The organism is Azorhizobium oxalatiphilum (genome assembly GCF_014635325.1).
Taxonomy (GTDB): Bacteria; Pseudomonadota; Alphaproteobacteria; order Rhizobiales; family Xanthobacteraceae; genus Azorhizobium; species Azorhizobium oxalatiphilum.
Window position 1 is genome coordinate 624014 of sequence record NZ_BMCT01000002.1, and the last position, 57671, is coordinate 681684.

The 57671-nt window shown below is 65.4% G+C and carries 48 protein-coding genes (2 of these 48 running past the window's edge); 30 read left to right on the forward strand and 18 right to left on the reverse strand.

Annotated features, from left to right (window positions below):
• Positions 1–648, forward strand: the 3' portion of a protein-coding gene (locus IEW24_RS11335; protein WP_188578492.1) for a hypothetical protein. 21 nt of this gene lie to the left of the window's left edge; 648 of the gene's 669 nt are visible here — the last part of the coding sequence; its start codon lies off the left edge, out of view; its stop codon occupies positions 646–648.
• A gap of 42 nt (positions 649–690) precedes the next feature.
• Here IEW24_RS11335 and IEW24_RS11340 read toward each other — a convergent pair whose 3' ends face one another.
• Positions 691–1293, reverse strand: a complete 603-nt coding sequence (locus IEW24_RS11340; protein ID WP_188578494.1) for a LexA family transcriptional regulator — start codon at positions 1291–1293, stop codon at positions 691–693.
• A 498-nt stretch (positions 1294–1791) separates the two neighbouring features.
• On the opposite strand from IEW24_RS11340, the gene IEW24_RS11345 reads away from it, so the two are divergent.
• Together IEW24_RS11345 and IEW24_RS11350 are read left to right on the forward strand one after the other, a co-directional pair.
• Positions 1792–3405 (forward strand): acyl-CoA synthetase, encoded by a 1614-nt coding sequence (locus IEW24_RS11345; protein ID WP_188578496.1) that lies wholly within the window; start codon positions 1792–1794, stop codon positions 3403–3405.
• Between the two features lie 9 nt (positions 3406–3414).
• Positions 3415–4218 carry an enoyl-CoA hydratase gene (locus IEW24_RS11350; RefSeq protein ID WP_188578498.1) on the forward strand — a complete coding sequence of 268 codons (804 nt, stop codon included), beginning with the start codon at positions 3415–3417 and terminating at the stop codon, positions 4216–4218.
• On the opposite strand, the gene IEW24_RS11355 is transcribed toward IEW24_RS11350, so the two are convergent.
• A complete protein-coding gene (locus IEW24_RS11355) occupies positions 4219–5325 on the reverse strand; it encodes a linear amide C-N hydrolase (protein ID WP_188578500.1) in 1107 nt (368 codons plus the stop codon). It abuts the gene before it with no gap.
• A gap of 277 nt (positions 5326–5602) precedes the next feature.
• Between IEW24_RS11355 and IEW24_RS11360 the strand changes: the two genes are divergently transcribed.
• Entirely contained in the window at positions 5603–6025 is a 423-nt protein-coding gene (locus IEW24_RS11360; protein ID WP_188578502.1) for an OsmC family protein, read from the forward strand.
• Positions 6026–6061: 36 nt separating this feature from the next.
• Here IEW24_RS11360 and IEW24_RS11365 read toward each other — a convergent pair whose 3' ends face one another.
• Complete coding sequence (locus IEW24_RS11365) at positions 6062–6754, reverse strand: alpha/beta hydrolase (protein WP_188578505.1); 693 nt, start codon at positions 6752–6754, stop codon at positions 6062–6064.
• A 213-nt stretch (positions 6755–6967) separates the two neighbouring features.
• On the opposite strand from IEW24_RS11365, the gene IEW24_RS11370 reads away from it, so the two are divergent.
• The 10 genes from IEW24_RS11370 (at position 6968) to IEW24_RS11415 (ending at position 18425) form a co-directional block, all read left to right on the forward strand.
• Positions 6968–7918 carry a LysR family transcriptional regulator gene (locus IEW24_RS11370; RefSeq protein ID WP_188578507.1) on the forward strand — a complete coding sequence of 317 codons (951 nt, stop codon included), beginning with the start codon at positions 6968–6970 and terminating at the stop codon, positions 7916–7918.
• Between the two features lie 119 nt (positions 7919–8037).
• Positions 8038–8844, forward strand: coding sequence for a carbon-nitrogen hydrolase family protein (locus IEW24_RS11375; RefSeq protein ID WP_188578509.1), 807 nt, complete (start codon positions 8038–8040; stop codon positions 8842–8844).
• 14 nt (positions 8845–8858) lie between these two features.
• The gene (locus IEW24_RS11380) at positions 8859–9527 is read left to right on the forward strand and encodes an RraA family protein (protein ID WP_188578511.1); all 669 of its coding nucleotides are present in this window, start codon (positions 8859–8861) and stop codon (positions 9525–9527) included.
• 119 nt (positions 9528–9646) lie between these two features.
• Positions 9647–10690, forward strand: a complete 1044-nt coding sequence (locus tag IEW24_RS11385) for an ABC transporter substrate-binding protein (protein WP_188578513.1) — start codon at positions 9647–9649, stop codon at positions 10688–10690.
• 14 nt (positions 10691–10704) lie between these two features.
• Positions 10705–11799: an ABC transporter ATP-binding protein gene (locus IEW24_RS11390; protein WP_188578515.1), complete on the forward strand. Its 1095-nt coding sequence runs from the start codon at positions 10705–10707 to the stop codon at positions 11797–11799.
• Positions 11796–12668: an ABC transporter permease gene (locus tag IEW24_RS11395; protein WP_188578517.1), complete on the forward strand. Its 873-nt coding sequence runs from the start codon at positions 11796–11798 to the stop codon at positions 12666–12668. Before IEW24_RS11390 ends, IEW24_RS11395 begins: the two co-directional genes overlap by 4 nt.
• Positions 12669–12681: 13 nt before the next feature.
• Positions 12682–13476, forward strand: a complete 795-nt coding sequence (locus IEW24_RS11400) for an ABC transporter permease (protein ID WP_188578519.1) — start codon at positions 12682–12684, stop codon at positions 13474–13476.
• Positions 13477–13638: 162 nt separating this feature from the next.
• Positions 13639–15687, forward strand: coding sequence for a hydantoinase/oxoprolinase family protein (locus IEW24_RS11405; RefSeq protein ID WP_188578521.1), 2049 nt, complete (start codon positions 13639–13641; stop codon positions 15685–15687).
• A gap of 21 nt (positions 15688–15708) precedes the next feature.
• Positions 15709–17400, forward strand: a complete 1692-nt coding sequence (locus IEW24_RS11410; protein ID WP_188578523.1) for a hydantoinase B/oxoprolinase family protein — start codon at positions 15709–15711, stop codon at positions 17398–17400.
• Complete coding sequence (locus IEW24_RS11415; protein ID WP_244644312.1) at positions 17397–18425, forward strand: Ldh family oxidoreductase; 1029 nt, start codon at positions 17397–17399, stop codon at positions 18423–18425. The genes IEW24_RS11410 and IEW24_RS11415 overlap by 4 nt, the downstream gene beginning before the upstream one ends.
• A gap of 69 nt (positions 18426–18494) precedes the next feature.
• Here the strand turns inward: IEW24_RS11415 and IEW24_RS11420 are convergent, their stop codons facing one another.
• The 3 genes from IEW24_RS11420 to IEW24_RS11430 form a co-directional block, all read right to left on the reverse strand.
• A complete protein-coding gene (locus IEW24_RS11420) occupies positions 18495–19265 on the reverse strand; it encodes an SDR family NAD(P)-dependent oxidoreductase (protein WP_188578525.1) in 771 nt (256 codons plus the stop codon).
• Positions 19266–19289: 24 nt separating this feature from the next.
• Positions 19290–20792, reverse strand: coding sequence for an aldehyde dehydrogenase (locus IEW24_RS11425; RefSeq protein WP_188578527.1), 1503 nt, complete (start codon positions 20790–20792; stop codon positions 19290–19292).
• A 72-nt stretch (positions 20793–20864) separates the two neighbouring features.
• The gene (locus IEW24_RS11430; RefSeq protein ID WP_188578529.1) at positions 20865–22109 is read right to left on the reverse strand and encodes an ABC transporter substrate-binding protein; all 1245 of its coding nucleotides are present in this window, start codon (positions 22107–22109) and stop codon (positions 20865–20867) included.
• 280 nt (positions 22110–22389) lie between these two features.
• Between IEW24_RS11430 and IEW24_RS11435 the strand changes: the two genes are divergently transcribed.
• Positions 22390–23133 carry an IclR family transcriptional regulator gene (locus tag IEW24_RS11435; RefSeq protein ID WP_188578531.1) on the forward strand — a complete coding sequence of 248 codons (744 nt, stop codon included), beginning with the start codon at positions 22390–22392 and terminating at the stop codon, positions 23131–23133.
• Positions 23134–23266: 133 nt separating this feature from the next.
• On the opposite strand, the gene IEW24_RS11440 is transcribed toward IEW24_RS11435, so the two are convergent.
• Entirely contained in the window at positions 23267–23968 is a 702-nt protein-coding gene (locus IEW24_RS11440) for a GntR family transcriptional regulator (RefSeq protein WP_188578533.1), read from the reverse strand.
• A 171-nt stretch (positions 23969–24139) separates the two neighbouring features.
• Here IEW24_RS11440 and IEW24_RS11445 point away from each other — a divergent pair, with 171 nt between their 5' ends.
• The 3 genes from IEW24_RS11445 to IEW24_RS11455 all read left to right on the forward strand — a co-directional run bounded on the left by IEW24_RS11445 (position 24140) and on the right by IEW24_RS11455 (position 27737).
• Positions 24140–25108, forward strand: coding sequence for a Bug family tripartite tricarboxylate transporter substrate binding protein (locus IEW24_RS11445; RefSeq protein WP_188578535.1), 969 nt, complete (start codon positions 24140–24142; stop codon positions 25106–25108).
• 66 nt (positions 25109–25174) lie between these two features.
• Entirely contained in the window at positions 25175–26953 is a 1779-nt protein-coding gene (gene araD, locus IEW24_RS11450) for an L-arabinonate dehydratase (protein WP_188578537.1), read from the forward strand.
• 13 nt (positions 26954–26966) lie between these two features.
• Positions 26967–27737, forward strand: coding sequence for an aldolase/citrate lyase family protein (locus IEW24_RS11455; protein ID WP_188578539.1), 771 nt, complete (start codon positions 26967–26969; stop codon positions 27735–27737).
• A 54-nt stretch (positions 27738–27791) separates the two neighbouring features.
• Here IEW24_RS11455 and IEW24_RS11460 read toward each other — a convergent pair whose 3' ends face one another.
• The 4 genes from IEW24_RS11460 to IEW24_RS11475 form a co-directional block, all read right to left on the reverse strand.
• On the reverse strand, positions 27792–28301 hold the full coding sequence (locus IEW24_RS11460; protein ID WP_188578540.1) for an acetone carboxylase subunit gamma: 510 nt from the start codon (positions 28299–28301) through the stop codon (positions 27792–27794).
• A gap of 169 nt (positions 28302–28470) precedes the next feature.
• Positions 28471–30801, reverse strand: a complete 2331-nt coding sequence (locus tag IEW24_RS11465) for a hydantoinase B/oxoprolinase family protein (protein WP_188578542.1) — start codon at positions 30799–30801, stop codon at positions 28471–28473.
• Between the two features lie 41 nt (positions 30802–30842).
• Positions 30843–32996, reverse strand: coding sequence for a hydantoinase/oxoprolinase family protein (locus IEW24_RS11470; protein ID WP_188578544.1), 2154 nt, complete (start codon positions 32994–32996; stop codon positions 30843–30845).
• A gap of 198 nt (positions 32997–33194) precedes the next feature.
• Entirely contained in the window at positions 33195–35153 is a 1959-nt protein-coding gene (locus IEW24_RS11475; RefSeq protein ID WP_188578546.1) for a sigma-54-dependent Fis family transcriptional regulator, read from the reverse strand.
• Between the two features lie 565 nt (positions 35154–35718).
• On the opposite strand from IEW24_RS11475, the gene hydA reads away from it, so the two are divergent.
• The 12 genes from hydA to IEW24_RS11535 all read left to right on the forward strand — a co-directional run bounded on the left by hydA (position 35719) and on the right by IEW24_RS11535 (position 49287).
• A complete protein-coding gene (gene hydA / locus IEW24_RS11480; protein ID WP_188578548.1) occupies positions 35719–37188 on the forward strand; it encodes a dihydropyrimidinase in 1470 nt (489 codons plus the stop codon).
• Positions 37189–37211: 23 nt separating this feature from the next.
• Positions 37212–37877 (forward strand): aspartate/glutamate racemase family protein, encoded by a 666-nt coding sequence (locus IEW24_RS11485; RefSeq protein ID WP_188578550.1) that lies wholly within the window; start codon positions 37212–37214, stop codon positions 37875–37877.
• The gene (locus IEW24_RS11490) at positions 37877–38794 is read left to right on the forward strand and encodes a LysR family transcriptional regulator (RefSeq protein WP_188578552.1); all 918 of its coding nucleotides are present in this window, start codon (positions 37877–37879) and stop codon (positions 38792–38794) included. The genes IEW24_RS11485 and IEW24_RS11490 overlap by 1 nt, the downstream gene beginning before the upstream one ends.
• 82 nt (positions 38795–38876) lie before the next feature.
• Complete coding sequence (locus IEW24_RS11495; protein ID WP_188578554.1) at positions 38877–39731, forward strand: D-amino-acid transaminase; 855 nt, start codon at positions 38877–38879, stop codon at positions 39729–39731.
• A 298-nt stretch (positions 39732–40029) separates the two neighbouring features.
• Positions 40030–40983 carry an NAD-dependent epimerase/dehydratase family protein gene (locus IEW24_RS11500; protein ID WP_188578556.1) on the forward strand — a complete coding sequence of 318 codons (954 nt, stop codon included), beginning with the start codon at positions 40030–40032 and terminating at the stop codon, positions 40981–40983.
• Complete coding sequence (locus tag IEW24_RS11505) at positions 40980–41741, forward strand: SDR family oxidoreductase (protein ID WP_188578558.1); 762 nt, start codon at positions 40980–40982, stop codon at positions 41739–41741. Before IEW24_RS11500 ends, IEW24_RS11505 begins: the two co-directional genes overlap by 4 nt.
• Positions 41738–43165, forward strand: a complete 1428-nt coding sequence (locus tag IEW24_RS11510; RefSeq protein WP_188578560.1) for an NAD(P)-binding domain-containing protein — start codon at positions 41738–41740, stop codon at positions 43163–43165. The genes IEW24_RS11505 and IEW24_RS11510 overlap by 4 nt, the downstream gene beginning before the upstream one ends.
• Positions 43166–43363: 198 nt before the next feature.
• Entirely contained in the window at positions 43364–44995 is a 1632-nt protein-coding gene (locus IEW24_RS11515) for an ABC transporter substrate-binding protein (protein ID WP_373870047.1), read from the forward strand.
• Positions 44992–46023 carry an ABC transporter permease gene (locus IEW24_RS11520; RefSeq protein WP_188578563.1) on the forward strand — a complete coding sequence of 344 codons (1032 nt, stop codon included), beginning with the start codon at positions 44992–44994 and terminating at the stop codon, positions 46021–46023. The genes IEW24_RS11515 and IEW24_RS11520 overlap by 4 nt, the downstream gene beginning before the upstream one ends.
• Complete coding sequence (locus IEW24_RS11525; protein ID WP_188578566.1) at positions 46020–46868, forward strand: ABC transporter permease; 849 nt, start codon at positions 46020–46022, stop codon at positions 46866–46868. Before IEW24_RS11520 ends, IEW24_RS11525 begins: the two co-directional genes overlap by 4 nt.
• Positions 46865–48511 carry a dipeptide ABC transporter ATP-binding protein gene (locus IEW24_RS11530; RefSeq protein WP_188578568.1) on the forward strand — a complete coding sequence of 549 codons (1647 nt, stop codon included), beginning with the start codon at positions 46865–46867 and terminating at the stop codon, positions 48509–48511. Before IEW24_RS11525 ends, IEW24_RS11530 begins: the two co-directional genes overlap by 4 nt.
• A 26-nt stretch (positions 48512–48537) precedes the next feature.
• Positions 48538–49287 carry a 2-keto-4-pentenoate hydratase gene (locus IEW24_RS11535; protein WP_188578570.1) on the forward strand — a complete coding sequence of 250 codons (750 nt, stop codon included), beginning with the start codon at positions 48538–48540 and terminating at the stop codon, positions 49285–49287.
• A gap of 155 nt (positions 49288–49442) precedes the next feature.
• On the opposite strand, the gene IEW24_RS11540 is transcribed toward IEW24_RS11535, so the two are convergent.
• The 7 genes from IEW24_RS11540 to IEW24_RS11570 all read right to left on the reverse strand — a co-directional run.
• Positions 49443–51887, reverse strand: a complete 2445-nt coding sequence (locus tag IEW24_RS11540; protein WP_188578572.1) for a TonB-dependent siderophore receptor — start codon at positions 51885–51887, stop codon at positions 49443–49445.
• Between the two features lie 167 nt (positions 51888–52054).
• Positions 52055–53008 carry a FecR family protein gene (locus tag IEW24_RS11545; RefSeq protein ID WP_244644313.1) on the reverse strand — a complete coding sequence of 318 codons (954 nt, stop codon included), beginning with the start codon at positions 53006–53008 and terminating at the stop codon, positions 52055–52057.
• A 131-nt stretch (positions 53009–53139) separates the two neighbouring features.
• Positions 53140–53658, reverse strand: coding sequence for an RNA polymerase sigma factor (locus IEW24_RS11550; protein ID WP_188578576.1), 519 nt, complete (start codon positions 53656–53658; stop codon positions 53140–53142).
• 304 nt (positions 53659–53962) lie between these two features.
• A complete protein-coding gene (locus IEW24_RS11555; RefSeq protein ID WP_188578578.1) occupies positions 53963–55033 on the reverse strand; it encodes a phosphotransferase in 1071 nt (356 codons plus the stop codon).
• Positions 55030–56217: an acyl-CoA dehydrogenase family protein gene (locus tag IEW24_RS11560; protein WP_188578580.1), complete on the reverse strand. Its 1188-nt coding sequence runs from the start codon at positions 56215–56217 to the stop codon at positions 55030–55032. Before IEW24_RS11560 ends, IEW24_RS11555 begins: the two co-directional genes overlap by 4 nt.
• Before the next feature lie 40 nt (positions 56218–56257).
• On the reverse strand, positions 56258–57007 hold the full coding sequence (locus IEW24_RS11565; RefSeq protein WP_188578581.1) for an SDR family NAD(P)-dependent oxidoreductase: 750 nt from the start codon (positions 57005–57007) through the stop codon (positions 56258–56260).
• A 262-nt stretch (positions 57008–57269) separates the two neighbouring features.
• On the reverse strand, positions 57270–57671 hold the 3' portion of the coding sequence (locus IEW24_RS11570) for a 3-oxoacid CoA-transferase subunit B (protein WP_188578583.1). The gene runs 234 nt beyond the window's last position; 402 of the gene's 636 nt are visible here — the last part of the coding sequence; its start codon lies off the right edge, out of view; its stop codon occupies positions 57270–57272.

Below are 57671 nucleotides of genomic sequence, written 5' to 3' on the forward strand. Positions count from 1 at the left end.
ATGTCGAATCGCATTCGTGCCAAATCGCTGCTGGAGTCCCTGAAGTTACGACTTTCGGATGCACATGAGGCAAAGATTGAGGAAATGTCAGGGACCACAGATCCTCTCCCAATATGGTGGCGACTATCCAAGGTAGATGGCGTCCACATTTATTCAACACCAGAGGGATGGTTCACTGACATTGTCTTCAAGGGATTGCCTTCTGAAGTTCCCGATATCTGTGGATCGACAGAACCTACGCCCAGTCGTCAGGATGCTATCTTCGAGGCGCTCGGCCTCCTCGCTGCCTTCGCGAAGACTGACTTGCTTCCTTTGCCCCCTGAGGAGAAAGCGGAACTTCTCTGGTTCAAGTTCGACGATATCGAGGTTCCTGTTCTAGCGGCATCCATCTTGCCATGGAGGCAGGAGTTGATGGACGAGGGCTATACCGTCGAAAGGGCGAGGCGCCGTCTGGCATTCCTGCGCGATCAGGCCTGCGGAGAGCGGGCTTTGACCAAGAAAGTTTTCAGCCGCCTCAGCGAGATCGAACAGAAGCAAATCGAAATCTGCTGCGCCATCGCCATGGCCATGGGCCTGCCGCGCTTCAGCATCGAAGATGGGGTGCTGTCGGATTTTGAACGCGACGACCCGGCACCTAGACCTCACTAATGGATGAATTGGATAGGGTGGATGAGATCCAGTGTCTTGCCCTTATGCTTGAGGGCGAGACACGATCAGTACGACACGGCCCACGATCGCCACATCGCCAACCTCCGTCACGTCGTCGATGAATGTCGAATTATCGTGGATCGTTCGCACCTTGCCGCCGTGCAAACGTTGAATGCGCCTGACCAAATAGCGGCCTGATACGGACAGTACGCACAAATGGCCGTCCTCAACCTCACCCGGATCAACGACCACCTCGCTGGCCGAACAGACAGTTGGTGCCATTGCTGCCCCGGTAACCTCCAGGCAGAAGGCTTGTGAGGGCGCGCTACAAACACCGTTCAGGACGTCATTGGCGAAGTGGCGCACTCCGACCACGTGACCGGAACCATTGAGCAGCCGCAGCGATGTGGCGTCGGGCGCATAATCCGCACTTTGCTCTCCGCTGATGTACCAGCGGAGGTCAACGCCTAGGAAGTCAGCGATACGAAGGGCGACGTCCGCCGTGGGCAGCTTACCCTTAGCGTAACCTGCCACCGTCGATGTCGCCACACCAGCGGCCTTACCCACCGAGGTCAACGAGCGTGTTCCCAGCGCGATACCAAAACGCTCCGCCCTAGCCTGCTCCTCCTCAGAATACGCAATCATCACAAAATCTCGCGCCGATTAGGTCGTGGCCCAGAGGCTGGGCGATACCAAGCTCGAGGCAGCTATGGCAATTAACGAACAATTCTCGCTAAAGCCATGACGAACAATCGATCCTGTGGCGAAGGGCGTGTGACAAGCTCCTGGAGCTGAACGCACGGCGTTAGAGGTACCCCAATTGTCCCTCGCATCTCGGTCGGGATTACAGCATCTCGCGACAACGTCGGTACCAGGGGCGCGAAGAGCCAGATGCTCAGATCAGCACGCCAGCCTGTCACTGTGAGATCGTTCGAACGTCGAAGTTCCAAACTTTGGCTCCGAAGTGCCAAACTTTGGTTCGCTCACCATGATGAGCGGGATCACTTGACCCGCACCTTAAAAAAACGTTCGATCGTTTCCTATCCATGTCCGACACGGGCTCATAAGCTCGGGGGCACGGCCCTCCCCCGCGCCGGCGGGGCGGGAACAGAAGCGCCCGCAAGCGGCGCCGGAGGAAACGCCATGCTGCCCGACGTCGCGCGCTATGCCGACCTTGTCCGCGCCTTCCGCTGGAATATTCCCGCCCGCTTCAACATGGGTGTTGCCTGCGTCGATGCCCACGCGAACGGAACGGGCAAGCCGGCCCTGCTTATCGTGGAGGAAGACGGCAAGCTTGCTACCTATTCGTTCGATCAGCTGAAAGCACTGACCAACCGTTTCGCCAATGTGCTGGGCGCGTGCGGCCTGCTGCCGGGCGACCGGGTCGCGGTGTTCCTGCCGCAGGCGCCTGAGACGGCCATCGCCCATCTCGGCGCCTTCAAGGCCGGCATGGTTTCGGTTCCGCTCTTCACCCTCTTCGGCGATGAGGCCCTCTCCTTCCGCCTCGCCAATTCCCGTGCCAAGGCGTTGGTTACGGACCTTGCCGGTCTCGCCAAGCTGGAGCGCATCCACGCCGAAGTGCCGGATCTGACCCACGTCTTCGTCATCGGACCTGATCAGGGCAATGGGCGCGCCCTCTCCTTCAACGCCGCCATGGCGCAGGCCTCCGACAGCTTCACGCCCGTGGACACGGGACCGGACGATCCCGGCATCATCATCTTCACCTCTGGTACCACCGGAAACCCCAAGGGCGCTCTGCATGGCCACCGCATCCTGCTCGGCCACATCCCATGCGTGGAGTTCGTCCATCAGGGCATGCCACAGCCCGGCGACCTGCACTGGACACCCGCCGACTGGGCGTGGATCGGCGGCCTGTTCGACGTGCTCATGCCCAGCCTTTATCTCGGCGTCCCGGTCCTTGCGCATCGGGCCAAGAAATTCGATCCCGAAGCCGCCATGGCGCTGATGGCGACCCACAAGGTACGCAACGTCTTCCTGCCCCCCACCGCGCTGAAGCTGCTGAGGCAGGCGGACGTGCGGCATGGCGGCCTCGTGCTGCGCTCACTGCTCACGGGTGGCGAGACGCTGGGGGCGGAGCTGGGCGCCTTCGTGCAGGAACGGCTCGGCGTGGAAGCGCGGGAAATCTACGGCCAGACCGAATGCAATCTGGTGGTCGGCTCCAATTCCAGTTTCTTCCCCATCCGCCCCGGCTCCATGGGCAAGCCCATTCCTGGCCATGACGTGCGCATCGTGGACGATGACGGCGTGGAAGTTCCGACCGGCGAGCAGGGACACATCGGCATCCGCCGGGGCGATCCGGTGATGATGCTGGAATACTGGAACAATCCCGATGCCACGGCCGACAAGTTCGCGGGCGACTTCCTGCTCACCGGCGATCTGGGGCGGCAGGATGAGGATGGCTACCTCTGGTACATGAGCCGCTCCGACGACGTCATCACCTCTGCCGGCTATCGCATCGGCCCGGGTGAGATCGAGGACTGCATCCTGCGCCATCCGGCGGTAGCGATGGTGGGCGTGGTGGGCGTGCCCGATCCTGTGCGCACGGAGGCGGTGAAGGCTTGGGTGGTGCTGAAGCCCGGCCACCTGGGCTCGGATGCGCTGGCGTCCGAAATCCAGGAGCATGTGCGCACCAAGCTATCGGGGCATGAATATCCCCGCTACGTTTCCTTCACCGACGCTTTGCCCATGACGGCGACGGGAAAGATCCTCCGGCGCGAGCTGCGTCGGCTCGGCTGAGGAGCCCCAATGACCGACGCACTGGCCGCCGACGCACAGCCCGCGGACACCGGAACCACACGCCTCACCATCGCGGACGGGATCGCCACCATCCTCTTCGACCGCCCGCAGGCCCGCAATGCCATGACCTGGCGCATGTATGAGGAACTGTACGCCGCCTGCCGAGAGATCACGGTGCGGGCCGGCGAGGTGAAAGTGGCGGTGCTCCGAGGCGTCGGCGGCAGGGCCTTCGTGGCAGGCACGGACATCGAGCAGTTCCGCACCTTCACCGCCGATGACGCGGTGGCCTATGAGGAGAAGGTGGAAGCCTGTGTGGCAGCGCTGGAGGCCATTCCGGTGCCCACGCTGGCCGTGGTGGAAGGCTGGGCGGTGGGCGGCGGCTTCGCGATCGCCAATGCCTGCGATCTGCGCATCGCCACGCCGGGTAGCCGCTTCGGCGTGCCCATTGCCCGCACGCTGGGCAATGGCCTCTCCGCCTCCAATCTGCGGCGTCTTCAGGCGACACTCGGTCTCGGCATGGTGAAGCGCATGCTGCTTCTGGCCGAGATGCCCGTCGCCGAAGCCATGCCGGCCGGCTACGTGGAGGTTGTGTCCTCCGAAGCGCTGGACGGCCATCTGGCTGAGGTGTGCGCCCGGCTCGCCGGCCATGCGCCGCTGACCATGCAAGCCACCAAAGATGCGCTCAATCGGCTCGCGCTGGAGGCGGCGCCGCCGGACGAGGATCTGATCCGCCTCGTTTATGGCAGCGCCGATTTCAAGGAGGGCATCGCGGCCTTCACCGCCAAGCGCCCGCCGGATTGGCAAGGCCGCTGATCAGCGGCTCAAATCCTGCGCCACTCCAGGCTTGTCGATGGGAATGTAGCGGATGGCCTTGGCGTCGAGATCGGCCTTGGTGAGATCGATCATGCGCGACTGGCTGTCCGCATAGGTGCGCAGATAATAACGCTTGGTCTTGGTATCGGCGACCGCGCTCCATTCCGTGGTCTCGATGCCGGCCACCCCGCCGCCCGTAGAAGCTCCCGCTTCGGTGCGGATGATGCCCGGCGCGATGTCGAAATTGTTGAGAATGTGGAAGGCATTGCCCACCGCATCCGTGCTCGTGGGCAAGGTCGGTGCGGCGCGGGAGTAAAGGAAGGCGCGCACGAAGCGTGCGGGCGCGGACATGTCGCCCGGCAGGCCCGGCGCGCCCGAGCCGGTGCTCGGCGGCGTGATGGTCAGGGAACCGACCTGCAACGGCTTCGGATCATAGGCCGAGAGCGGCAGGTAGTTGCCGAGATTGGCGATGTGCCAGTCGAATGACGGGGCATTGGTGAGCACACCCAGCGGGTTGTCGTGGATGTTGAGCTTCCCGCCGATATATTCCACCACGATGCTGGCACCGGTGGCGTCGTGCAGGGTCATGTGCACGGGAACCGCAGCCTTGAACACCGCCTGCGGGGCGCGGCTGACCTTGATCTTCCCGAGCGCGTCCTTCACCTCCGCCACGGTGGCGAAATTGGTGAGCGCATAGGTCAGCAGCTCAAAGGAAGCGATGGAGTTGCGCGCTTCGGATGGCGCCACCTCCTGATATTCCGCCAGCGAGGGCAGATAGAGCAGGCCACCGGCCAGCCCGGCCTCGTTCATGCCATCCACCAGCACCGGCAGGCCGAGAGCGTTAGCGCCCGTTGCGCCATATTTCGATGTCCATTGCAGGCCCGCGCCTGCCGTGCCGTCCGGCCCGGTGGCGCTGATGGCGAGCTTGCGGGGAATGACGGTGAGCTGCGACTGCAGCGGCAGGCCGAACTCCATGGTCCGCCCATAGACCACCCCCTCATCTGCCGCCCGCAGGATGAAGGAGGTGCAGGCCTGCGCGCCCGGTGAAGCCAGAGCAATGGCACAGGCGGTGGCCAGAGCGAGCGAACGGGACAAGGTGCGCAACATCAACGTCTCTCCGTAGCAGGGTGCCGCAAGGTATCCCATGACACCCGCGCGTGCGCCACCGGAGATGTCCGGCCAAACCGCCCCGCCCCGGTGACGAACTTTGGCCCGAAGCTCATGACCGTGCAATGTCGGCACCGTGCCACAGGGTTGCGCTTAAGATGCGGAGCGGACCATGCGGCCAGGTCCGCACTTCGCGCGTTATGTTCCCGGCTGCGACCTCATCCGCCGACCCATACGGGCCTGCGGCGCGGCAATCCACAAACATCAGGAGACTGCCATGAAGACCCAAGGCTCGGCTGTGTGGGAAGGCGGCATCAAGGATGGCAAGGGTGCGATTTCCACGAAAAGCGGTGCCCTGTCTGCTTACCCCTACGGCTTCGCAAGCCGCTTCGAGGGCAAGCCCGGCACCAATCCGGAAGAGCTGATCGGCGGGGCCCATGCGGGCTGCTTCACCATGGCCTTCTCGCTCATCCTGGGCGAGGCAGGCCTCACCGCCAGCCACATGGAGACCGTCGCCGAGGTGACGCTGGACAAGCAGGCGGACGGCTTCGCCATCACCGCCGTGCATCTCACCCTGCGCGCCACCATTCCGGGCGCGGATGACGCGAAGTTCCAGGAGTTGGCCGCCAAGGCGAAGGCCGGCTGCCCGGTCTCCAAGCTGCTGAAGGCCGAGATCACACTCGACGCTGCGCTGGTCTGAGATTTTACCCGCGCGGGCGCTCCGGTGCCCGCGCGTTCATTGCGGAACGAGCAGGTCTTCCAGGAAGAAATTCACCGCCAGCGCCACGACGGGCGGCTGATAGGCGTGGGGACCGTTGTACTCGATATAGGTCACGTCATAGCCCGCCTGCTTCAGCAGGTTGGAGTGGGTGCGGCCACTACGGTCGATGGGGATCTGCTCGTCATTGATGCCGTGCGAGATGAAGACACGCGGCGCCCCCTCCTGCTCATGCACGGACATGAAGCCGGCGGAGGAGATGATGAGGTGGGTGACGAACTGCCCGTTGGTGAGCCCTAGCGACATGGCATAGCTGCCGCCGTCCGAATGGCCCGCGAAGCAGATGTGCGTGGGATCGATGGTGAAGCGGGACGCGACCTCGGCGAGCGCGATATCGAGGCGCTCGCGATCAGGCCCGTTGCCGGCGATCACGATGTCCCAGGTGGGAAACTGGGATTGCGGCACAAGCAGCAGGAAGCCGTTGGCCTGCGCATGCCGCTCCAGCATGGGCAGGATTTTCTGCGCGCTTCCTCCTCCGCCATGGAACAGCACCACCAGCGGAGTCGGGCGCTCCGCATTGATGCCTTCCGGCACCACCAGCAGGGCATCGCGCTGCTCGAACAGGCCCAGCTGATGCTGGCCCGGCGGCAGCGGCGCCTGCGTGGGTGGGGTCAGGGTGAAGTCGAGCCGTCCGGCGAGCCTTGAATCCATAATACGAGATTACGGCTCCCGCCCGCAGGATCAACCCATCGCGCACAAAAGGTGAGCGAAGGGTCCGTCTCCAGACGCTCAATTCCCGGGCAAAGGTCAGCACCTGCACCCACTGCCACCGGGTATCCACACCCCCTGCGTTGCGCGGGGGGACGGGGGCGATCATGATCCACCACCGCCACTCCGGCGGCAGCGCACGAGTTTCCGCCGCCCATGAACATCCGCTTTCTCGAGACCTTCCTCTGGGTGGCACGCCTCAAGAGCTTTTCGAGCGCGGCGGAAAAGCTCTGCACCACGCAGGCGGCTGTCTCCAACCGCATCGCCACGCTGGAGCGCGACCTTGGCGTGCGCCTGTTCGAGCGTGATCTGCGCAGCGTCAGCCTGACGCCGCAGGGTGAGCGGGCGCTGGCGCAGGCTGAAACCATCGTACGCCTCGCGGAGGAACTGCGTCACGGCATCGGCGACACGCACCGCCTGCGCGGGCGGCTGATGATCGGTACCATCGACTCCATCGTCTATGCGTGGCTGCCCAAGTTCCTTGAGGCGGTGAAGACCGCCTATCCGGACGTGGACATCGATCTCACCGTGGATACGAGCCTCAACATCGCCCGCCTGTTGCAAGAGGGGCAGGTGGATCTGGGGCTGATCGTCGGACCGCTGGTGGCACCGGATTTCCGCAACATCGAACTCTGCAGCTACGACTGTCACTGGGTGGCGTCCCCCAGCCTCGGCCTGCATGGCCGTGCACTGGCGCTTGAAGAGGTCGTCATCCACCCGCTGTTTGCCTATTCGAAGGGCTCCCAGCCGCACCAGAATGTGCTGCGCCTGATGGAAACGGCAGGACTCGATTCCAGCGTGGCCCGCATTTTCAATTCCAACTCGCTCGCCACGATCACCCGCCTCGTGCGCGACGGCATGGGTGTGGCAGTCCTGCCCATGGCGGTGATCCGCGAGATGGTGGACCGGGAGGAACTGGTGGTGCTCGAGGTGGACGCGGCGCTGCCGCCCCTGCACCTGCACGCAATCTATCGCGAACAGCCGGGCAGCACCCTGCCCTCCATCATTTCCCGCATGGCCGCCGATGTCGCGTCGCGGGAGACGCGGGCGACAGAAACCCGTGATACCGCATCGCGACAACTCGATGGTGCGCTGCGCAAAATCTAGGCACCCCATGCCTTCGCCTGTCTCATAAGCATTTCTTGTAAGGCGAGACAAATATTTCGCGTTTGTCGGCGGTGAAACGCTCTGGTCTTTTTCCAGTGCCAAAAGGCAGGAGGACCGACGTGAAGGTATCCCTCGTCCAGATGAACACCCAGGGTGACAAGGCCGCGAACCTCGCGACGGCCGCATCCCTGATCGAGAAGGCCGTGGCCACCGAGAAGCCCGACCTCGTGGTGCTGCCGGAATATTACGCCTTCCTCGGCGATACGCCGGCACAGATGCAGGAAGCGGCCGAGACCTTTCCGGACGGCGAATCCTATCAGCTGATGAAGGGCCTCGCGAAGAAGCTCAAAGTCGCGATCCACGCCGGCAGCGTGGCGGAGAAGGAGGGCAATTCCTTCTACAACACCACCGTGGTCTTCGGCCCCGATGGCGAGGAACTGGCCCGCTACCGCAAGATCCACCTGTTCGACGTGGAGATCACCGGCGGCACGGTCTATCGCGAGAGCGACACCGTCTCGCGTGGCGAAGACGTCGTGACCTACTCGCTGGGCGGCAAGACCGTCGGCTGCGCCATCTGCTACGACATCCGCTTCCCCGAGCTGTTCCGCAAGCTGCGGGACAAGGGCGCCGACATCATCGTCCTGCCCGCCGCCTTCACGCTCATGACCGGCAAGGACCACTGGGAAGTGCTGGCCCGCGCCCGCGCCATCGAGACCCAGACCTGGTTCCTCGCAGTCGGCCAGACCGGCTCGCACGCAGACGGCAAGAAGTGGTGCTGGGGCCATTCCATGGTCATCGACCCGTGGGGTCACATCACCGCGCAGGCCTCCGACGGCGTCGGCATCGCCACCGGCACGCTGGACTATGCCTACACCGACAAGGCGCGCGCGAACGTGCCGGTCGCGAACCACCACGTCATCGGCTGAGCGGGTATTCAAAGATGTTCATCGTCAATCCAATGCCCAAGCAGATCGCACCGGAGCTCGTCACCGAGCTTGAGAAGTGCGAGGTCGCCACCATCGGGCATGTCCTGCATTCCGGCTTCGTGGACCGCGAGATCCGCGCCGTGCTGCCGAACAAGCGCGTGGCCGGCACCGCCGTCACCCTGCGCATTCCGCACGCGGACTCCACGCTGCTGCATTACCTCACCGCCCTCGTGCGCCCTGGCGACGTGGTGGTGATCGACCGCTGCGGTGACGACAAGCATGCCTGCTGGGGCGGTGTCATCACCAACGCCATGAAGATGGCGGGTGTGAAGGCCGGCGTGGTGGATGGCCCGGCCACTGACTTCTCCGAGTTCACCAAGGTGGACATGCCCATGTGGTGCCGGGGCCCCTCGCCCATCACCACCAAGCTGCTCGGCCTCGAAGGCGCGCTGAATGTGCCGGTGAGCGTTGGCGGCCAGACCATCGAGCCGGGCGATGCCGTGCTCTGCGACGAGAGCGGCGTCATCGTGATGAAGCCCGATCAGGCCCCGGCCATCGCCAAGCGCGCCATCGAGATGCAGGAAGCCGAGATCAAGCTGCTTGCCCGCCTCGCGGCCGGCGAGAAGCTGCCCGACATCAGCGGCGCCCGCGCCATGGTGGAAGCCAAGCTCGCCAAGTCCTGATCCTGCCCTGAAGATAAGGCCGGACGCCGTCCTCAGACTGCGATCCGGTCCCTGCCAGAACCCGTAATCCAGACCGAAGGCCGGCATTCCGGCCCAACAACCTTCCAGCGGGGAACAAGATGAAGACAACCGTCCAGATCAGTGCAGCTGTACTTGCCCTCGGCCTCATGACGCAGGCTGCCGCCGCAGAGACCAACCTGACCGTGATGGGCTATTCCGGCCTGTTTCAGGAGCGCTACACCAAGGCCGTGCTTGAGCCCTTCATGAAGGCTCATCCGGACATCAAGGTGACTTTCTTCCCGCTGCCTTCCGCTGCCGCCATGCTCGGCAACCTGCGCGCCCAGAAGGCCGCCCCGCAGGTTGACGTTGTGATGATGGACATTTCCGTCTCCAAGGCCGGCACCGACGAGGGCCTGTTCACCAAGATCGACGAGACCAACGTCCCGAACTCGAAGGACCTTTATCCCGCCGCCCGCGTCGAGGGCGTGGCCGGCGTCGGCGTGACCTTCGACAACCTTGTGCTGCTCTACAACACCGATCAGGTGAAGGAAGCGCCCAAGTCCTGGATGGACATGGCCGAGAAGACCTATGATCGCAAGGTGGTGATCCCCGGCGTGCCGGACATCCAGGGCCTGTCTCTTGTGCTGATCCTCAACAAGGCCAATGGCGGCACCGACTATCTGAAGGACGTGTCCAAGGGCATCGATGCGATGATCAAGATCGCACCGAACGTTCAGACCTGGGATCCGAAGCCGGAAGTCTACGCCCCCATCGTCACCGGTCAGGCCTCGATCGGCGCCGGCTGGAATGCCCGCGCACAGGTGAACAGCATCACCTCCAACGGCAAGCTGAAGGCCACGATTCCGGCCGAGGGCACCGTGTTCCAGATCAACGCCATCAGCCTCGTGGCCAACGCCCCGAATGCCGAGGCCGCCAAGGTATTCGCCAATTACGCGCTGAGCCCGGAAGCGCAGAAGTCCTTCACCGAGACCATGTTCTACGCTCCCACCAATTCCAAGGCGCAGATCTCCGACGAGGCGCTTGCCCGCACGGCGGTGAAGTTCATGGACAAGGCCATCCCGGTGGACTGGATTGCGCTGGCCAAGGTGCGTGACGCCATTGGCGAGCAGTGGCGCCGCCGCGTCGTCCCCGCGAGCCGCTGAAGACAGAGGCCGGCATGATCCGCACCGCACCCGAAGAGACGGCGGGCCTGAAGCAGGGCGAGGGTTTCCTCTCCCTGCGTGGCCTCACCCGCCGCTATGGCGATTTCGTCGCCGTGGACGATTTCAATCTCGACGTCCCCAAGGGAGAACTCGTCGCCTTCCTCGGCCCCTCGGGCTGCGGCAAGACCACGTCGCTGCGCATGATTGCCGGCCTTGCACCCTCGACTTCCGGCCACATCGTGGTGAACGGCCGGGACATCACCGGCGTGCCGCCCTACCAGCGCGACATGGGGCTGGTGTTCCAGTCCTATGCCCTGTTCCCGCATATGGACATCGCCAAGAACGTCGCCTTCGGCCTTGAAATGCGGAAGGTGCCGAAAGCGGAAGCAGCCGAGCGGGTGCGTGAGGCCATCGCCATGGTCCGCCTTACCGGCAAGGAACATCACCGCCCGGCGCAGCTCTCCGGCGGCCAGCAGCAGCGCGTGGCTCTGGCCCGCGCACTTGTGGTGCGGCCCTCCATTCTGCTGCTCGACGAGCCGCTGTCGAACCTCGACGCCAAGCTGCGCGACGAGATGCGTAACGAAATCCGCGATATCCAGAAGCGGCTCGGCATCACCGCCGTCTTCGTGACCCACGACCAGATGGAAGCCCTCACCATCTGTGACAAGGTTGTGGTGATGAACCACGGCAAGCTCGAGCAGATGGGCACGCCGCACGAGATTTATGAGCACCCGAAGACAGCCTTCGTGGCCGGCTTCGTGGGCCGCATCAACCGCCTCGCCGGCAAGGCCTCCGGCGGCGTCGCCGAAGTGGCGGGCCTCAAGGTCGCCGCGCCCGGTTTCAACGGTCCCGTGGAGGTGATGGTGCGCCCGCATCGCGTCTCGCTGTCCACGGACGGCGTACAGGCGGATGGCGAGCGCCATGCCCTGCCCGGCACCGTGACCCGTGCCACCTTCGCCGGCGACATCCTCGAATATGAGGTGGAGGCCGGCGGCACGATCATGAAGACCGAAGCCGCCACCCGCGGCGGCGAGGCCGTCCTCGCGCCGGGCACCCCCGTCACCCTGTCCTGGCGTCCCCAGGACACCTACGTCTACGCCGCCTCATGACGGCCATCGACCTCCCCGTCGCCGGCAAGCGGCCGATGAGCCCAACGGCAGTGGTCATGCTGCTGCTCCTGCCCATTGCCGTGATCAATGCGATCGGCTTCCTGTGGCCGGTGGTGAACCTGCTGCGCATGTCGTTCCGGGACTCCGAGGCGAGCGGCGCGCTGCTGGAGACCAGCGGGCTCACCACCTGGATCAACGTGCTGAGCGACAGCTTCACGCTGGATCTCATCACAGGCAGCATCGGGGTCAGCCTGTTCATCACCGTGCTGACGCTGGTCTGCTCCTACCCCATCGCGCTCTATCTCCACCGCTGCTCGGGGCTGTGGCGCACAGTGCTGCTGGTGCTGGTGATTGCGCCGCTGCTCACCTCGGCCGTGGTGCGCACCTATGGCTGGATTGCCATCCTGTCCGATCAGGGCCTGATCGCCAATGCGCTGCTCGCACTGGGCATCACGCCGCCGCGCCTGATGTTCAATCTCACGGGTGTCATCATAGGTCTCACCGAGATCCTGATGCCCTACATGATCCTCGCGCTGCTCTCCGGCTTCGGCCGTCTGGATCCGCGCTTCGAGGAAGCGGCGCTGACGCTTGGCGCGACGCCGTGGAAGACCTTCTGGCGCGTGGTGGTGCCGCTCACCGCGCCGGGCATGGCGCTGGGCTGCCTGCTCTGCTTCGTGCTCGCCATCTCCTCCTTCGTGACGCCGAAGCTGCTCGGCGGCGGTCGGGTGTTCCTGCTCGCCACCGAGATTTACGACCAGGCCATCGTGACACTGAACTGGCCCATGGCGGCCGCGCTCTCGATCATCATCCTGGTGCTGTTCGGCTTCGCCCTCGCCCTCTACACCCGCGCTTTGCGCCGCATCGCCTGAAAGGAGCCGGATCATGGATGAACGTCCCATTTCCCCGGTGCTGAAGGGCGTGACGCTGGTCATGTTCCTGTTCCTGCTGGCCCCCCTCATCGTGGTGGTTCCCATCTCCTTCAGCGGCGATGCCTACATGGCCTTCCCGCCCACGAGCTGGAGCGTGAAGTGGTATGGCGCCATCTTCCACGATGCGCAGATGACCGCCGCCTTCACCATCAGCATCCTGCTCGCCATCGTGGTGACGGTGATCTCGCTGCTGGTGGGCCTGCCCGCTGCCTATGCGCTGGTGCGGCTGAAGCCGCGTGGCGCCGAGGCGCTGGGCAGCCTGTTCACCGCCCCGCTGCTGCTGCCCACCATCGTGCTCGGCCTCGCCATCCTGCTGGTGTTCGCCCCGCTCGGCCTCTTGGGCACCTTCCAGGGACTGGTGGCCGCGCATCTCATCGTCACCTTGCCCTATGCGGTGCGCGTGCTCTCCACGGCGCTCGCCACCCTGCCGATCCCGGTAGAAGAAGCCGCCGCCACGCTCGGTGCGCGACCGCTCACCGTCTTCTTCAAGGTGACGCTGCCGATGATGCGGTCGGGGCTCGTGTCCACCGCCGCGCTCTGCTTCCTCGTCTCATTCGACGAGGTGGTGCTGTCCCTGTTCATGACTGGGCCGCGCCTCTCCACCTTGCCAGTGGCCATGTATCACCACGTGGAACAGCAGGCGGACCCCATGGTCGCCTCGCTCTCCGTGCTGCTGGTGGTGCTGACCCTTGTGGTGGTCCTGATCGTGGATCGCACCGCCGGCCTCGCAAAGACCTTCGTGAAATGACCGGACTGACGGGAGCCCCATGCCCATAGCCGGACGCACGACGCGCGGCTGACGCCGCCCTTCACCGCCCATTCAAGAACAAGCCTCCCGACCCGCGCCTTTGCGTGGGAACGGGGGGACTCACCCTGACGACAGAATATACGGAAACCGAAAGCACCCGAGATGAGCAGCACCGCACCCGTCCGCATCGCCGTCGATATCGGTGGCACCTTCACCGACATCGAGATCCTCGACGCCGGCACCGGCGAAATCCACCAGATGAAGACGCCGAGCACGCCGTCCGATCCCTCCATCGGCCTCATCACCGGCATCACCGAGGCTGCCAAGAAATTCGGCTTCTCGCTCGATCAGGTGCAGTACCTGCTGCACGGCACCACCATCGCCACCAACGCCGTTCTGGAGCGCAAGCTGCCGCTGGGCGCGGTGGTGACGACCGAGGGCTTCGAGGACGTCATGCAGATCGGCCGCCACGGCCGTACCGACGTCTATGCCATCACCGCCTCGCCGCCGGCCCCGCTGGTGAAGCGCCGTCTCTGCTTCGGCGTGCCGGAGCGCATCGGCGCCGATGGGTCGGTGAAGGCGCCCCTCGACGAAGCGGCCGTCACGGCTCTCGCCGCCAAGCTGAAGGGTGCGGGCGTGAAGTCGGTGGCCGTGTGCTTCCTGCACGCTTACGCCAACCCGGCCCATGAGCGCCGCACCGGCGAGATCCTGCGCAACCTTCTGCCGGGCGTCGCCGTCTCGCTCTCGTCCGACATCTCCCCCGAGCTGCGCGAATATGAGCGCATGTCCACCACGGTGCTGAACGCGCTTCTCGTGCCGGTGGTGCAGACCTACACCGACCGCCTCGCCGGCAAGCTCAAGGAAGAGGTGCCCTCCACGCAGGTCTATCTCGTGCAGTCCAACGGCGGCGTCTCCGGCCTCGCCAAGGCCGGCCGCGAGCCCGCCCGCCTGCTGCTCTCCGGCCCCTCCGGCGGCGCGGCTGCCGCCAAGCGCCTCGCGGCGGAGCTCTCCGAGCCCAATCTGGTCGCCGTGGACATGGGCGGCACCAGCTTCGACGTCTCCGTGGTGCATGACGGCGCCGTCTCCATGGTCAATGAGGGCGAGGTGGACGGCCTGCCTGTGCGCCTGCCCATGATCGAGATGCGCACCATCGGCGCCGGCGGCGGCTCCATCGCCTGGGTTGACGACGGCGGCCGCCTGCGCATCGGCCCGCACAGCGCCGGCGCCGAGCCCGGCCCGGCCTGCTACGGCCGTGGCGGCCAGCGCCTCACCGTGACCGATGCCAACCTGCTGCTCGGCCGCCTCGACGGCTCCAGCTTCATGGGCGGCAAGATGGGCCTCGATCGCGCCGCCGCCGCCAAGGCCGCGCAGGACGTGTCCTCCAAGCTCGGCCTCTCGCCAGAAGAAACGGCGGCCGGCGTCATCGCCGTCACCAATTCCAGCCTTGCCACCGCCACCCGCCTTTCGCTGTTCGAGAAGGGCATGGATCCGGAAGACTTCGCCCTTCTCTCCTTCGGCGGTGCCGGCGGCGTACACGCCTGCGAAGTGGCCGAGGAACTGGGCATGCGCAAGGTGATCTTCCCCGCCCACGCCTCCACGCTCTCTGCTTGGGGCATCCTGTGGTCGGACATCACCCACGATTTGTCTTCCACCCAGATCGGCCTGTTCTCGGAGCTGGCTCCCTCGCTGGCGCAGAAGGTGGATGGTCTCGCGACCGAGGCTCGCCGCTTGCTGGCCGAGGATGGCGTGAGCAACGAGAACTGCGTGCTCGAATGGGCCGTGGACCTGCGCTACGCCGGCCAGGCCTTCGACCTGCGCGTGCCGCTGGAGCAGGCTGATTTCTCGGCCAAGGGTGTGGCCGCCGCCACGGAGGCGTTCCACGCCATCCACAAGCAGCGCTTTTCCTATGACGAGCCCACCGTGCCGGTTGAGATCGTCTCCCTGCGCCTGACCGCTATCGGCCGTCTCGCCAAGCCCACCCCGGCCCCCGCCGGCACGGGCGCGGCCTCCGAGCCGAAGACCCGGCAGGTCTATGGCCGCGGCGGCTTCGTAGAGACCAAGGTGTGGACCCGCGAGGCCATCGGCGCCGCAGGCGTGCCCGGCCCCGCCGTGGTCGAGGAAACCTACACCGCCACCTACCTGCCCGCCGGCTGGACCATCCGCTCCCATGCCTCCGGCGCGCTGATCGCCGAACGCGCGGCCACCCACTGATCGCTTCGAAGGACTTTTGTCATGAGCACCATTGATCCCGTCCGCCTCGAGGTGATCCGCAATGCGCTGGTCGCCGCTTCCGAGGAAATGAGCATCACCATCTGGCGCACCAGCCGTTCCACCGTGGTGCGTGAGATCCTCGACTTCTCCACCGCCGTCTTCGATGCGCAGGGCCGCAACATCGCCCAGTCCGCCCGCATCCCGGTGCATCTGAACTCCATGTCGGACTGCCTCAAGACCATCCTTGAGAAGTACATCCCGCTGGAGACGTGGAACGAAGGCGACGTCATCGTCACCAACGATCCCTATGCCGGCGGCCAGCACCTGCCCGACATCCAGACCTTCCGTCCGGTGTTCGTGGACGGTGAGCGCGTCGGCATCGTCGGCACCCTCTGCCACCATGTGGACGTGGGCGGCGGCGCCGCAGGCTCCTATTACGCAGCGGCCACCGAGATCTTCCAGGAAGGCATCCGCATCCCGCCGCTGCGCCTCGTGGACAAGGGCGTGCTGAACACCGGCGTGTTCGAGATGCTGCTCTACAACGTGCGGCAGGCCGACGAGACCCGCGGCGACCTCAACGCCCAGATCGCCGCGCTCGGCATCGGCGCGCGGGCTGTCGCGCGCATCGCCAAGAAGTACGGTAACGCCAATCTGTCCGCCGCCATGTCCGCCATCCTCGACGGCTCCGAGCGCATGATGCGCGCGGCCATCGCGGCTCTGCCGGACGGCACCGCCTCCTTCGTGGAGACGGTGGATGACGACGGCCAGTCCGACACCCCGATCCGGCTCGAAATCGCGATCACCAAAAAGGGCGACACCATCTCGCTCGACTTCACCGGCTCCAGCCCGCAGGTGCGTGGCCCGGTGAACAACACGCCGGCCATGACCTGCTCGGCGGTCTATTACGCGCTGCTGGCTGCGCTCGGCTCGGACATTCCGGCCAATTCCGGCTGCTATCGTCCGGTGAGCGTGAACCTGCCGGTGGGCAGCGTGGTGAACGCCCAGTTCCCTGCCCCGGTGGTGGGCCGCATGGTGGTGAACCACCGCATCGCCACCTGCGTGTTCGGCGCGCTGGCGCAGATCGCGCCGGAGCGGATTCCGGCGGCCTATTACGCCATCTCCTACGTCTATGCGGTCTCACTGGTGAAGCCGGACGCCAAGCGTCAGGTCTATTTCGATATCGAAGTCGGCGGCTGGGGCGGCCATGCGGGTGGCGACGGCGCGAGCGCGCTCTCCTGCGGCCTGCACAACAACACCAACGCGCCCATCGAGATGGTGGAGGCCAAGTATCCGGTGACCTTCACCCGCTACGGCCTGCTGCCGGATTCCGGCGGCGCGGGCGAACATCGTGGTGGCCTCGGCCTCGTGCGCGAGTTCCGGCTGGAGGGTGCGGATGGCACGCTCTCGACCAATTTCGAGCGCTTCCGCTTCCCGCCCTACGGCATCAAGGGCGGCCAGCCCGGCTCGCTCTCCTCCACCACCGTCACCCATAAGGACGGCAGCACGCACAGCCTGAACTCCAAGGTCTCCGGCGTGCCGCTGGCCTCCGGTGATCTCGTGACCATCAAGACCTCCGGCGGTGGCGGCTTCGGCAAGCCGGAGAACCGCGACCCGGATCTGTTGAAGGAAGACCTCGCTGAGGGACTTGTGACGGCGGAAGCCGCCCACACGCTCTATAAGGCGGTCTCCCCACAGAAGGATGTCGCAGCATGAGCGCCCCCTCCTCCGTTCCGATGGTCGCCCTCACCCTGAAAGAGGTTGAGGACCTGACCCTCGCCACGTTGCGCGCCAGCGGCGTGAACGAAACCAATGCCCGCTCGGTCACGGACTCGGTGGTGGCGGCAGAAGCAGAGGGCGTGCATAGCCACGGCCTCGCCCGCCTGCCCACCTATTGCGCCCATGCCAAGGTCGGCAAGATCGACGGCAAGGCCACGCCCAGCCATTCGCGGCCCAAGCCCGGCCTCGTGCGGGTGGATGCGGCGGACGGCTTCGCCCATCCGGCCATCGACCTCGGCCTGCCGACCCTGTTCGAGGCGGCAAAGTCCCAGGGCATCGCCGCGCTGGCTGTCACCAACAGCTACAATTGCGGCGTGGTGGGCTATCACGTGGAGCGCATTGCCAAGGCTGGTTTCATGGCTCTGGGCTTCGTGAATGCCCCGGCCTCCATCGCCCCCGTGGGCGGGACGAAGCCGGTGTTCGGCACCAACCCCATCGCCTTCGCCGTGCCGCGTGCCGGCGAGGATCCGCTGGTGCTCGACCAGTCCTCCAGCGTGATCGCCAAGAGCGAGCTGATCGTCCATGACCAGCGCGGCGAGAAAATCCCGCTCGGTTGGGCTCTGGACAAGGACGGACAGCCCACCACCGACCCCAAGGCGGGGCTGAATGGCGGAACCATGGTGCCCTCCGGCGGTCACAAGGGCGCGGGCCTCGCGCTCATCGTGGAGATGTTCGCGGCGTGGCTTACCCACGCCAGCCTGTCCATCGATGCGTCCTCCTTCGCGGATAACGTCGGCGGTTCGCCACGCACGGGGCAGTTCTTCATCGCGGTCGATCCCGGCCCGCTGGCCGGGCCGGACGCAGGCGCTCGCCTCGCCCATCTGTTCGCGGCCATCGTGGATCAGGAAGGGGCGCGCCTGCCCGGAACCCGCCGCGCGGCCGCGCGCATCCGCACGGCGAAGGACGGTGTGACCATTCCGAAGGCGCTGGCTGAAAAGCTGCAGGCCATCGCGGTCGGCTGAGACGCGCACGGAGCTGAAACGACAACGGCCCGGAACAGCACTGTTCCGGGCCGTTTCTGCGGGGGGCAGTCAGCGCGCGGTGAAGCCGCCGTCCACCGGCAAGGCCACGCCGGTGACAAAGGAGGCGTCATCGGAGGCCAGCCACAGCACGGCGTGCGCCACTTCCTCGGCCTTGCACAGCCGGCCCATGGGCACGGCGGTCATCATCTTGGCCTCGTTGGCCGCCGCCTCCTCGGCCACGCCGGAACGGCCGGTGAAACCCAGCTTCATGGGCGTGTCGGCAAGACCGGGGCACACCACATTGACCCGGACCCCATCCGCCGCGAAGCGCTGGGCGAGCGACTTGGTGAGACCCACAACCGCGAACTTCGCAGCGGAATAGATGGGGCTGAACATGGAGCCCACCAGCCCCGACACGGAAGAGGTAAAGACGATGGAGCCGCCACCGCGCTTGCGCATGTGGGCGATCACCTCGCCTGCCGCCAGCGTGGCCGAGGTGACGTTGAGTGCGATGGCCGTGTCATAGGCCGCAAGATCGAGATCCTCGATGCCGCCCGGCCCAGGCGTGCCGGCATGCGCCCACAGAATGTCGATGCCGCCAAGCTTCTCTGCCGCCGCATGGATGGAGGACTTCGCCGCCTCGGCTTGCGAGAGGTCCGCCTCGATGGTGACGATGTCGTGGCCCTTGGCCTTCATGTCGGCGGCGAGCTGGGCGAGGGCTGCGGCATTCACATCCACCGCCGCCACCCGCGCGCCCTCGCGCAGGAACAGATCCACCCCGGCGCGGCCCATGCCCGATGCGGCCGCCGTTACGACGACGAGCTTGTTTGCGAGACGCATTGTCGTTTCCTCTTGTCGTTGTGCTCAATTGGCGTAGGCGTCGGGGAAGCGGCCCGTGGTGCTCATCACGGTGGTGCGCGTGTCAAGATAGGCATCCAGCGCCTCGATGCCGTTCTCGCGCCCCCACCCGCTGGCCTTGAAGCCGCCATAGGGCGTGGACCAGCGGATGAAGCGATAGGTGTTCACCCACACCATGCCCGCCTTGATCTTCGCGGAGACGCGGTGGGCGCGGCCGATATCCTGCGTCCACAAGCCGGCCGTGAGGCCGTAGGTGGTATCGTTGGCGATGGAGACGGCTTCCTCCTCCTCGTCGAAGGGAATGAGTGCCGCCACCGGCCCGAAAATCTCCTCGCGAGCGATGCGCATGGCATTGGTGACACCGCCGAACACGGTGGGCTGCACGAAATAGCCATTGCCATAGGCCCCGCCGGAGAGCCGCTCGCCGCCCGCCACCAGTTCGGCGCCTTCGCCCTTGCCGATGTCGATATAGGAGAGCGTCTTGGCGAGTTGCTCCTCATGGGCCTGCGGCCCCATATGGGTAGCCTCATCCAGCGGCTGGCCCACACGCACCTGCTTTGCCCGTTCGCGGAATGCTTCCAGCACCCGGTTATAGACCGGCCGCTGCACCAGCACGCGCGAACCCAGCGCACAGCTCTGGCCGCACAGGGTCCAGGCAGAATTGGTGGCGGCGTTCAGCGCCTGCTCAATGTCCGCATCGGCGAAGATGATGTGGGGAGACTTGCCGCCAAGCTCGAAGGTGAAACGCTTCATGGTCTCAGCCCCGGTGCGCAGGATCGCCTTGGCGGTCGATCCCTCGCCCGTGAAGGCGATCTTGTCCACGCCCGGATGGGCCACGAGATATTCGCCCGCACCATCCTTGCCGAAGCCCGGCACCACATTGACCACGCCCGGCGGGAAGCCTGCCTGTTCGATGATACGGCCCAGCTCCAGCGACGTCACCGGCGTCTGCTCGGCAGGCTTGAGCACCACGGTGCAGCCGGCGGCGAGCGCCGGACCGAGCTTCCAGGCGGCGGCCATCAGCGGCACGTTCCAAGGGGTGATGGCCGCCACCACACCCACCGGCACGCGGCTGGTGAAGATGTGCACACTGTCATCGAAAGGGATCGTGCGACCTGCGCCCTTGTCGGCCAGCGAGGCCCACCAGTGATAGCCATGGGTGTGGCCGGAGATGTCGGCACGGGCTTCCCGCAGGGCGCGGCCGGAATCGCGGGTTTCCAGCACCGCGAGGTCGCCGGCCCGATCCCGGTAGAGATCGGCGAAGCGGCGCATGATGGCGGCACGCTCATGGCCGGGCATCCGGCCCCACGGCCCTTCCAGCGCGGTGCGGGCGGCGGCAACCGCCTTGTCGATATCACGGCGGCCGCCATAGGCCACCGTGGCCCACGGCTGCCCGGTGGCGGGCTCGATGCTCTCGATCATGCCGCCATCCTCCGGCGCGACCCATGCGCCGCCGATGAAGAGATTCTCGTAACGGACGCGTTCGATGGAGCGAAGCGCAACGGTCATGCGGCCTCCGGTCAAGTCTTTCAGGGAATGGGAGTGAAGGATGGCGGGCCGCGCATCGGCGGCCCGCACGGGTCACTTCACCATCGGGCAGTCGCCGTCCTTGAGCGGACGGAAGGCGCGGTCGCCGGGGATGGTGTCGAGCACCTTGTAGTAATCGTACGGGCGCTTGGATTCCGCTGGGGTTTTCACCTCCACCAGCATCATGTCGTGCAGAACACGACCGTCCTCGCGTAGCTGTGTCTTGCCGAACAGCGGATCATCAAAGGCGCCCATCTCGCGCATGGCCTTCACGACGGCTACGCCATCCTTGGGCGAGCCCACCTTCGCCACCGCCGTGAGATAGGCCAGTGTCGCGGAATAGGCACCCGCCTGGTTCATGGTCGGCATGCGGCCATTGTTGCGCTTGGCATAGCGCTCGCCGAAGGCGCGGGTCTTGTCGTTGAGATCCCAATAGAAGCCCGTGGTGAGGCGCAGGCCCTGCGCATCCTTGAGGCCGAGCGAATGGATGTCGGACAGGAACAGCAGCATGCCGGCGAGCTTCTGTCCGCCCTGCACGATACCGAACTCGGCCGACTGCTTGATGGCGGCAATGGTGTCGCCACCGGCATTGGTGAGCGCCACGATCTGCGCGCCGGACGACTGGGCCTGCACCAGATAGGAGGAAAAATCCTTCGTATCCACGGGATGCCGGACACTGCCCATCACCTGCCCGCCATCCGCCTTCACCACGGCGGAAGCGTCGCGTTCCAGCGAATGGCCGAGGGCGAAGTCGGCGGTGATGAAGAACCATTTCTTGCCACCCGCGCGGGTGATGGCATCCGCCGTGCCGTGGGCCAGCGCCCACGTGTCATAGGTCCAGTGCACGGAATTGGGGGTGCAGGATTTGCCTGTCAGGTCCGAGGTGCCGGAGGCAGTGAACAAGGCGACCTTGTTCTTCTCCTTCACCAGCGGAGCGATGGCGAGAGAGATGGCGCTGGTGGGCAGGTCCACCAGCACGTCCACGCCATCGGTGTCGAACCACTTGCGTGCGATGGAGCTGGAGACATCCGGCTTGTTCTGGGCGTCCGCCGCCACGACCTCGATGTCGAAGCCGGCCGCCTCGGGCCGCTTCCTGAAATCCTCGACCGCCATTCTCGTGGCTTCAGTGGCACCGGGCCCGCCGATGTCCGAGAAGATGCCGGACATGTCGGCAAGCACGCCGATCTTCACTGGCGTGCCAGCAAAAGCGGGCGCCACCGACAATGGCGCGACCAGCGCGGACAACGCGACGGCAGACAAGGCAAAGGCCCGGCTGCGCAGAGCAGTCGACAGGGACATGGGCTCCTCCCAGAGCGTGGAACATTTGGATTCCGCACCATGGGCCGCTGACGGGTCCCTTGAAGGGTGTCGGTCCAATGTCTCTATTTATGAATTTAGAAGACCCGTATATGAATTTTACGTCAAGCGCTTTTTGATAGGCGCTGCGTCGCAGGCGGCTTCACCCGCCGAAGAATTGAGCTATCAACGGACCATATGCCCGCCGGAAACCGGCGATGCGACACGGACAGGACAAGGCAGAGCGCGTGCGGGGATGCATGCGGACGTCAGGCAGGATCGAATGCTGGTCAAGCAGGCAGCCAACGTAGTGGAACTGATGGAGTATTTCGCCCGCCGCAAACGTCCGGCGACCATGGCGGAGATTTCGGACGATCTCGGCTGGCCACGCTCCAGCACCTTCAATCTTGTAGGCACGCTGGCCGAAAAGGGCTGGCTCTACGAGCCACGCGCACGGGGCGGATATTATCCGAGCCCGCGCTGGCTGGCGCTCGCCCGGATCGTGTCCGATGCGGAACCCCTGCCCGAGGCCGCGCATGCATTGGTCGCGCGGGTGGCCGAAGAGACCGGCGAGACCACCGCCATCGGAGCCTTGGCTGGCACCTCGGCCATATTCCTCGCCGTGGCGGAATCCCGCCATCCCGTGCGCTATTTCGCGGAAGTGGGCGACCGGGTGCCCGTCTATGCCGCCTCGGTGGGACGGGCGATTCTCGCGCAATTATCCGCGCAGGAGCGGCAGGCGCTTTATCGGCGGATCAGTTTCGAGGCATTTTCGGGCACCACGCCCGTTTCGGCTCAGGCCGTGGAGGCAGAAATCGCGGCTGCCGTGGAACGCGGCTACCATCAAAGCTCATCCGAGTTCGTTCCCGATCTCGCCGGCGTGGCCCTACCCCTGCCGCTTGGCGAACGCCGCCTCTCCATCGTGGTCGCCGGCCCCACGTCGCGCTGTCTCGAACGGCGCCCCCTGACAGCACGCCTCATGCAGGAGGCCGTGGCCTCCTTCACCAAGGCATTTGGCGGTTCCTAGAGCGTTTCCGTGTTTCATGGAAACACGAAAATGCTCCAACCCATTGATAGAGAATGTCTTGCGGCTTCGATTGCGGAGCAATCAAAGCCGGACATGCTCCAGAGAATTTCTCGCACGTTCGAGCGGTGGATAATCATGTCCGGAAATAGTCCGGCCATCGCGCCTTGAGATCGTCCGTGAAGGCGAGGGATTTCGAGAGGTGCTCGCGCAGGGCCGCCTGCGCCTTTTCCGGATCACCGGACGCTATACCGGCAACGATCATGCGATGATCGACGATCACCTGCGCCGCCTTTCCCGGCATTGGCAGGTGCAGCCGGCGGATGCGGTCGATATGGCCGGAATAGCGCCGCACCATGCGCCACAGATCGAGGATGCCCGTCAGCTCGAACAGCACGCGATGAAAGTCGCGATCAGCCAGATCGAACTCTGCCAGTGCCCCACGTGCCAGCAGCGTTGCCTGAATCTCGACCACCGTTTCCAGTCGCTCCACGGCGGTGTCGCGTGCTTCGCTGAGCGTCAGGGTTCGCACCGCCTCCAGTTCCAGTGAGCGGCGCATGAACTGCGCCTGTCGCGCCAAGGCCAGATCGATGGGGCTCACCACGGTGGCGTGCTGGGGAAACACATCCACAAGCTGCTCCGCCTGCAGCTTCAGTAACGCATCGCGCACCGGCGTGGAGGAGAAGCCGAACATCTCCTGCAACTCCGCGCGGGAGATGGGCGCACCGGGGGGCAGATCCAGGGTGATGATGCGCTCGCGCAGATAATCGAACACCTGGGGTGCGGCATGGCGGGACGGATCGCGGCTGGGTCGGGTACGGCGGGTGGTGGTGTCCATGCCTCACCATATCTCACTCATGGCTTGACCGCACTAATGCATTAGTGCTCCAGTTGATGCGCCACGAGGCATAACCCGCGAAAGTCGGGAGGCCGGAGCCATTGCCGAACGCCAATACGGGCAAGGCTTACGAGCGAACAGGGTGTCCGCAAGGGCACGGGAGGAGGAAACATGTCCGCCTGGAAAATCATTCCGCTTGCCATGGCGGCTGCCCTATTTGCTGGGGCAGCCGGTGCCCAGACCTATCCCACCCGTCCGGTCACGGTGGTGGTGCCGTTCCCGCCCGGCGGCGCGTCCGACAGTACGGCCCGCCTCATGGCGCCGAAGATGCAGGAAGCTCTGGGCCAGCCCGTCGTCATCGATAACCGTCCCGGAGCCAATGGCGCCACGGGCGCCGCCCATGCCAAGGCGGCCTCGCCTGACGGCTACACGCTGCTGGTCGGCTCCGTCGGTGTTTTTGCCATCAATCCGGCGCTCAATCCCGCGCTCAGCTACCAGCCGAAGTCCGACTTCGATCTGCTGACGGTGGCGGTGCGCACCCCCAACATCCTCGTGACCAATCCCAACTTTCCCGCGCAATCGGTCAAGGAGTTGGTGGAGTATCTGAAGAAGAATCCCGGCAAAGTGACGTTCGCCTCCTCCGGCATCGGCTCGTCCGATCACCTCACGGCGGCTCTCTTCTGGCAGAACACCGGCACTACCGGCATTCATGTCCCCTACAAGGGTGGCGGGCCGGCCCATGCCGATCTCATGGCCGGGCATGCGGACGCCTCCTTCCAGAATCTCGGAGCCGTTGCCGGCTATATCCGTGCCGGCAAGCTGAAGGCGCTCGCCGTCACCGCCGACGCGCGCCATCCGCTGTTTCCTGACGTACCCACCATGAAGGAAGCCGGCGTGGATGGGCTCGATGTCTATTCCTGGCAGGCCGCCGCAGCCCCCAAGGGCCTGCCCGCCGACGTGAAGGCCAAACTGGTGAAAGCCGCTGCCCAGAGCCTCGCGGATCCCGCCATCAAGGCCAAGTTCAACGAGATGGGCTTCGACGTGGTGGCGAGTTCGCCCGAGGAGTTCGCAGCCTTCCAGGCCAGCGAGGAAGCCCGTTGGCGCAAGGTGGTGAGCGAAGGCAAGATCGCCGCCCAGTGACCACCTGCTCAGTCAGATATCAGCCGGGCGCCCGTCGCGCCCGGCCTTCCCACAGGTGCCGTCATCATGACCCGTTCCCCCGCGTCTCCCTCCCCCGCCCTTTCCGAAGCCCCGCCCCGCAAGACCGCCGAAGACCTGCGCAGTGCCCGCTGGCTCGCCCATGACGATCTGAGAAGCTTCGGCCACCGTTCGCGCCTGCGCCAGATGGGCTATGCGCCCGACGATTGGACCGGGCGTCCGCTCATCGCCATTCTCAACACATGGTCGGACTTCAACCCCTGTCACGCCCACTTCAAGACGCGCGTGGAGGACGTGAAGCGGGGCGTGCTGCAGGCCGGCGGCTTCCCGCTTGAACTTCCCGTGCACTCGGTATCCGAGACCTTCCTGAAGCCGACCTCCATGCTCTATCGCAACATGCTGGCCATGGAGACGGAGGAGGTGATCCGCGCCCATCCGGTGGACGGCGCGGTGCTGATGGGCGGATGTGACAAGAGCACCCCTGCCCTGCTCATGGGCGCCACCAGCGCCGGCGTGCCCGCCATCTATGTGCCCGCCGGCCCCATGCTGCGCGGCAACTGGAACGGCAAGACGCTGGGCTCCGGTTCGGATGCCTGGAAATTCTGGGACGAGCGCCGCGCCGGCAACATAGGCGAGGCCGAGTGGAACGAGATCGAGGGCGGTATCGCGCGCTCCCACGGCCATTGCATGACCATGGGCACCGCATCCACCATGACCGCCATCGCCGAGGCGCTGGGCATGACCCTGCCCGGTGCCTCCTCCATCCCTGCGCCGGACATGGGCCATGTGCGCATGAGCGCAGCTTCGGGCCGGCGCATCGTGGAGATGGTGTGGGAGGACCTCACACCCGCCCGCATCCAGACGCGAGCGGCATTCGAGAATGCCATCACGGTGGCCATGGCCATGGGCTGCTCCACCAATGCCATCATTCACCTGATCGCGCAGGCCCGCCGGGCGGGTGTCGCCATCACGCTGGAGGATTTCGACCGGGCCAGCCGCACCGTCCCCGTGATCGCCAACGTGCGCCCCAGCGGCGAGCGCTACCTCATGGAGGACTTCTTCTTCGCCGGCGGCCTGCCGGCACTGATGGGGCGCCTTGGAGGACTGCTCGACCTCGATGCACTCACCGTCTCCGGCCGCACGCTGGGCGAGAACATCGCCGGAGCGAAAGTGCATGACGACGACGTGATCCGCACCGTTGAAAATCCCATCTACAGCGAGGGGGCGCTGGCGGTTCTGCGAGGCAATCTCGCGCCTGAGGGCTGTGTCATCAAGCCCAGTGCCTGCGCCCCGCATCTGCGGGTCCACACGGGTCCCGCCTTGGTGTTCGATGACTATCCCAGTATGAAAGCGGCGGTGGAGGACGAAGCCCTCGACGTGACGCCCGACCACGTTCTGGTGCTGCGCAACGCCGGCCCCCTTGGCGGCCCCGGCATGCCCGAATGGGGCATGCTGCCGATCCCAAAGAAGCTGGTGAAGCAGGGCGTGCGCGACATGCTCCGCATCTCGGATTCCCGCATGAGCGGCACCAGCTATGGCGCCTGTATTCTGCACGTCTCGCCCGAGAGCTATGTGGGCGGTCCGCTCGCTTTGCTGCGGACCGGCGATCTGGTGAGCGTGGATGTGCCCGCACGCCGCATCGACATGCTGGTGAGCGAGGATGAGATCGCCGCCCGCCGCGCCGCCCTGCACGCCCCGGAGCCGCATTACGAGCGCGGTTATGGCTGGATGTTCTCGCGCCATATCGGGCAGGCCCATGAGGGCTGCGACTTCGATTTCCTCGAGACCTCGTTCGGCGCCCCCGTGGGTGAGCCATCCATCTATTGAAGGAGTTCTGCCCTTGGATATTCCGGTCAACCACTTCAAGCGCGGTCTTTATGCGGGCGAGCAGCAGATCGGTCTGTGGTGCTCCCTCGCCAGCCATATCTCCGTCGAGATTCTCGCCGGCTCCGGCTATGACTGGCTGCTGCTGGACACCGAGCATTCGCCCAACGAACTCTCCATGGTGCTTTGCCAGTTGCAGGCCTGCATGGAACACCAGGTGCAACCCATCGTGCGCCCACCGGTGAACGACCAGACCTGGGTGAAGCGCTTTCTCGATGCCGGAGTGCAGAGCTTCCTGATCCCCATGGTGGAGACCGCCGAGGAAGCAGCCGCCGCCGTCTCCTACACGCGCTATCCGCCCGAGGGCGTGCGCGGCTTCGCCTCCACCTCACGCGCCTCTCGCTTCGGTCGCATGCCGGGCTATTACGCGCGCGCCCATGAGGAAATCTGCGTGCTGGTGCAGATCGAGTCCCGAAAGGGCATGGAGAATCTGGAGGCTATCGCCAAAGTGCCGGGCGTGGACGGCGTGTTCATCGGCCCCGGCGATCTCTCCGCAGCCATCGGCTATCTGGGTGATCAGGGCAATGAAAAGGTGGTGGGCATCATCGAGGAGCTGATCGGCCGTATCGGCGCCGCCGGCAACCGGGCGGGCATTCTCACCGGCGATGAGACCCTGGCGAAGCGCTACATCGCCGCCGGCTGCCTGTTCACGGCTGTGGGATCGGACAACGGCCTTCTCGCGCGTGGCTCGGAAGCGCTGCTTAAGCGTTTCCGCACTGCTGGCTGAACGCTTTCCCGGCGGCGCAGCAACGCCGCCGGGACATTCAGCCGTGAGATCGGCTCAGGCGGCTTCCACCCGTTCCGGCACGGGCAGGCCCAGCCAGTCCTTGTAGAAGGTGTCGATGTCCGGCTCGAAGTCACGGATCACCGGATACCAGGGAGTCGGCGCCTCCACGTCATGCAGGGTGCCGCATTCCGGGCAGTAATATTCCCGCAGTACCTGCCAGGTGGAGGTGGGCGCCATCAGGCGGGGATAGATCTGCTCCAGCTTTTCCGCCGTATCGCGCACATTGATGCGCGCATGGAGCTTCCAGTTCTCCCGCCAGTCGCAGAAATCGTGGCCGCATTCGCAGCGCACGGTCCATCGCTTGGTCTGCTTCTGCTGCACGATATAGAGCTTGGGGCCGAGCGGCAGGACGATCTTCTCGTCCCACTGCACCCGCTCCTGCAGGATCTCGATATAGGTCTGAAAGCGCTCCGGATCCTTCGGCGTGGAGAGCATCTGGTGCAGAGTATCGTGGTCGATCTTGCCGTCGATCAGATCGGCGATCTTGGCGCGCGTATAGGCCATTGGCGTTTCCTCTTGGAATTGATGATTGGATGGCGGCGGGCCGGCCTCGCACCGGCCCGCCTAGAGCATGTCCGGCTTTGATTGCTCCGCAATCGAAGCCGGAAGACATTCTCCATCAATTGGTTGGAGCGTTTCCGTGTTTCCATGAAACACGGAAACGCTCAAAGGCTCATTCCTCGACGAACTGGACGGTCTTCACGTCCGGCAGTTCGGACACGTCCATGGAGTAATGCGAGCCGTAATGCGGCACGCCGATCTCCTCCTCGGTGAGCGTCCAGCTTTCCGGCAACTTCCAGAAGCTACGGAACTCCTGCTCGAACCGGGGCCCGAGCTTGAAGGAGGCCGCGAACATCTGTTGCACTTGTGTCGCCGCATCCTTGGCGAGGATCTTCTCCCGCTCGCCCGTGAGCCACTCTTCCGTCGGCACCGAGTTGGAGATGCGCTCCTTGCGGATCGCCTTGCGCCGGGCATCGGTGGCCGCCGCATCGAGGGTGAAGGCGCCGTCATCACCCTTCACCGCCACCACGCCATAGATGCGGGCAGCGAAGCGCTCCAGCAGATAGCCGCCGTTGAGGTCGTCCACCACGCTCTGCGGCGCGCGGTCGATCGGATCGCCGAAGCCCGGCCCGCCACGCATGTAGTTCAGGTAGAGGTCGTAGTCGGCGAACATCTCCTCGGTGGTGATCGCCTGCTTGTCACGCTTGATCACAGCATCCTTCAGCAGGCCGTCCCACACCGGGTTCTCCGGATCGGTGTCGCCACCCAGCGGCAGCGGAGAGCCATTGGCGATCAGCTCCTTGAGTCCGGTCTTGTGCGCCGCGAAGCGATAGCCGGAGGCGGCCGGATAGCCGCCCATCAGCCCCCAGTCGGAGGAGATGTGTCCGTTGCCCATGAAGAACATGGTCCAGTCCTTGGCGTTCCAGACCAGACGCAGGCTCTCGAAACCGCAGCCACCGCGATACTTGCCGGCGCCGCCCGAGTTCGACTTGATCTGGCGGCCGAGATAGATGAGCGGCTCGGCCAGCTCCCAGATCTCCATGTCGCCCATGTCGCCTTCCGGATTCCAGATGGCAGCGGCATGGCTGAGCCCGTCACCGACCGCCGTGGCGCCGGTGCCGTTGGCGGCGCACTCGAACGAGTTGACGGCATGGATCTCGTCATACTGGTTGAAGCCGCCGCCCTGCAGCCAGTTGGAGGTGTTGGCGTTGCCCGCATTCACCTCCTCCAGATAGCCGCGCCCGAAATAGGAGCGCGACAGACCGCGCCACAGCGCCGTCCAGGCCGAGACCAGGAAGTGCCAGGAATAGGAGAAGGCGACGCGCCGGTCGTCCGGGTTCATCCAGGTGCCCTTGGGCAGGCGGAACTCGGTGCCGTAGGCCGCCCCGTCATTGATCATTTCGGACGGGATCAGCGTCTGGGTCATCATCACCCAGATGCCGGAGGTGAAGCTCACCTGATGGGCATTATACGTGTGCCAGCCCCAGCGGCTCGATCCCTCGAAATCCAGCCGCCACGTGCCGTCGCCCCGGATGGTGATCTCCGAGGGTGCGTGCATGATGGTGTCGAGCTTGGCGAAGTCGGACGGCACCCGCACGTCTTCATGGGCATAAGGCACGTCCACGAAGCCCACCTGCCGGTACTTGCCGGGGATGGTCATGGCCTTGATGCGGTTCTGCAATCCCAGCCGGCCGTGCTCCACCGCCTCATAGGCGAACTTCCAGTAGGACTCGATGCCCTCTTCCGAGATCACCTCCTCCACCAGCTTGCGGATCATGTGGCAGCCGGCGATGCGGGTGCGCTCGTCCAGCATCCAGTAGCGCGTGGTGCGCACCATGCGCTGGCTCTCGTGCAGCCAGTCGCGGAACAGCGTATCGTTCTCACCCACCTTTCGGCAGGTGATGGAATAGCCGTCACCGAAGCGCTGGATCTGCCCCGTGGCCATGGAGCCCGGGCCCACCGCGCCGGTGTCGATCACATGGGTGACGCCGCCCACCCAGCCGATCAGTTCACCCTCCCAGAAGATGGGCACGATGGTGTGGATGTCGCAGGGGTGAACGTTACCGATCAGCGAGTCATTATTGCAGAAGATATCCCTATCCCGCACACCCGGGTTCTGCTCCCAGTTGTTCTCGATCATGTATTTGATCGCGGCCCCCATGGTGCCCACATGGATGATGATGCCGGTGGAGGTGAGGATGCTGTCGCCCGCCGCGTTGTAGAGGGTGAAGCACAGCTCGCCTTCCTGCTCCACGATGGGCGAGGCGGCGATCTTCTTGGCGGTCTCGCGGGCATCCACCACGCCGGCGCGCAGGCGGGAGAACAGCTTGTTATAGAGAATGGGCTGGCTGTCGCGCAGCTCCATCTTCTCAAGGCCCGCATAATGCTTGGTCCGCTTGGTCGCCTCCATGAGGCGGTCGCGGTGCTCCTTCAATGTCTCGCCGCCGCGCACGATGCCGCGGGTGGAGCCCTCCAGCTCCCTGGATCGAACATTCACGTTCATGGCTGTGTTTCCTCAAGGTTCAGTTGGGTTTGCGGCGGCGCTCAGACTTCCTTGAGATGGAAGAGGCGGTGGCCGTCGAGGAAGGTTTCGAAGCCGTCCGGAACCACGAAGGTGGTGGCGTCGGATTCGATGATGGCGGGACCGGTGACACGGTTGCCGGGGCGCAGCGCCTCCATGCGGTAGAGCTGCGCATCCACCCACTTCTTCTTGCGATAGAACTTGCGGGTGCCGATCTTGGCCTCTTCCGGCGGGGTTTCGCCTTCGAGGGCCTCCTTGGGGATCTTCGGCTTCGGGATCGGAACCGCGCCGCGCATGATCGCGCCCGTCACCGAATAGCCCAGCTCCGGCGAGCGGGCGGAGGCGGCATAGACGCGGCCATAGGTGGCGTTGAAGGCCTCCTGAAGCTGCTCCCAGTCCTCGGCAGTGGAGGCGGAGGAAAGCGGGGACTCGATCTCCAGATCGTTCAGCTGCCCCCGATACTGCATGCGGTAGCCGGGGGTCAGCGTCACCTGCTCCGGCTCGTAGCCGTTGAGCTTGAACTCCTCCAGCACGTTGTGGGTGAGTTCCTCCCAGGCTGATTGCAGCGTCTTCGCCGCCGCCTCGCGCTCGTTGTCTGGGGCATCGGGCGCAAGGTTGATGTCCAGTGACTTGTCGTAGCGATATTCGAAATCCGCCGCCGCGCAGCCGAAGGCGGAGAAGCCCGCCGCCCACGCCGGCACGATCACGTCCTCGAAGCCCAGCCCCTCGGTGTAGCCGTAGGAATGCACCGGGCCAGCGCCGCCATAGGAGAAGCACACGAAGCTCGCCGGCGAATAGCCCTTGCCGGAGATCATGGAGCGCAGATAATCGCGCAGGTCGGAGTCCAGCAGCTCGATCACGCCGGCCGCCGCATCCTCCACCGAGAGGCCCAGCGGATCGGCCACCTGCTTCTTGATGGCGTCCACCGAGCGCTGGCGATCCAGCTTCACCGCCCCGCCGAGGAAATTGTCGGGATTGAGATAGCCCAGCACCATGTGGCAGTCGGAGACCGTCACCGTCTCGATGCCGCTCTCCGCCCAGCACACGCCCACCCGGTAGCCGGCCGAGTCAGGACCGAGCTTGATGGCCCGGGTATAAGGATCGAGGCGGATGAAGGAGCCAGCCCCCGCGCCAACCGAGTCCATCGCCACCAGCGGCAGCGAGAGCACGAGCCGGGCCATGTCCGGGTCATTCTTGATCGTCAGCTCACCCTGCGTGATCAACGCCACGTCGAAGGACGTGCCGCCGATGTCCGAACAGGCGATGTTGTTGTAACCCAGCACCTCGCCCAGATATTTTGCGCCGATCACCCCGCCGATGGGACCGGACACGATGGTACGGGCCAGTTCCTTGGCCTTCCAGGAGATGGTGCCGCCATGGGTCGCCATCACCCGGAAGTCGAACTTGGTGCCGTGCTCCTTGAAGGCGTCGGAGATCTTCTTCAGCGTCTGCCGCGAGGGCTCGGCCGCATAGCCTTCCAGAATGGTGGTGTTGGTGCGGTGGGTCTCCTTGCGCACCGGGTAATAATCGGCGGAGGCGAAGATCGGAATGGACTTGCCGCTCTTCTTCACCTCTTCGGTGACGATGTCGCGCACGCGGCGCTCATGGTCCGGGTTCTTATAGGAGTGGAGCAGGCTGATGACGATGCCCTCCACATCGGCGGCAATCAGCTCGCGCGCCGCCTCCCGCGCGCTTTCCTCGCGCAGCGGGATCACCACCGTGCCCGACATGTCGATACGCTCGATGACACCACGCGTCAGATTGCGCGGCACCAGCGGCGGGTCGAAGCGGTGGGTGTTGAGATGGATGCGATCTTCATAGGCATAACCGAGATAGGCCTGGATGGCCCGGCCCATACGGTGAAAGTCCTCCATGCCGCGATTGACGATGAGTCCGCAGCGCAGGCCCTTGCGCTGGACGACACGGTTCAGCATGGCGGTGCCGGAATAGACACCCGTCTGGAGCTGCTTCAGCGCCGCATCCAGCGACAGCCCCCAGGCACCGAGCCCATCTTCGCTGGACGCGATCAGGCCAAGGGCCTCGTTCTGCGGCGTGCTCTGCGCCTTGCCAACGACGAAGTCGCCTTCGGAATCGACGAAAAAGGTGTCCGTCATGGTGCCGCCGGCATCGATGCCGAGCACCTGCACACTTCGGCTGTTAGGTGCATGTATGTTCACGAGCGTCCTCCTCACTGCGCCGGCGTCTTGTGGGCCGGGTCGGTTCAGAGGAGAGCAGGCCGCGTGCCAGCGCAGATGCGAGAGATCAGGTCGTGAAAGATCAGGGGCTTGCCGCGTCTGCGTCCAGTTTCTTACGCGTCCGCAGGATGTCCGGCTTTCGGACATCGGACGGCACGGCGTCCGGCGGCCGGACGTTGGTCAGTGGCTTCCGCCGCTCGTGGCGCGATAGTCCGCCAGCCGCAGATAGAGCGTGGAGCGGGCGATGCCGAGCCGGCGCGCAGCTTCGGTAAGGTTGCCGCCACAGGCCTCCACCTGCGCGAGGATCGTAGCCCGCTCGGCCGCCCGCAGATCGGTCTGGGGCGAGAGCGCGGCGGCAGGCAAAGCCACCACCGCAATGGGCACGGACTGTGCCTCTTCAGGAGCCAGCGCCCCGAGTTCGAGAGGCAGATCCTCAAGCTGGATCACGTTCATATCGCTGAGCGCGATCATGGCATCGATCACATTGCGCAGTTCCCGGACATTTCCCGGCCACGCATACCGCCTCAGACGCTCCAGAACGCCGGGAGCGAAGATGGGCGCCGGACGCCCCTCACGGGCGGCAGCGGTTTCCGCGAAGCGCTGGGCCAGCAAAGCCACATCCTCCCCACGCTCGCGCAGCGGTGGAATGCGGATGCGTGCGGCGGCGATGCGGTAATAGAGATCGCGCCGGAAACGCCCTGCCTCCACCTCTGAGGAAAGGTCGCGGTTGGTCATGGAGAGGATGCGGATGTTCACCCGCCGCCCTACGTGGTCGCCCACCCGGTAGACAACGCCATCTTCAAGCACGCGCAGCAGATAGGATTGCAGGTCGAGCGGCATCTCACCGATCTCATCGAGGCAGAGCACGCCCCCATCCGCCTGCTCGATCCGGCCGCTGCGTCCGCTTTCGTCTGCCCCTGTGAACGCCCCCTTTGCGTAGCCGAACAGTTCGCTGGCGATGAGATCACGCGGCATGCCGCCGCAATTGAGCGGCACGAAGGGGCCGCTCGCCACCGGGCTGGCCGCCTTGATGGCGCGCGCAAACAACTCCTTGCCGACGCCGGTCTCACCCTCGATCAGGATCGGCAGGCTGTTCTGCGCCAGCCGGCGGGCGCGTTCGCGGACGTCCCGCATGGGCGTGCTGTCGCCCCGGATGTCCTCGAAGCGAATATCTGGTTCCCGGCTGATCGCCCCGGAGGTCGTCGGCTGCGGGCTCGGTTGGCGGCTGCGGCTGCGATGCATGACGATGAGACAGCCGATGGCCTCCCCATCGGAACGGACGACCTCCACGCTGGCATTGGGAAAGCGTTCCCGGCATGCCTCCTCCCAGTGCTCCTGCTGGGCGGCCCCGACGATGCGGCGCAGATCCCGCGCTCTCTGATCAGGTGGCGCATCTACGCGGCGACGGGCACTCTCGGCCGCATGCACGAGGACACCCCGCCGATCTACCACGAGGATTTCCTCGCTCAGCCAGATGGAGCGTTTGGACACGAAGTTGCGCAGCAGAAGCTCATGCTCGATCTTCGCCGCCCGATGCAGGCCCGCCTCGATCTCCTGGCCGATAGCGACCGCAAGGGCGAGGCTCTGCGGATTGAAATGGCGGGCGGGGCCGGAAATGTCGACCACCCCCAGAAGCGTGCTGTCCAGCGGATGACGGATGGGGGTAGCGGCGCAGGTCCAGCGCTGCACATCCTCGCAGAAATGCTCGGCGCCCCGGATCTGCGTGGGACGCCCTTCCACCAGTGCCGTACCGATGGCATTGGTGCCCACCGCGCCTTCATCCCAGAAGCCACCGGCCTCCAGATGATTGCGACGCCCGTGGTCCACCACGCGCGGATCCCCCGCGGTCTCGATGATGAAGCCGCTGGCATCGCTGAGGATCATCATGGATGAGGCCTCGGCCAGAAACAGCCCGGAGCGCTCCAGCGCCGGACGGGCGGCGGCCAGTAGCGCCACATTCACGGAGCGGCGACGAAAGATTTCGGGCTCCTCGGCCAGCGGCGCTTCTGTGAGCCCCACCCCAACGCCTCGCGCGCGGGATCGCTCCCAGGAGGCGGCAACGGGGCGGGATATCCCGTCCGGTCCCGTGCCGTCCGCAAGGAACTGTTCCCACGCCGCACGGATTGCGTGTTGCTCCATGCCGCTTTCCTCCCTGCACCGGGAGGAGCTTTCGCCCTGATATCTTCTCCGTTGGCGTGCGGAGAATATGGCGGCCACGAAAAACAAGGCTCACGGCCCTTGCCGTGGCAATGGACCGGCCCGACGGCCGCCCGGCCGCAATAGCTCCACCCTACAATGCTTTTATCACGCGCTTTTGGTGCGCGTTTCCACCGAAGGTAAGGCCTTCCACCGCCTGGAGGCAATGCATGAGTCTGCACCTCCACCTCACGGCGTATCGCCGCAGCGCCTTGTATAACCAGAGATTATAATGCAACTCATATCATTATGGTAATGCACGCCAAAAGATGGCTAGCATGGGGGATCGTCAGGCCCGAACCCTCCGTACTGTCAGTGCTGCTGCCCTGCCCACTCCCGTCTTCCGGCTCCGCCTGCCCGCTCAACGCGGGTGCGGAACGCCACGCGGATGAGGGGAATGGTAGCGGCTTCCCTGCGCTGTTCGGGCTCAGCATGCTCCTGCGGTTCCTGTGCACACTCCCGTCGCGCGCCGTTTCCTGTGGCGCGGCCCTGTCCGAGGCTTAAGTCCATGTCAGATTTCGCGTTCGATACGGTCATCCACGGCGGCACCGTCGTCACCGCCACAGACACCTACCGCGCCGACATCGGCATTCGCGACGGGCGGATCGCTGCCGTGGCAGAAACGCTCTCCGGCGGCACCAAGCGCATCGACGCCACCGGCCGTCTGGTGATGCCCGGCGGCATCGAGGGCCATGCCCACATCGCCCAGGAAAGCTCCACCAAGATCATGACCGCCGATGACTATTACACCGGCTCTGTCTCGGCGGCCTTCGGCGGCAACTCCTCCTTCATCCCCTTCGCCGCCCAGCATCGCGGCCAGTCGCTGGATGACGTGATCGCCTCTTATGACGGCCGGGCGGCGCCCAATTCCGTCATCGACTATTCCTACCACCTCATCGTGTCCGACCCCTCGCCCGAGGTGCTGGCGGAGCAGCTGCCGCGAGCGTTCGCGCGCGGCATCACCTCGTTCAAGGTCTTCATGACCTACGACCTGCTCAATCTGGGCGATGGCGGCATGCTGGACGTGCTCACCGTCGCCAAGACCCATGGCGCGCTCACCATGGTCCATGCCGAGAACAACGACATGGTCAAATGGATGAACAAGCGCCTCGCCGCCAAGGGCCTGACCGCGCCGAAGTATCACGCCATCTCCCGGCCGGAGCTCGCCGAGGAGGAGGCCATCAACCGCGCGGTCACGCTGGCCAAGCTGGTGGATGCGCCGTTGTTCGTGGTGCACGTCTCCACCGAGGCGGGCGCCGCCATCATCCGCCGCGAGACCAATGCGGGCGTGAAGCTGTTCGCGGAGACCTGCCCGCAATATCTGGCCCTGACCCGCGATGACCTCGACCGCCCCGGCATGGAAGGCGCGAAGTATATGTGCTCCCCGCCGCTGCGAGATGCGCGGACACAGGAGGTGCTGTGGCAGCATATCCAATCCGGCACCTTCGCCAGCGTCTCGTCCGACCACGCCCCCTATCGCTATGACGAAAGCGGAAAATTCTTCAACGGCAAGGACGTGGCCTATCCGAAGATCTCCAACGGCATGCCCGGCATCGCCATGCGCCTGCCCTGGCTGTTCTCGGAAGGCGTGGTGAAGGGCCGGATCACCGCCAACCAGTTCGTGGCGCTCACCTCCACCAATTGCGCCAAGGTGTTCGGCATGAGCCGCAAGGGCGCCATCGCCCCCGGCTTCGATGCCGACATCGCCATCTGGGACCCGGCCGAAACCCGCGTGGTGACGCTGGAGGACCAGCACGACGCCATGGACTACACGCCGTTCGAGGGCCTCACCGTCACCGGCTGGCCGCGCACCGTGCTGAACCGGGGCGATGTGGTGATCGAAGAGCGCGAACTGGTGGCCGAGCGTGGTCGCGGCCGGTTCGTGGCCCGCGATACGGTGAACCTCACCGGCCGCCCCGGCTACCGTGCGCCGGAGCTGGACCCTGCCCGTAATTTCGGTGCGGACATCGCCCCCTGAGCCCGGCGGAAGGAAGCAAGACCATGAACACGCCCGGCCCGATCCTTGTCATCAACCCCAACAGTGACACGCTGGTCACGGACGCGCTGTCGCGGGCGGTGGAGCCGTTCCGCCTCGGCGGCGGTCCCGCCATCGAATGCGCCACCATCGCCGAGAGCCCTCTCGGCATCATCACCCAGCGGGATGTGGCTGAATCCGGCCTGCGCACGGCGGATCTCGCTGCCGCACGCCCGGACGCGTCCGCCATCATCATCGCCTGCTACTCCCAGCCTGGCCTCGACCTGCTGCGCGCGGAGACCAAGCGACCTGTCATTGGTATGCAGGATGCGGGCGTGCTGGCGGCCTTGGGCTTGGCGGACCGCTTCGGCGTCATCGCGGTGGCCGAAGGCTCGATCCCCCGCCACCTCAACAATCTCGCCCGCATGGGTGTGATGAGCCGACTTGCCGGCGAGGTGGCCCCCTCTCGCCCCATCACAGTGGCCGAGAGCGGCGACCCGAAGGCCAGCTTCGACCTGCTGCTTGAGGCGGGCAACCGCCTGAAGGAGAAGGGCGCGGGCGCCATCGTGCTCGGCTGTGCCGGGATGTCGCCGCAGCGAGGCATTCTGGAGGATGCCCTGGGCATTCCCGTGGTGGATGCGGTGCAGGCTGCCGTCACACAGGCCCTCGGCCGGGTGCTCGTGGGCGCCTGATGCGCGAGGGAGATGAACCTCAGGTTTCGCTGTCGCTGCTGGAGATCTTCGGCGCGATGATGCGCTGCCAGACCACCGTCGAGGCGGCCGAGCAGTTGGGCATCTCGCAACCTGCCGTCTCCAATGGCTTGCGCCAGCTGGAGCGGGAGTTGGGCATCACGCTGTTCGAGCGCGCCCATCGCCGCCTCGAACCGACGGCGGAAGCGCTCTCCCTCCATGAGGAAATCCGGCCGCTGTTCGGCGTGCTGCGGAGCTTCTCCCTGCGTGCCCGCGACATACGGCAGGGCAAGTCCGGCCGCATCCGCATCGTGGCGACGCCGCCCATCGGTCACACCGTGGCGCCCCGCGCCCTGCGAGCGCTGGTGGAGGCACGTCCCGAAGTCTCCGTCTCCTACGACGTGCGCCGCCTCGCGGACATCCTCGCGGCGGTGAAGGAGGGCTCGGCGGACGTGGGCATCGCGCTCGCCCTCGACCATCATCTGGATGTCAATGTGGAGGTGCTCCACCGCACCCACATGGTGGCGCTCGTGCCCACGGACTCTCCGCTGGCCGACTGCACCGAGGTCACGGCCGGCGATGTGGCGCAGCATCGTTTCGTTGGCATCGAGGCCGCCTCTCGCATTGGTCAGATCGTCCGCCAGGCCTTTGATCGCGACCACGCCGCCTATGACCCGCGGGTGGAGGTGCGCTATTGCTCCACCGCCGCCGTGCTGGCACAGGCCGGGCTCGGCGTCGCCGTGGTTGATCCCTACACGGCGGAGGAGCACAGCTCTCCCAATCTCGTGCAGCGCCCGTTCAACCCGCCGTGCGAGATTTCGGTGGTCCTGCTGCTGCGCAAGGGCGTTCCCCGTTCGCGGCTGGTGCACAGCTTCATAGAGGAGCTCCGGCGTCAGTTCCGCGCGCCTTCGCCCGGTTGACCCATTCCTCCATTTCCTTCATCCCCGGCGGGGAACGGATCGTTCCGGCAGCACCCGCCGCGCCTACCCCTGGAGCCCATCAATGGACCGCATCGCCTATGTCAACGGGGACTTCGTGCCCCTGTCCGAAGCCCGCATCTCGCCTCTGGATCGCGGCTTCCTGTTCGCCGATGGCATCTATGAGGTCTCGGCGGTGCTCGACGGCAAGCTGGTGGACAACGACAGCCATCTCGCCCGCCTCAAGCGCTCCGTGGGCGAGATCGCCCTCGACCTGCCGGTGACGCTGGAAGAGCTGGTGGAGCTGGAGCGCGAGCTTGTCCGCCGCAACAACCTCACCGAGGGCGTCGTCTACATGCAGGTGACGCGCGGCGTGGCCGATCGCGACTTCACCTTCCCCAAGGATGCGAAGCCCACCCTGTTCATGTTCACGCAGGAGAAGAACATTCTCGGCTCGAAGGCGGCCGAGACGGGCGTCCGCGTAAAGTCGGTGCCGGATCTGCGCTGGGCCCGCCGCGACATCAAGAGCGTCGCCCTTCTGGCGCAGGTGCTCGCCAAGCAGGCAGCGGCGGAAGCCGGCTGCGCTGAAGCCTGGATGATCCAGGACGGCTTCATCACCGAGGGCGGCTCCTCCTCGGCCTTCATCATCACCGCCGGTGACGTGGTCGTCACCCGCCCGAACTCCACCGCCGTCCTGCCCGGTTGCACCCGCCGCGCGCTGCTGGCACTGGCGGCGGAAGGCGCCATCACCGTGGAAGAGCGCCTGTTCACGCTGGATGAGGCGCTGGCCGCCAAGGAAGCCTTCCTTGCCTCCGCCTCCAGCTTCGTTCAGCCCGTGGTTGCCATCGACGACAAGCCGATCGGCGACGGCACGCCCGGCCCGCTCTCCCGCCGCCTGCGCGAGCTCTATATCGCGTTCGCGCGCGAGACCGCCGTCTGAGGTGAGACGCCAGCCCTTCCCCCGCGCCACGGGGAAGGGCATTGGCACCCGGATAGCCGCCGATGCAGCGATACATCCTGCATCAATCTCAGGCGACCGGCTGCTCAATATGCAATCAAAACCCACGAAACGCCTCTCCTGACCCTGATTAGTGCTCAATAACGCGCCCCTATCTATAACAATAACAGGGCGAATAATTATATTAATGAGCCGTCATTGACCCTGTACCTCCCCTGCCCGAGGCTGCCTCCAGAAAGTCGCGCCGCACATTGGCCGACATAGTCTCGGAGATACGCTCGTGCGCGTGGTTGTGGTCGGTGGAACTGGCTTCGTGGGCCTGAACATAGCCACCGCGTTTCACGCCGCCGGCCACGAGGTCTGCCTTTTCGATCGCTCCGCCCCACCCGCCGGCTTCGACCTGCCTGTTACATTCATTGCCGGCGATGTACGTGATTTGGACGCGGTTGGACGCGCTTTTGTCCCTGGTACAGACCTCGTAATCCTCGGCGCGGCCATCACCGCCGGCCCGGCCCGCGAGGCCAGTGACCCAGGTACCATTCTCGCTGTTAATCTCGGCGCACTGCCCGGCCTGATGAGGGCGGCCTGCGCCTCTGGCGCGCGGCGCATCATCAACCTGTCCTCCACCGCCGCTTACGGCGGCGCCACAGCCGATCTGCTGGACGAAGCCGTCGCCTGCGATCCCAAGGGCCTCTACAGCATCACCAAGTTCGCCTCCGAGCGCATCGCCGCGCGGCTGGGCGAGCTGTGGGGGCTGGAAGTGGCCAGCGTGCGCCTCAGCGCGGTCTTCGGGCCGTGGGAGCGCGCGACCGGCGTGCGCGACACCCTGAGCCCGCAAGCCCAGATCGTGGCGGCGGCACTGACCGGGACGCCCGCCCTCCTGCCCCGCCCGGGCCTGCGCGACTGGATTTATGCCCCGGACGTGGCCGAGGCCGTGCTGGCGCTGGCTACGGCGCCGCGCTGGAACGAGCCGGTCTACAACGTCTCCACCGGCGCGCGCTGGAGCGCCCTCGACTGGGGTCTCGCTCTCTCTACGCACCTGACCGGCCTTACGTGCCGGCTGGCCGGCGCGAACGAGACCGCCACCATCGATCTGCACGCGCCCGCCGACCGCCCCTCGCTTGCCGTCGCGCGACTTGCGGCAGACGCCGGCTGGACGGCCCGGTTCGGCTGCGCCGACAGCGCCGCGCATCTTGCGCAATGGATCAGGAACAACCGGGAGACAGCCGCATGAAACTCGAGAGCCGCATCGCCGTCATCACCGGCGCGGGTTCGGGCATCGGCCGCGCCACCGCCCTCCTGTTCGCGCAGGAAGGGGCCTCCGTGGCATTGGTGGATCGCGATGCCGCCGCCCTTGCCGCCACCAACGAAGCCGTCACTGCTGCCGGCGGCCACGCCCTCTCCCTACCCGGCGATGTCGGAGACCTCGCCAGCGTCGAGGCTTCTGCCGCCACTGTCGTGGAAACCTTCGGCGGCATCGACATGCTGGTGGCAGCCGCAGGCATGTCCGTCGGCGGCACGGTGCTCACCACCAAGCCGGAAGACTGGGATGCCGTGTTTCGCGCCAATGTGGGCGGCACCTGGCTGTGGGCGCGCGCGGCCATTCCGGCCATGCGCACGCGGGGCGGCGGCGCCATCGTCACCTTCTCGTCCCAGCTGGCGCTGGCGGGCGGGCGCGGCAACAGCGCCTATGTGGCCGCCAAGGGCGCCATCCTCAGCCTGACCCGCACCATGGCCCTCGATTTTGCCGCGGACAACATCCGCGTCAACGCCATCGCGCCCGGCGCGGTGGAGACACCCATGCTCGCCCGCGGCTTCGGCCGGCAGGTGGACCCAGACGCCGCGCGCGAGGCTTCCCGCCAACGCCACGCGCTGCGCCGGTTCGGGACCGCGGACGAGATCGCACAGGCAGCGCTCTATCTCGCGAGCGATGCCTCTTCCTTCATCACGGGTACGACCCTCGCGGTCGACGGCGGATGGCTTGCTTCATGACGACGACACTTGGCACCACAGACGGCCTGCTGGCTCTGGAACAGCAGGTTCGGGACGATCTGGCGCGGATCGCCCACCCCAAGGCCCCCTGGGTCAAGCCGCGCACGGCGCCCGATGGCAGCCATGCCTATGACGTGGTGATCGTCGGCGGCGGACAGGGCGGCCTCGCCACCGCCTTCACCCTGCAGCGGTCCAAGGTGGAGAACATCCTCGTTCTGGATCAGGCCCCGCGCGATCTTGAGGGCCCCTGGCGTACCTATTCGCGCATGCTGACCCTGCGCAGCCCCAAGGACTTCACCGGCCCGGACATGGACATCCCGAGCCTGACCTATCAGGCTTGGCACGAGGCCCTGTATGGCAAGGAAGCCTGGACTGAGCTGAAGCTCATCCCCAAGGATCTGTGGGCCGACTACCTGCTGTGGTATCGCGACGTGCTGGACCTGCCGGTGCGCAATCTCTGCCAGGTCACGGACATCGCCCCGGCCGACGGCCTGCTTGCCCTCACCGTGAGCACGCCCGATGGCGAAGAGACGGTCTATGCCCGCAAGGTGGTGCTCGCCACGGGACAGGAAGGCATGGGCAACTGGACCATGCCCGCCGAGCTCGAGCGCCTGCCCGAACACCTGCGCGCCCGTTCCTCGGACATGATCGATTTCGAGGCCCTGAAGGGCAAGAAGGTGATCGTGATCGGTGCCGGCGCCTCGGCCTTCGACAATGCCGCGACCGCACTCGAAGCCGGCGTCGGCGAGGTGGAACAGCTCTGCCGCCGCTTCGAGCCGCAATTGGTGCAGCCCTATCTGTGGTTCACCTTTCGCGGCTTCATGCGCCACCTCTCCGAGCTGACCGACGAATGGCGCTGGCGCTTCATGAGCACCGCCCTGCGCCTGCGCGAAGCCTTCCCGCAGGCCACCTATGACCGCTGCGCCCGCCACGACAATTTCCACCTGACCACGGGCGCCGGGCTCATCGACGCCTGCGAGCAGGACGGCCGCGCGGTGGTGAAGACCGAGGCCGGCACCTTCACGGCGGACTATGTGATCGCCTGCACCGGCATCGGCATGGACTTCACCCTGCGGCCGGAGCTGAAGAGCTTTGCCCATAACATCGCCACATGGGGCGATCGCTACACGCCGCCGGAAAACGAGAAGGAAGCCCGCCTCTCAAAGTTCCCGTATCTCGCGGAGGATTATGGCTTCGAGGAGAAGGCGCCCGGCCAGACCCCATGGGTCAGCGACATCCACCTCTTCTCCATTGCCTCCACCATGAGCTTTGGTGCCTCCGGATCGTCCATCAATGCCATGACGACCGCCATTCCGAAGCTGGTGCACGGCCTCACCCGAGACCTGTTCCGCACCGACCTCGACCAGTTCTGGGCCGACTTCCAGGCCTATGACGTCCGTCAGGCCGAGGTGCGCAAGCCCTAGAGCTTGTCCGGCTTTGACTGCTCTGCAATCCAGGCCGAAAGACATTCTCGATCAAAGGGTTGGAGTGCTTTCGCGTTTCCATGAAATGCCAAAGCACTCCGGGCCTGAACGCCAACGGCATACCAATTGCATACATCGGCGGCAGCGTCCCCCAGCGCACGCACCGCCCGTGTTCCCCTTCCTCAGGAGAGCTTGCCGATGATTGACGTGTTCCTGAAACCCTCCCGCCGCCAGTGGATGATGGGCGCGGCGGCTCTGCTGACCGTCAGCATCGCCGCGCCCGCCGCACAGGCGCAGACCCGCGCCGAGACCCTGCGCTACGTCACCGGCGCGACGGTGAATACGCTGGATCCGACCATGCCCGGCTCCACCCGCGAGGCCTTCGCGGTGAGTCTCAGCACCTACGACCGTCTTGTCTCGTTCGGCCGCAAGCAGCTGAACGGCAAGTGGGTGTTCGATCTCGACACCGTGCGCGGCGAGCTGGCCGAAAGCTTCGACGTGAGCCCGGACGGGCTGAAGATCACCTTCCACCTGCGCAAGGACGCCAAGTTCCAGGACGGCACCCCCGTCACCGCCGAGGACGTGAAGTGGTCGCTCGACCGCGCCGTGACCGCCAACTCGCTGGCCAAGGCGCAGTTGCTGACCGGTTCGCTCACCAGCACCGACCAGTTCAAGGTGATTGATCCCTACACGGTCGAAGTAACGCTGCCGAAGCCGGACAAGCTGGCACTGCCGAACCTTGCCACCGTCTATCCGGTGATCTTCAACTCCAAGGTCGCCAAGGCCCATGCCACTGCGGAAGACCCGTGGGCGCAGACCTGGCTGAAGGACAATACCGCCGGCTCGGGTGCCTTCCTCATCGAGACCTACAAGCCCGGTGAGCAGGTGATCCTCAAGCGCAATGACGCGTGGACCCGGAGCGCCAGCAACGGCCAGGCTGCCTTCAAGCGCCTGATCGTGCAGACGGTGCCGGAAGCCGCCACCCGCGCCAATCTGGTGGAGCGTGGCGATGCCGATATCGTCATCGACCTCCAGCCCACCGATGCGGCGGCGCTGGAGCAGAAGGGCAAGCTGAAGGTCATCTCGACCCCGCAGTACAATGCGATCAACTTCATCTCGTTCAACAACAAGATCCCGCCGTTCGACAACCCGAACGTGCGCAAGGCCATCGCCTATGCCCTCCCCTATGAGGACATGTTCAAGGCGGCCCTGTTCGGCCGCGGCTATCCGCTCTATGGCGCCACCTGGGCGGACGGCAAGGCACCTTCCGGCGGCTTCCCCATCCCGCAGCCGGTGAACACCGATCTTGCCAAGGCGAAGGAGTATCTGAAGGCCGCCGGCATGCCGGATGGTTTCTCCACCACCTTCTCCTTCAATGTCGGTCAGGCCAATGTGGTGGAGCCCATGGCGGCGCTACTGAAGGAGTCTCTGGCCAAGGTCGGCATCAAGGTCGACATCCAGAAGCTGCCCGACGCGCAGATGTCCACGCTCATCAACGAGAAGAAGGTCCCCTTCTTCACCGAGGGCATCGTGGCCTGGCTGCCGTCCATGGATTATTTCTACCGGAACTTCTACATCGGCAATATCCGCTGGAACTACTCCTCGCTCGATAATCCGCAGATCACCGAGATCGCTCAGGCCGCGCGCTTCGAGCAGGACAAGGCAAAGTATGAGGCCATGGGCCGCGAGCTCAACACCCTCCACTTCGAGATCATGCCCCAGATCCCGGTCTGGCAGGCCTCGCAGGACGCGGTGATGGCGCCCTCCATCGAAGGCTACACCTACCAGTTCCACCGTCAGGTGGATTACCGGGATCTGAGCCGCAAATGAGTCAGTTCGCCTCTACGGCGAGGCGGGCGGGGCGACGCTTTGTGTCGTCCCTCCCGGCCCTTCTGGGCGTGCTCGTCTTCACCTTTCTCTTGATGCGCGTGCTGCCCGGCGACCCGGCCGTGTTCTTCGCCTCCGGCCCCACCGCCGGCAAGGAGGAGATCGAGACCATCCGCAAGCAGATGGGCCTCGACAAGCCGATGCCGGAACAGCTCGCGCGCTACATGCTGGATGTGGCGCAGGGCAATCTCGGCAACTCGCTCACCACCGGCCAGCCGGTGTCGAAGGATCTGCGGGAGCGCCTGCCGGCCTCGCTGGAACTCACCTTCGCCGCACTGCTGATCGCCCTTCTCTCCGCCGTGCCGCTGGGCATCGCGGCGGCGCTGAAGCCCAACTCGCTGGTGGACCATGGCGTGCGCCTTCTGTGCGCGCTCGGCGTGTGCGTGCCCACCTTCGTGTCGGGCCTGCTGCTGATCTATGTGTTCTATTACCTGCTCGGCTATGCGCCCGATCCCACCGGCCGCATCGACATCTTCACCAGCCAGCCGCCGCGCATGACCGGCTTCCTGCTCATCGACTTCCTGCTCGCCGGCGATCTGTCGGGCTGGTGGGCGGCGGCGAGCCAGCTTGTGCTGCCCGCCTTCACCATGGCGCTGTTCGTGGTGGCACCACTGGCGCGCATCACCCGCGCGGCCATGCTGTCCTCGCTCGGCAGTGATTTCGTGCGCACCGCGCGCTCCATCGGCCTGCCGCGCTGGCGCATCGTCGTGGTCTATGCGCTGCGCAACGCCATCCTGCCGGTGCTCACCATCACCGGCATCGTCTTCTCCACCATGCTCGGCGCCAACGTGCTGGTGGAAAAGGTGTTCTCCTGGCCGGGCGTCGCCTCCTACGCGCTCGATGCGCTGCTCGCCTCGGACTATGCGCCGGTGCAGGGCTTCGTGCTGCTGATGGCCTTCATCTTCGTGATCGTGAACCTCGTGATCGACGTCCTTTACGGCATCGCCGACCCCCGGATTTCCATCGAATGAGCAGCGCCACCCTCAAGCATGCCGCCTTCGTGCTGCGCGGCAATCCGCTCACCGCCATCGCCGCCTTCGCGACGGCCCTGCTCGTCGTCCTCGCCATCATCGGCCCGGCGATCGTGCCCTATGATCCCACAGCCTCGGACGTCGCCCATGCGCTGGAGGCGCCGACCGCAGCCCACTGGTTCGGCACCGACCAGCTCGGCCGCGACGTGTTCAGCCGCGTCATCGTCGCCGCGCGACTGGACCTTGCCATCGCCGCCTCGGCGGTGGTGCTCAGCTTCGCGCTGGGGGCGGTCATCGGCAGCATCTGCGGCTATACGGGCGGCCGGGTGGATCGGGCCGTGGGCCGCTTCGTGGATGTGCTGATGGCCTTCCCGCTGTTCGTGCTGGCCATGGCCATGGTGGCGGCGCTGGGCAACCGGGTCGAGAACATCGTCATTGCCACCGCGCTCATCAACCTGCCCTTCTACATCCGCTTCGCCCGCGCCGAGGTGAACGTGCGCCGCAATGCCGGCTGGGTGGAAGCCGCGCGCGCCTGCGGCGACAGCCACCTCTCGGTGGTGCTGCGCTTCCTGCTGCCCAACATCCTGCCCGCCATGGCGGTGCAGATCTCGCTCAATCTGGGCTGGGCGATCCTGAACGCCGCCGGCCTCTCCTTCATCGGCCTCGGCGTGAAGCCGCCGACGCCGGAATGGGGGATCATGGTGGCGGAAGGCGCCCGCTTCATCTCCACCGGCAAATGGTGGCTCGTGGCCTTCCCCGGCCTCGCGCTGATGTTTTGCGTGCTGTGCTTCAACCTGCTGGGTGACGGCCTGCGCGATATTCTGGACCCGAGGATGCGCACATGACCGAACCTCTGCTGCGCATCGAAGATCTGGCCGTCACCTTCTCCACCCGGCGCGGCCCGGTGGAAGCGGTGAAGGGCATCGACCTCGACCTGCCCGCCGGCCGCATGCTCGGCATCGTGGGGGAATCCGGCTCCGGCAAGTCGGTGACAGCCTTTGCGGTCACGCGCCTGCTGGACGCGGCCGGCCGCATCTCGCGGGGCCGCGTGCTGTTCCGGGGCGAGGATATCAGCCGCGCCTCCTCCAAGACGCTGCGCGCCATCCATGGCGCCGCCATCTCCATGATCTTCCAGAACCCGCGGGCGGCGCTGAATCCCATCCGCACCGTGGGCCTGCAACTGGCCGATGCGCTGCGCGCCCACCGCCCGCTCTCCGACAAGGCGGCCCGCGAAAAGGCGCTGGAGCTCCTGAAGACGGTGCTGATCCGTGAGCCGGAGAAGCGGCTCGACGCCTATCCGCATGAGCTGTCCGGCGGCATGTGCCAGCGGGTGATGATCGCCATGGCGATCGCCTGCGAACCGGCGCTACTGATCGCCGACGAGCCCACCACCGGCCTCGACGTGACCACGCAGAAGACGGTAATGGACCTCATCGCCCGCATCACCGCCGAGCGGCAGATGGCGGTGATCCTGATCACCCACGACCTTGGCCTCGCCGCCCAGTATTGCCAGGACGTGGTGGTGATGGAGCAGGGCCGCATCGTGGAGCGGGCCGCGCCCGAGGCCCTGTTCCGCAGGCCGCAGCATCCCTACACCAGGCGCCTCGTGGCCGCCTCCCCCACCCCCACCTCGAAGGTGGAGGATCTGGTGGCGGACCCGGAATATCACGTCCCCCTGCCACCGGAGCCGCTGCGCGAAAAGCCCGCCGCCGGCACGCCGCCGCTACTGGAGGTGGTGAACCTCGTCAAGCGCTACAACCACGGCATCACTGCCGTGGGCGGGGTGTCGTTCAGCATCGGTGCGGGCGAGAGCGTCGGCCTCGTGGGCGAGAGCGGCTCGGGCAAGAGCACCATCTCGCGCATGATATGCCGCCTCATCGACCAGACCGAGGGCGAGATCAATTTCGAGGGCCAGTCCATCAGCGGCATTCCGGCTGATGGCTTCCACCGCTCGCCCTATCGCCGGCAGATCCAGATCGTGTTCCAGGATCCGCACGACAGCCTCAATCCGCGTTTCTCCGCCTTCGATGCCATCGCCCATCCGCTGAAGCGGCTGGATCGGCTGTCGAACACGGCGCTCAAGGAGCGGGTGCTGGACTGCGCCGCCAAGGTTGGCCTGCCGGCCAATCTGCTGGACCGCTTCCCGCACCAGCTCTCCGGCGGCCAGAAGGCGCGCGTGGGCATCGCCCGTGCCATCTCCGTGCGCCCGCGTCTGCTGGTGCTGGACGAGCCCACCGCCGCCCTCGACGTCTCCGTGCAGGCGGTGACGCTGCAACTGCTGGAGCGGCTGCGGCGGGAGGACAATCTCTCTTTCCTGTTCGTCAGCCACGATCTCAACGTGGTGCGCATGATGTGCGAGCGCACCATCGTGCTGCAGAACGGTTGTGTTGTTGAGCAGGGCGAGAGCCGTCGCCTGTTCGACGCGCCGGAAAGCGAGTACACCCGAACCCTGCTCGCCGCCGTGCCGCATTTCGAAGGCGCGGCCTGAGCGCCAGCAAGAACGGGACAAACGTCATGCGTGAATGGGATATGGACGCGTCTGTGGCTGCCCTCGTGGAGGCGCACCGTACCGGCGTGCTGATCGAGGCGCTGCCGCGCACGCCCTCCGGTCCGGACGAGGCGCATGCCATTCAGGATGAAGTCATCGCCCGTCTCGGCGTGGAGGTCGGTGGCTTCAAGGCTTCGATCCCGAAGGACGCGCCTCCCAAGCGCGCCCTCATTCAGGCACCGATGATCCGCCAGAGCCCGGCGCACATGACGCCCGAAGAGGCGCCGCATCGGGGCGTGGAAGCGGAGATCGTGTTCCGCTTCACCCGCGACTTCCCGCCCCGGCCGGAGCCTTACGCTCGCGAGGAGATCGCGGCCGGCGTCTCGGCCCTGCCAGGCATCGAAGTGGTGTCCAGCCGCTTCCGCGAGCCGCTCGCCCGCCCGCCGCTGGAGCAGATGGCGGACGCCATCATCAATGGCGGGCTGGTGCTGGGGCCGGAGACGGCGGACTGGTCCGGGCTCGATCTGGCCCGCCTGCATGTGCGGCTCGAAGTGAATGGCGAAACGCTGGTGGATCGACAGGGCGGCCATCCCACCAACGATCCGCTGGGCATTGCAGTGGCGCTGGTGGAGATGATGCGCACCGGCGCAGGTGTCCGCACCGGGCAGGTGGTGGCCACTGGCAGTTGGTCCGGCATGCCATTCCTGAAGCCCGGCGACCACTGCGTGGCAACCTTCGAAGGCCTCGGCACGGCGGAAGTCACCTTTTCGGCTTAGAGCCATTCCCGCATGAACGCGAGCGCTTCTGCGAAAATAAACACGATAAAACAATAAGTTATAGCGCTTCAGAGTTTCCACGAAACTCTGAAGCGCTATAGTCAACGAAGGTCAGCGCGGGCAGTCCCACGATCAGGGAACTGCCCGCCCCCACATCACCACTTATAATTGAGCGTGGCGAGGACGACCCGGCGCGTGCCATAGGTGCACATGGTGTCGCCATCGCACTGGCTCACATATTCGGTGTCGAAGATGTTCGTCGCGGTCACTGCGAACGAAGCCCCCACCAATTGCGGCGCCAGCTTGCCGAGATCGTACTTCACGCGGGCATCGAACAGCGTGACGGCCGGCACCTCCAGCGTGTTGGTGCTGTCCGTTGTAGAGCCCACGTAGCGCACGCCGGCACCCAGCGTAAGACCCGCCAGCGCGCCGTTGGTGAAGCCGTAATCGCCCCAGAACGCACCCTGATGATTGGGGGTGGAGAACAGCTCCAGCCCCACCTCCGCCGGATTGGCGCTCTGGGTGATCTTGGGATCAAGATAGGCGTAGGAGGCGATGATGTTGAAGTTGGGCGTGATCTCGGCCTTGGCCTCGAACTCGATGCCCTTCACGTTCACTTCCCCGATCTGCCGCTGCATGAACAGTTCGTCGGTCGTGACCATATTGGTCTGCGTCAGGTCGAAGGCGGCAATCGTGAACAGCGCCTTCATGCCCGGCGGCTGATACTTCACGCCCACTTCGAACTGCTTGCCCTTGCTGGGCTTGAACGCGCTGTCCGTGACCGCATCCACGCCCGCTTCGGGCTGGAACGAGGTGGCGTAGCTCACATAAGGCGCGAACCCGCTCTCGAACAGATAGGTCAGGCCGGCCCGGCCGGTGAAGGCGCCGTCGCTCTGATGCGAGGTGCTGGCAGAGGCGAAGGTCGTCTCGTTATTGTTCAGGTCGCTGGTCGCCCGGTCGTAGCGGCCCCCCAGCGTCGCCACCCAGCGGTCGAACTTGATACGGTCCTGCACATAGACGCCCACCTGCTCAAGGGTGGAATTGTAGCTGGTGAGCGACATGTCGTCGGTCGTGACCGGCCCGGTATTGTAAACCGGCAGGAACACATTGAGAGACGGTGCAGAACCCGCCGTGAAGAGATAGTTCGAACGCTCGTGCCAGTAGTCGAGACCAATCACCGCGTCGTGCGTCACCGGCCCGGTGGCGAAGTCGATCTTGAGCTGGTTGTCGACCGCAAAGGTCTCCACGTCATTGTCCACGCGGATGCCCAGCCGGTCGATGGTGCCGTCATCATTCAGATAGGCGCGCCCCGTCACCGCGCCGCGGGTGAAGAAGTCGTTGCTGTTGAAGCGCAGGTTCTGCTTGAAGGCGAAATGCTCGTTGAAGCGGTGCTGGAACTCATAGCCGATGGAGGCCTGGGTCCGCTTCAACTGGTCGAAATCGGGCTCGCCGAGATAGGTATCGGTGCCGATCTTCAGCCCGTTGAAACTGTAGAGCGAGCCGATGGCCGGCATGTAGTTGAAGAAGGGCCAATTGCCGTTGTCGCGCTGGTACATGGCGAGGATCGTCAGCGATGTGTCGGCATTCGGCTTCCACGTCACGGCAGGCGCGACATAGACACGATCATTCTCGGCATAATCCAGCTGCGAACCCGTGTTCAACGCCAGACCCGTGAAGCGATAAAGCAGTTGATCACTGCCGTTCACCGGGCCACCGAAATCGAATGCGCCCTGGATGCGGTCGAAACTGCCGCCCTGAACCTGAACCTCATGCAGAGGCGTGGCCGTGGGGCGCTTGCTCACCATGTTGATGATGCCGCCGGGACCGGACTGGCCATAGAGACCGGAAGCCGGCCCCTGCAGCACTTCCAGTCGCTCCAGCCCCCATGTGTCCATGACGCCGCTGGCCGTGCCGTCCACATTGCCGGTGGGCAGCCGGAGACCGTCGAGATAGAGATCGGCCCGGAAGCCGCGCACCTGCGTGAACACGTCAAACGGCGAGGCCGCGCCATACCCCTCCGAGCGGACGCCGGGCGTGTAGCGCAAGGCCTCGCTCACGCTCTGCGCGCCCTGGGCCTGCATCTGGTCGGCGGTCACGACGTTGATGGTCTGCGGGATCTCGATGATGGGGGCGTCGGTCTTCGAGCCGGTGCCGGTGCGGGTCGCCACGAAGCCGTCCACCGGCCCCCAGGCGGTTTCGCCCTGCACATCCACCGTATCGAGCAGAATGCCGCCCGCGGCACCATCCCCGCCGCCGGAGCGGGCAGCCTGAATGGTGACGGTGGTGGGCCCGTTCACGGTGTAGGAGAGGCCGGTCCCGGCAAGGATCGCACGCAGCGCCTGCGCCGGCGTGAGCGTGCCCGAGACGGCGCTGGAGCGGATGCCGTCCGTAATGCGCGTGGAATAGCCCACCTGCCATCCGGTCGCGCGGATGAAGGCATCCAGAGCCGCCGGCAAAGGCTGCGCGGGAATGGCGAAACGGACTGCCGGAGCCGACTGGCTCCCCTGAGCCATGGCCGATCCAACAAAGCCGCCGGCCGGCAGCAGGACGACGCCCCAGCACAGCATCGTGCTGGTCAGCAGCCAACGTGCCGAGCGCAAACCGGATGTGTTCCGAATGCCAGAGCCCTTACGCGCGCTCGTCCCGCCCATAATCACCATTTCAACGCCCCACAGTCCCAAATCCGCGAACGCGTGCAACACGCATCCGCTGCCTGTTTCTGATGACTGAGGCCGTGGACCGATCTCACAAAAAAAGTTTCAGCTGCTCAGCGCAGGATCACGATGCCGCCCGGCAGCACCGTCACGGAGGCGCCGGCCGCCTGCGCCAGCGACTCGATGACCAGCAGCGGCTGATCGAGCCTGTAATTGCCGCTCACCGAGACCTGCTCGATACCATCGCGCATCACGAAGACGCGGCCGGCATAGTGGCGCCGCAGATCATCGAGCACACGCCCAAGAGGCTGGTCGGAGAAGCTGATACGGCCACCCAGCCACGCCAGCGAGCGTTCCGGATCGACGCGTGTGACTGCCGTCACGCCCGATGCGGTGATGCTGACCGCCTCCCCCGGAGCGAGAAGCGCATGCTCGGAGGGGTCGGCAAGGCGCGCCACATCCACCACGCCACGGCTCAGCACCACATTGTCATTGTCCGCCGCCAGCTTCACGTCGAAGGCCGTGCCCTTGACCACCACACGCCCGTACTGCCCCTCCACTTTAAAGGGGGAATCCGGCATGGAGCGCACGTCGAAATAGGCTTCGCCCTTGAGAATCCGGACATGCCGGCGACCTTCCGCGAAATCGAGCGACACCGCCGTTCCGGAATTCATGGTCATGGCCGAGCCATCCGGCAGATCCACCACCCGCCTCTGGCCGGCATCCGTGACATAGTCCGAGCGCAGCCGCAGCAGCACGTCCGGCAGTTGCAGCGCGCCGAGCAGCAGCACCACGGAGGTGGCGACAATGGCCCCCTTCTTCCTCAACCCCTTGCCCGGTCGCTGGCGGCGCGGTGGCGTGTATCCGGTTCGGCCAGCCACGTTGCGGGTTGCGAGCAGGAGTTCCGGAGCGCCCCAGACCTCTGCCACATCCGCGAAAGCCTCCGCATGGCCGGGGTCGCTGTCCAGCCAGGCCCGGAAGGCACACGCCGTCGCGGGATCACCCGCCGCCGTCTGCAAGCGAATGAACCAGTCCACGGCCTCGGCAGTGAGAGGGGCCTCGGTCATGTCCCCGTGCTGCGCCGCTTCAGGATCGGCTGGAGTATTGTCCCTCATCGCCCGCTTTCGCTCGCCCTCTACTCCTCATGACGGCCCAAGCGCCCGGATCTCACAATCCGGCACCCGAGCCGCATCGCCGGCTACCTGCGCTCGGCGCGCGCCATGGCGGCGACGCAATGGGCCATGCCCATGCGCATGTCATTGTAGACGGTATTGGGGGAGACGCGCAGATGCTCTGCGATGGCGGGATAGGACCAGCCTTCCAGCCGGCTGAGGATAACCACCGTCCGCACCCGGACCGGCAGATCCATCAGCGCCCGCTCGAAGAGCTCAAGGCGCTGCTTGTCGATCAGCACCCGCTCGGGAGAGGGCGCGTCGGAGGCGATATTGAGCACCGCCTGCTCGTCGGTGATGGGGCATTCCACCTGCTCGCGGCGGCGGCGGCTGGCGGTCTGGTCATAGGCAATGTTGCGGGCGGTCTGGAACAGATAGGCCTTCGGATTTTCAACCACACCGCGAGGCGTGGCGCTCAGCAGCCTGAGGAAGGTTTCCTGTGTCGCATCGAAGGCATCGGAACGGTCACGAAAGCGCCGGAGAAAGAAGCGGCGCAGCCGATCTTCCTCTGTACGCTGCAACTCGTGCACCCATGTCCCGAGCATACGGGTCTCCTGCAGGCACGCCAGGCAAGGCAGTCTCTCGCCCGAAACCCGCCGCGACGTCTGCCCGCTCCATTGACCTGCCCGAGTGCGCCACCACGCATCGGGAAATCATCGCAAACAATTCGTAGACAAATCCGCTATCCCTCGCAATTGCCGGATACGAAATTGAATCTCAAGTCTGCACTCTTATCTTTAGAATAAATACAATATAGATCCGGTTCCGCCTGAATTGAAACGCAGACATCCGGACACGCAAGCCATCCCCCCTGCCCATGGGACGGCCGGCCTGAAGGGCGCGAGCGGTTCACTGCCCCTCGCTCGATGCAAGCCGTCGTCCGATGGCCGCCAGCTCATGGAAACTCTCGGCGCGCTCCCTGGCCTGCGCCGATGCCGCCGTGCCCCTGATCACCCGCCCCTTGATGCCGTGGAAGATGGCAGCGAGGCGGAAGAAAACGAAGGCCCGGTAGAAGGCATAATGCTCGATCCGGTCCCGCCCCGTGCGCACGCAATAGCGTGCCACATAGTCTTCCTCGGATGGAATGTTGAACGCCTGAACATCGACGCCCCCCAGCCCGGCGACGATATGAGGCGGCATCTGGTACATCATGGCGTGATAGGCGAAGTCCGCCAGCGGATGACCGAGCGTGGACAGCTCCCAGTCCAGAACCGCCACCACACGCGGCTCCACGGGGTGGAAGATCATGTTGTCGATACGGAAATCACCATGAACGATGGACGTCTCATCCACCGGCGGAATATTGGCCTGCAACCAGTCGATCAACACGTCCATGTCCGCGTCGCGCCCGGCCTCGACATCTTCCAGATATTGCCGTGACCAGCGGTTGATCTGCCGTTCCAGATAATTTCCGGGCTTGCCGTAATCGCCCAGCCCGACGGCCTGATAATCGACGTTATGCAGCGCCGCAATCGTCGCGTTCATGGCATCGAAATAGGCTGGCCGCTCGTCGCGCGGCACATCCGAAAGGGTCGCGTCCCAGAAGATGCGCCCTTCCACCATCTCCATCACGTAGAACCAGGTGCCGATCACCTGCTCATCCGTACAGAGCCCATGGATGTGAGGCACGGGGAAATGGGCTCGCTCCAGCCCAGCCAGAACCTGTGCCTCACGCTCGATGGCATGGGCACCCTTCAGCAACTGGCCCGGCGGCTTGCGCCGCAGGACATAGGCCGCGCCCGGTGTGGACAGCTTGTAGGTGGGATTGGATTGCCCCCCCTTGAACTGCTCGACCACCAGCGGCCCGGAAAAGCCGGGGACATGCGCCTGCATCCACGCACCCAAGGCCGCTTCATCGAAGCCGAAGCCCGCGCGAACGGCGGTGGTGCCCGTATTCGCGTCGGCGCCGGTGCCGCTCATGACGCCGCCTGCCTGTGCTCGCGCTTGATCTTCTTGGCGAGCGACCATTTGTGCACTTCGGTCGGCCCGTCATAGATGCGGAAGGCGCGCACCTCGCGGAACACCTGCTCGACGATGGTGTCCCCGGACACGCCCGTTCCGCCCATGACCTGCACGCAGCGATCGGCCACGCGCATGAGCGCTTCGGACACCGCAACCTTGGTCATCGAGCTTTCGACCGTGCCCAGATCGCCCGTATCGAGAACGCCGGCGCACCAGTCGATCATCAGGCGGGCCTGCTGCAGATCGATCATGTTGTCCGCCAGCATGAAGCCGACGCCCTCATGGTCGATCAGCGGCTTGCCGAAAGCCATGCGGCTGCACGCATAGGCGCTGGCGATCTCGTTGGCGCGAATGCAGGCACCGAGCCAGCGCATGCAGTGAGACAGGCGGGCCGGCGAGAGACGGACCTGCGCATATTTGAAGCCCTCCCCGCTCTGGCCGAGCATCTGGTCGGCCGGCACGCGAAGCTCGTTGATCGCCACCACCGAATGACCGCCCGGCATGGAGCTGTCGATGGTATCGAGCACCCGCTCGATACGGATCGCCGGGTCCGGCAGATCGACAAGGAACATGCAGGCGCCATCCTGCGATTTGGCCATGATGATGCCCACCCCTGCGCCCTGCGCGCCGGTGATGAAGGCCTTGCGCCCGTTGATCACCCAGTGGTTGCCATCCTGCACGCAGGTGGTCTTGAGCATGGAGGGATCGGAACCCGCGCCCCCCTCCTCCGCAGGCTCGGTCATGAAGAAGGCCGAGCGGACCTCGCCCGCCACCACGCGATCGAGAAAGCGGCGCTTCTGCTCCGGCGAGGCGACCTTGCCCAGCAGGTACATGTTGCCCTCATCGGGTGCCATGGTGTTCAGAGCCACGGGGCCGAGCGGCGACAGGCCGGACTTGATCAGCACATGCGCCGTTTCACGCTGGGTCAGATGGGTGCCGTCGGAGAGGATATGCGGCGTCATGAGGCCCGCCTCGCGCGCCAGACCGCGCATGGCGGCGACGAGTTCCTCCGAAGGCCCGTGGCTTGAGCGTCGCGGGTCATGCTCGAACGGCACCACCACCGTGCGCACGAACGCCTCGACACGCGCGCCGAGGGCCATAGCCCGCTCGGAAACGCCCTGACTGTCCACTCCCGAACCCATCACAATCTCCCTGCTGCAATCGATAATGACCACCAATTCATTATAACCCGCTCAGCAGATGTCCCCCATCCACCACGATGGTGGAGCCCGTCATGTGGCGCGAGGCATCGGAGGCGAGCAGGAGCAAGGGACCATCGAGGTCCTCCAGTTCGCCGAGCCTGCGCGTGGGGATACGCCGGATGAGGTTCTGGCCGGCTTCGCTGTCGAAGAAATCCTTGTTGAGTTCCGTAGCCACATATCCCGGTGCCAGCGCGTTCACGCGAATGTTGTGGCGCGCCAGTTCAAGGGCCAAGGACTTTGTCATCTGGATCACGCCGGCCTTGGATACCGCATAGGGCAGCACAGCCCCCGCCTGTCGCAGCCCCAGAATGGACGCCACGTTCACGATGGCGCCCGGACGCTTGTCGGCGATCATCTTCCGGGCGACCGCCTGCGCCACGAAGAACATGCCCTTGAGATTGGTATCGACCACATCGTCCCAGTCGGCCTCGGACTGATCGAGGGCAGGCCTGGCGCGGGTGATCCCGGCATTGTTGATGAGAACATCCACGGCCCCGAGACGGTCGATCGCGTCATCCGCCGCTTCCTTCCGGGTCACGTCAAGGCTCAGGCTCTGCGCTGCATGCCCCGCTTGCGTGATCTCGGCGACAAGACGTGTCAGCACATCCTGATTCCGCGCGGCGGCTATGACCTGCGCCCCGCAACCGGCGGCAAGCCGCGCGAAATGCGCGCCAAGCCCACTTGATGCGCCAGTGATCAATACACGCTTGCCGTGCAGATCCAGTTTCATCCGGGTTTCCTCCGCCCTTGGTGCCCGTTCTGTCGGCTCCCGGCAATGCGCGTTCGGCGCGCGGAAGGCGTGCGGACTTTTCCGGTTCTGTCTGGGCTTTGATGCCGGGCGGCAATGGCACGCCGCCCGGCATAATCCTGCAAGCGATCAGCCGCTGGTTGGCGCCAGCCGCTACGCTCTCTACCTTTCCATGCGCCCGCGCGGCTTCATCGGCGCAGGCTGCAAGCCAATCGCACCGTGGCCGCCTGCCGGCGCGCGGCCGTCACTCGGTATAATGCGCCTCGGTCATCTTCCGGATGCCCTCGGCATCCATACCCGGTGCGATCTTCTTGAGCTGGAACGGCGATTCCCGGTCCGGGCGTTCGAAGATGGCGAAGTTGGTGATGATCTTGTCGACCACGTTGCGTCCCGTAAACGGGAGCGTGCAGGCCTTGCGGAACTTGGCCACACCGGCCTTGTCCACATGATCCATCAGAACGGTGATGCGGCGCACGCCGGCCACCAGATCCATGGCGCCGCCCGGCCCCTTCACCATCTTGCCCGGCACCATCCAGTTCGCCAGATCGCCGGTCTCGGACACTTCCATGGCGCCAAGGATCGACAGATCGATATGGCCGCCGCGGATCATGCCGAAGCTGTCGGCGGACGAGGTGTAGCTGGTCCG

What these genes read in the sequence shown, in the direction of transcription:
- IEW24_RS11340 (WP_188578494.1), bottom strand. Translation starts at nt 1,293, where the DNA reads ATGATTGCGTATTCTGAGGAGGAGCAGGCTAGGGCGGAGCGTTTTGGT.
- IEW24_RS11345 (WP_188578496.1), top strand. Translation starts at nt 1,792, where the DNA reads ATGCTGCCCGACGTCGCGCGCTATGCCGACCTTGTCCGCGCCTTCCGC.
- IEW24_RS11350 (WP_188578498.1), top strand. Translation starts at nt 3,415, where the DNA reads ATGACCGACGCACTGGCCGCCGACGCACAGCCCGCGGACACCGGAACC.
- IEW24_RS11355 (WP_188578500.1), bottom strand. Translation starts at nt 5,325, where the DNA reads ATGTTGCGCACCTTGTCCCGTTCGCTCGCTCTGGCCACCGCCTGTGCC.
- IEW24_RS11360 (WP_188578502.1), top strand. Translation starts at nt 5,603, where the DNA reads ATGAAGACCCAAGGCTCGGCTGTGTGGGAAGGCGGCATCAAGGATGGC.
- IEW24_RS11365 (WP_188578505.1), bottom strand. Translation starts at nt 6,754, where the DNA reads ATGGATTCAAGGCTCGCCGGACGGCTCGACTTCACCCTGACCCCACCC.
- IEW24_RS11370 (WP_188578507.1), top strand. Translation starts at nt 6,968, where the DNA reads ATGAACATCCGCTTTCTCGAGACCTTCCTCTGGGTGGCACGCCTCAAG.
- IEW24_RS11380 (WP_188578511.1), top strand. Translation starts at nt 8,859, where the DNA reads ATGTTCATCGTCAATCCAATGCCCAAGCAGATCGCACCGGAGCTCGTC.
- IEW24_RS11385 (WP_188578513.1), top strand. Translation starts at nt 9,647, where the DNA reads ATGAAGACAACCGTCCAGATCAGTGCAGCTGTACTTGCCCTCGGCCTC.
- IEW24_RS11390 (WP_188578515.1), top strand. Translation starts at nt 10,705, where the DNA reads ATGATCCGCACCGCACCCGAAGAGACGGCGGGCCTGAAGCAGGGCGAG.
- IEW24_RS11395 (WP_188578517.1), top strand. Translation starts at nt 11,796, where the DNA reads ATGACGGCCATCGACCTCCCCGTCGCCGGCAAGCGGCCGATGAGCCCA.
- IEW24_RS11400 (WP_188578519.1), top strand. Translation starts at nt 12,682, where the DNA reads ATGGATGAACGTCCCATTTCCCCGGTGCTGAAGGGCGTGACGCTGGTC.
- IEW24_RS11405 (WP_188578521.1), top strand. Translation starts at nt 13,639, where the DNA reads ATGAGCAGCACCGCACCCGTCCGCATCGCCGTCGATATCGGTGGCACC.
- IEW24_RS11410 (WP_188578523.1), top strand. Translation starts at nt 15,709, where the DNA reads ATGAGCACCATTGATCCCGTCCGCCTCGAGGTGATCCGCAATGCGCTG.
- IEW24_RS11415 (WP_244644312.1), top strand. Translation starts at nt 17,397, where the DNA reads ATGAGCGCCCCCTCCTCCGTTCCGATGGTCGCCCTCACCCTGAAAGAG.
- IEW24_RS11420 (WP_188578525.1), bottom strand. Translation starts at nt 19,265, where the DNA reads ATGCGTCTCGCAAACAAGCTCGTCGTCGTAACGGCGGCCGCATCGGGC.
- IEW24_RS11425 (WP_188578527.1), bottom strand. Translation starts at nt 20,792, where the DNA reads ATGACCGTTGCGCTTCGCTCCATCGAACGCGTCCGTTACGAGAATCTC.
- IEW24_RS11430 (WP_188578529.1), bottom strand. Translation starts at nt 22,109, where the DNA reads ATGTCCCTGTCGACTGCTCTGCGCAGCCGGGCCTTTGCCTTGTCTGCC.
- IEW24_RS11435 (WP_188578531.1), top strand. Translation starts at nt 22,390, where the DNA reads ATGCTGGTCAAGCAGGCAGCCAACGTAGTGGAACTGATGGAGTATTTC.
- IEW24_RS11440 (WP_188578533.1), bottom strand. Translation starts at nt 23,968, where the DNA reads ATGGACACCACCACCCGCCGTACCCGACCCAGCCGCGATCCGTCCCGC.
- IEW24_RS11445 (WP_188578535.1), top strand. Translation starts at nt 24,140, where the DNA reads ATGTCCGCCTGGAAAATCATTCCGCTTGCCATGGCGGCTGCCCTATTT.
- araD (WP_188578537.1), top strand. Translation starts at nt 25,175, where the DNA reads ATGACCCGTTCCCCCGCGTCTCCCTCCCCCGCCCTTTCCGAAGCCCCG.
- IEW24_RS11460 (WP_188578540.1), bottom strand. Translation starts at nt 28,301, where the DNA reads ATGGCCTATACGCGCGCCAAGATCGCCGATCTGATCGACGGCAAGATC.
- IEW24_RS11465 (WP_188578542.1), bottom strand. Translation starts at nt 30,801, where the DNA reads ATGAACGTGAATGTTCGATCCAGGGAGCTGGAGGGCTCCACCCGCGGC.
- IEW24_RS11475 (WP_188578546.1), bottom strand. Translation starts at nt 35,153, where the DNA reads ATGGAGCAACACGCAATCCGTGCGGCGTGGGAACAGTTCCTTGCGGAC.
- hydA (WP_188578548.1), top strand. Translation starts at nt 35,719, where the DNA reads ATGTCAGATTTCGCGTTCGATACGGTCATCCACGGCGGCACCGTCGTC.
- IEW24_RS11485 (WP_188578550.1), top strand. Translation starts at nt 37,212, where the DNA reads ATGAACACGCCCGGCCCGATCCTTGTCATCAACCCCAACAGTGACACG.
- IEW24_RS11490 (WP_188578552.1), top strand. Translation starts at nt 37,877, where the DNA reads ATGCGCGAGGGAGATGAACCTCAGGTTTCGCTGTCGCTGCTGGAGATC.
- IEW24_RS11495 (WP_188578554.1), top strand. Translation starts at nt 38,877, where the DNA reads ATGGACCGCATCGCCTATGTCAACGGGGACTTCGTGCCCCTGTCCGAA.
- IEW24_RS11505 (WP_188578558.1), top strand. Translation starts at nt 40,980, where the DNA reads ATGAAACTCGAGAGCCGCATCGCCGTCATCACCGGCGCGGGTTCGGGC.
- IEW24_RS11510 (WP_188578560.1), top strand. Translation starts at nt 41,738, where the DNA reads ATGACGACGACACTTGGCACCACAGACGGCCTGCTGGCTCTGGAACAG.
- IEW24_RS11515 (WP_373870047.1), top strand. Translation starts at nt 43,364, where the DNA reads ATGATTGACGTGTTCCTGAAACCCTCCCGCCGCCAGTGGATGATGGGC.
- IEW24_RS11520 (WP_188578563.1), top strand. Translation starts at nt 44,992, where the DNA reads ATGAGTCAGTTCGCCTCTACGGCGAGGCGGGCGGGGCGACGCTTTGTG.
- IEW24_RS11525 (WP_188578566.1), top strand. Translation starts at nt 46,020, where the DNA reads ATGAGCAGCGCCACCCTCAAGCATGCCGCCTTCGTGCTGCGCGGCAAT.
- IEW24_RS11530 (WP_188578568.1), top strand. Translation starts at nt 46,865, where the DNA reads ATGACCGAACCTCTGCTGCGCATCGAAGATCTGGCCGTCACCTTCTCC.
- IEW24_RS11535 (WP_188578570.1), top strand. Translation starts at nt 48,538, where the DNA reads ATGCGTGAATGGGATATGGACGCGTCTGTGGCTGCCCTCGTGGAGGCG.
- IEW24_RS11545 (WP_244644313.1), bottom strand. Translation starts at nt 53,008, where the DNA reads ATGACCGAGGCCCCTCTCACTGCCGAGGCCGTGGACTGGTTCATTCGC.
- IEW24_RS11550 (WP_188578576.1), bottom strand. Translation starts at nt 53,658, where the DNA reads ATGCTCGGGACATGGGTGCACGAGTTGCAGCGTACAGAGGAAGATCGG.
- IEW24_RS11555 (WP_188578578.1), bottom strand. Translation starts at nt 55,033, where the DNA reads ATGAGCGGCACCGGCGCCGACGCGAATACGGGCACCACCGCCGTTCGC.
- IEW24_RS11560 (WP_188578580.1), bottom strand. Translation starts at nt 56,217, where the DNA reads ATGGGTTCGGGAGTGGACAGTCAGGGCGTTTCCGAGCGGGCTATGGCC.
- IEW24_RS11565 (WP_188578581.1), bottom strand. Translation starts at nt 57,007, where the DNA reads ATGAAACTGGATCTGCACGGCAAGCGTGTATTGATCACTGGCGCATCA.